Annotated in this window: 50 protein-coding genes and 3 tRNA genes (1 of these 53 running past the window's edge); 45 read left to right on the top strand and 8 right to left on the bottom strand. The window is 67.2% G+C overall.

Translation table 11 applies throughout. The annotated features are described in order from the left end of the window. Positions 1–915: the 3' portion of a class II fumarate hydratase gene (locus OXK16_01115; GenBank protein ID MDE0374552.1), read on the top strand. Its footprint begins 480 nt before the window's first position; 915 of the gene's 1,395 nt are visible here — the last part of the coding sequence; its start codon lies beyond the left edge, outside the window; the stop codon is at positions 913–915. Positions 916–933: 18 nt separating this feature from the next. Here OXK16_01115 and OXK16_01110 read toward each other — a convergent pair whose 3' ends face one another. The 3 genes from OXK16_01110 to sufC form a co-directional block, all read right to left on the bottom strand. Next, positions 934–1,392 (bottom strand): SUF system NifU family Fe-S cluster assembly protein, encoded by a 459-nt coding sequence (locus OXK16_01110; protein ID MDE0374551.1) that lies wholly within the window; start codon positions 1,390–1,392, stop codon positions 934–936. A 175-nt stretch (positions 1,393–1,567) separates the two neighbouring features. Continuing rightward, complete coding sequence (locus OXK16_01105; GenBank protein MDE0374550.1) at positions 1,568–2,803, bottom strand: cysteine desulfurase; 1,236 nt, start codon at positions 2,801–2,803, stop codon at positions 1,568–1,570. Next, positions 2,800–3,558 (bottom strand): Fe-S cluster assembly ATPase SufC, encoded by a 759-nt coding sequence (sufC, locus tag OXK16_01100; GenBank protein MDE0374549.1) that lies wholly within the window; start codon positions 3,556–3,558, stop codon positions 2,800–2,802. The genes OXK16_01105 and sufC overlap by 4 nt, the downstream gene beginning before the upstream one ends. A gap of 136 nt (positions 3,559–3,694) precedes the next feature. Here sufC and OXK16_01095 point away from each other — a divergent pair, with 136 nt between their 5' ends. From OXK16_01095 to OXK16_01050, 10 genes are all read left to right on the top strand, one after another. Further along, the gene (locus OXK16_01095) at positions 3,695–5,833 is read left to right on the top strand and encodes a beta-propeller domain-containing protein (protein ID MDE0374548.1); all 2,139 of its coding nucleotides are present in this window, start codon (positions 3,695–3,697) and stop codon (positions 5,831–5,833) included. A gap of 77 nt (positions 5,834–5,910) precedes the next feature. Continuing rightward, positions 5,911–6,357, top strand: coding sequence for a hypothetical protein (locus OXK16_01090; protein ID MDE0374547.1), 447 nt, complete (start codon positions 5,911–5,913; stop codon positions 6,355–6,357). Then, the gene (locus tag OXK16_01085) at positions 6,354–6,644 is read left to right on the top strand and encodes a hypothetical protein (protein MDE0374546.1); all 291 of its coding nucleotides are present in this window, start codon (positions 6,354–6,356) and stop codon (positions 6,642–6,644) included. The genes OXK16_01090 and OXK16_01085 overlap by 4 nt, the downstream gene beginning before the upstream one ends. Beyond that, positions 6,645–6,863, top strand: coding sequence for a hypothetical protein (locus OXK16_01080; protein ID MDE0374545.1), 219 nt, complete (start codon positions 6,645–6,647; stop codon positions 6,861–6,863). It abuts the gene before it with no gap. Positions 6,864–7,083: 220 nt separating this feature from the next. Continuing rightward, on the top strand, positions 7,084–8,463 hold the full coding sequence (lpdA, locus tag OXK16_01075; protein MDE0374544.1) for a dihydrolipoyl dehydrogenase: 1,380 nt from the start codon (positions 7,084–7,086) through the stop codon (positions 8,461–8,463). Positions 8,464–8,503: 40 nt separating this feature from the next. After that, positions 8,504–9,793 (top strand): dihydrolipoamide acetyltransferase family protein, encoded by a 1,290-nt coding sequence (locus OXK16_01070; protein MDE0374543.1) that lies wholly within the window; start codon positions 8,504–8,506, stop codon positions 9,791–9,793. Then, positions 9,772–11,529, top strand: a complete 1,758-nt coding sequence (gene lipA / locus OXK16_01065) for a lipoyl synthase (protein ID MDE0374542.1) — start codon at positions 9,772–9,774, stop codon at positions 11,527–11,529. Before OXK16_01070 ends, lipA begins: the two co-directional genes overlap by 22 nt. A 122-nt stretch (positions 11,530–11,651) precedes the next feature. After that, positions 11,652–13,613: an acetate--CoA ligase gene (gene acs, locus OXK16_01060; GenBank protein MDE0374541.1), complete on the top strand. Its 1,962-nt coding sequence runs from the start codon at positions 11,652–11,654 to the stop codon at positions 13,611–13,613. Positions 13,614–13,677: 64 nt separating this feature from the next. Then, positions 13,678–14,451 carry an enoyl-ACP reductase FabI gene (gene fabI, locus OXK16_01055; GenBank protein ID MDE0374540.1) on the top strand — a complete coding sequence of 258 codons (774 nt, stop codon included), beginning with the start codon at positions 13,678–13,680 and terminating at the stop codon, positions 14,449–14,451. Positions 14,452–14,462: 11 nt separating this feature from the next. Beyond that, a complete protein-coding gene (locus OXK16_01050) occupies positions 14,463–15,215 on the top strand; it encodes a sulfite exporter TauE/SafE family protein (GenBank protein ID MDE0374539.1) in 753 nt (250 codons plus the stop codon). On the opposite strand, the gene OXK16_01045 is transcribed toward OXK16_01050, so the two are convergent. Then, a complete protein-coding gene (locus OXK16_01045) occupies positions 15,212–16,630 on the bottom strand; it encodes an amidohydrolase family protein (GenBank protein MDE0374538.1) in 1,419 nt (472 codons plus the stop codon). The genes OXK16_01050 and OXK16_01045 overlap by 4 nt on opposite strands. A 186-nt stretch (positions 16,631–16,816) precedes the next feature. Between OXK16_01045 and OXK16_01040 the strand changes: the two genes are divergently transcribed. The 11 genes from OXK16_01040 to trpA all read left to right on the top strand — a co-directional run bounded on the left by OXK16_01040 (position 16,817) and on the right by trpA (position 25,128). Further along, positions 16,817–16,987, top strand: a complete 171-nt coding sequence (locus tag OXK16_01040) for a hypothetical protein (GenBank protein ID MDE0374537.1) — start codon at positions 16,817–16,819, stop codon at positions 16,985–16,987. Positions 16,988–17,073: 86 nt separating this feature from the next. After that, positions 17,074–17,148, top strand: a tRNA-Met gene (locus OXK16_01035). 92 nt (positions 17,149–17,240) lie between these two features. Then, positions 17,241–17,786, top strand: coding sequence for a nitroreductase family protein (locus tag OXK16_01030; GenBank protein ID MDE0374536.1), 546 nt, complete (start codon positions 17,241–17,243; stop codon positions 17,784–17,786). Continuing rightward, positions 17,783–18,103, top strand: coding sequence for a DUF6092 family protein (locus OXK16_01025; protein ID MDE0374535.1), 321 nt, complete (start codon positions 17,783–17,785; stop codon positions 18,101–18,103). Before OXK16_01030 ends, OXK16_01025 begins: the two co-directional genes overlap by 4 nt. Positions 18,104–18,257: 154 nt before the next feature. Then, positions 18,258–19,130 (top strand): L,D-transpeptidase family protein, encoded by an 873-nt coding sequence (locus tag OXK16_01020; protein MDE0374534.1) that lies wholly within the window; start codon positions 18,258–18,260, stop codon positions 19,128–19,130. Positions 19,131–19,238: 108 nt separating this feature from the next. Then, the gene (gene trpE, locus OXK16_01015) at positions 19,239–20,717 is read left to right on the top strand and encodes an anthranilate synthase component I (protein ID MDE0374533.1); all 1,479 of its coding nucleotides are present in this window, start codon (positions 19,239–19,241) and stop codon (positions 20,715–20,717) included. Beyond that, on the top strand, positions 20,714–21,655 hold the full coding sequence (locus tag OXK16_01010) for a hypothetical protein (protein ID MDE0374532.1): 942 nt from the start codon (positions 20,714–20,716) through the stop codon (positions 21,653–21,655). Before trpE ends, OXK16_01010 begins: the two co-directional genes overlap by 4 nt. A 93-nt stretch (positions 21,656–21,748) precedes the next feature. Beyond that, positions 21,749–22,516, top strand: a complete 768-nt coding sequence (gene trpC / locus OXK16_01005; protein MDE0374531.1) for an indole-3-glycerol phosphate synthase TrpC — start codon at positions 21,749–21,751, stop codon at positions 22,514–22,516. Next, positions 22,513–23,127 (top strand): N-(5'-phosphoribosyl)anthranilate isomerase, encoded by a 615-nt coding sequence (locus OXK16_01000; protein ID MDE0374530.1) that lies wholly within the window; start codon positions 22,513–22,515, stop codon positions 23,125–23,127. Before trpC ends, OXK16_01000 begins: the two co-directional genes overlap by 4 nt. Beyond that, positions 23,127–24,332 (top strand): tryptophan synthase subunit beta, encoded by a 1,206-nt coding sequence (gene trpB, locus OXK16_00995; protein ID MDE0374529.1) that lies wholly within the window; start codon positions 23,127–23,129, stop codon positions 24,330–24,332. The genes OXK16_01000 and trpB overlap by 1 nt, the downstream gene beginning before the upstream one ends. A gap of 4 nt (positions 24,333–24,336) precedes the next feature. After that, positions 24,337–25,128 (top strand): tryptophan synthase subunit alpha, encoded by a 792-nt coding sequence (gene trpA, locus OXK16_00990; protein MDE0374528.1) that lies wholly within the window; start codon positions 24,337–24,339, stop codon positions 25,126–25,128. 25 nt (positions 25,129–25,153) lie between these two features. On the opposite strand, the gene lepA is transcribed toward trpA, so the two are convergent. Continuing rightward, a complete protein-coding gene (lepA, locus tag OXK16_00985; protein ID MDE0374527.1) occupies positions 25,154–26,938 on the bottom strand; it encodes a translation elongation factor 4 in 1,785 nt (594 codons plus the stop codon). 150 nt (positions 26,939–27,088) lie between these two features. On the opposite strand from lepA, the gene OXK16_00980 reads away from it, so the two are divergent. The 4 genes from OXK16_00980 (at position 27,089) to coaE (ending at position 32,189) form a co-directional block, all read left to right on the top strand. Next, positions 27,089–27,172 (top strand) — tRNA-Leu (locus tag OXK16_00980). Positions 27,173–27,283: 111 nt separating this feature from the next. Next, a complete protein-coding gene (polA, locus tag OXK16_00975) occupies positions 27,284–29,941 on the top strand; it encodes a DNA polymerase I (GenBank protein ID MDE0374526.1) in 2,658 nt (885 codons plus the stop codon). A gap of 363 nt (positions 29,942–30,304) precedes the next feature. Continuing rightward, positions 30,305–31,579 carry a 30S ribosomal protein S1 gene (gene rpsA / locus OXK16_00970; protein ID MDE0374525.1) on the top strand — a complete coding sequence of 425 codons (1,275 nt, stop codon included), beginning with the start codon at positions 30,305–30,307 and terminating at the stop codon, positions 31,577–31,579. Between the two features lie 16 nt (positions 31,580–31,595). After that, positions 31,596–32,189 (top strand): dephospho-CoA kinase, encoded by a 594-nt coding sequence (gene coaE, locus OXK16_00965; GenBank protein ID MDE0374524.1) that lies wholly within the window; start codon positions 31,596–31,598, stop codon positions 32,187–32,189. Here the strand turns inward: coaE and speB are convergent. Next, positions 32,161–33,213 carry an agmatinase gene (gene speB / locus OXK16_00960; protein MDE0374523.1) on the bottom strand — a complete coding sequence of 351 codons (1,053 nt, stop codon included), beginning with the start codon at positions 33,211–33,213 and terminating at the stop codon, positions 32,161–32,163. The two genes, coaE and speB, sit on opposite strands and share 29 nt — an antisense overlap. A 120-nt stretch (positions 33,214–33,333) precedes the next feature. Here speB and uvrB point away from each other — a divergent pair, with 120 nt between their 5' ends. The 3 genes from uvrB to OXK16_00945 all read left to right on the top strand — a co-directional run bounded on the left by uvrB (position 33,334) and on the right by OXK16_00945 (position 39,038). Next, complete coding sequence (gene uvrB, locus OXK16_00955) at positions 33,334–35,352, top strand: excinuclease ABC subunit UvrB (GenBank protein MDE0374522.1); 2,019 nt, start codon at positions 33,334–33,336, stop codon at positions 35,350–35,352. Between the two features lie 138 nt (positions 35,353–35,490). After that, the gene (uvrA, locus tag OXK16_00950) at positions 35,491–38,307 is read left to right on the top strand and encodes an excinuclease ABC subunit UvrA (protein ID MDE0374521.1); all 2,817 of its coding nucleotides are present in this window, start codon (positions 35,491–35,493) and stop codon (positions 38,305–38,307) included. A 65-nt stretch (positions 38,308–38,372) separates the two neighbouring features. Continuing rightward, entirely contained in the window at positions 38,373–39,038 is a 666-nt protein-coding gene (locus OXK16_00945; protein MDE0374520.1) for a class I SAM-dependent methyltransferase, read from the top strand. Positions 39,039–39,139: 101 nt separating this feature from the next. Here the strand turns inward: OXK16_00945 and OXK16_00940 are convergent, their stop codons facing one another. Beyond that, positions 39,140–40,081 (bottom strand): hypothetical protein, encoded by a 942-nt coding sequence (locus OXK16_00940; protein ID MDE0374519.1) that lies wholly within the window; start codon positions 40,079–40,081, stop codon positions 39,140–39,142. Beyond that, on the bottom strand, positions 40,078–41,856 hold the full coding sequence (locus OXK16_00935; protein MDE0374518.1) for a BCCT family transporter: 1,779 nt from the start codon (positions 41,854–41,856) through the stop codon (positions 40,078–40,080). The genes OXK16_00940 and OXK16_00935 overlap by 4 nt, the downstream gene beginning before the upstream one ends. Positions 41,857–42,030: 174 nt before the next feature. On the opposite strand from OXK16_00935, the gene proX reads away from it, so the two are divergent. The 16 genes from proX to OXK16_00855 form a co-directional block, all read left to right on the top strand. Beyond that, positions 42,031–44,142, top strand: a complete 2,112-nt coding sequence (gene proX / locus OXK16_00930; GenBank protein ID MDE0374517.1) for a glycine betaine/L-proline ABC transporter substrate-binding protein ProX — start codon at positions 42,031–42,033, stop codon at positions 44,140–44,142. 28 nt (positions 44,143–44,170) lie between these two features. Beyond that, positions 44,171–45,997, top strand: coding sequence for an excinuclease ABC subunit UvrC (gene uvrC, locus OXK16_00925; GenBank protein MDE0374516.1), 1,827 nt, complete (start codon positions 44,171–44,173; stop codon positions 45,995–45,997). Continuing rightward, the gene (gene rapZ / locus OXK16_00920) at positions 45,990–46,880 is read left to right on the top strand and encodes an RNase adapter RapZ (protein ID MDE0374515.1); all 891 of its coding nucleotides are present in this window, start codon (positions 45,990–45,992) and stop codon (positions 46,878–46,880) included. The genes uvrC and rapZ overlap by 8 nt, the downstream gene beginning before the upstream one ends. Positions 46,881–46,889: 9 nt before the next feature. Beyond that, on the top strand, positions 46,890–48,077 hold the full coding sequence (locus OXK16_00915; protein MDE0374514.1) for a phosphoglycerate kinase: 1,188 nt from the start codon (positions 46,890–46,892) through the stop codon (positions 48,075–48,077). Further along, on the top strand, positions 48,065–48,841 hold the full coding sequence (tpiA, locus tag OXK16_00910; protein ID MDE0374513.1) for a triose-phosphate isomerase: 777 nt from the start codon (positions 48,065–48,067) through the stop codon (positions 48,839–48,841). The genes OXK16_00915 and tpiA overlap by 13 nt, the downstream gene beginning before the upstream one ends. Before the next feature lie 25 nt (positions 48,842–48,866). Then, entirely contained in the window at positions 48,867–49,616 is a 750-nt protein-coding gene (gpmA, locus tag OXK16_00905; GenBank protein MDE0374512.1) for a 2,3-diphosphoglycerate-dependent phosphoglycerate mutase, read from the top strand. Between the two features lie 207 nt (positions 49,617–49,823). Then, on the top strand, positions 49,824–50,063 hold the full coding sequence (gene secG, locus OXK16_00900) for a preprotein translocase subunit SecG (GenBank protein MDE0374511.1): 240 nt from the start codon (positions 49,824–49,826) through the stop codon (positions 50,061–50,063). A 77-nt stretch (positions 50,064–50,140) separates the two neighbouring features. Continuing rightward, positions 50,141–51,694, top strand: a complete 1,554-nt coding sequence (locus OXK16_00895) for a DUF3179 domain-containing (seleno)protein (protein ID MDE0374510.1) — start codon at positions 50,141–50,143, stop codon at positions 51,692–51,694. A 68-nt stretch (positions 51,695–51,762) separates the two neighbouring features. Next, positions 51,763–52,848 carry an S-(hydroxymethyl)mycothiol dehydrogenase gene (locus OXK16_00890; protein ID MDE0374509.1) on the top strand — a complete coding sequence of 362 codons (1,086 nt, stop codon included), beginning with the start codon at positions 51,763–51,765 and terminating at the stop codon, positions 52,846–52,848. 13 nt (positions 52,849–52,861) lie between these two features. After that, positions 52,862–53,491: an MBL fold metallo-hydrolase gene (locus OXK16_00885; GenBank protein ID MDE0374508.1), complete on the top strand. Its 630-nt coding sequence runs from the start codon at positions 52,862–52,864 to the stop codon at positions 53,489–53,491. Between the two features lie 40 nt (positions 53,492–53,531). Then, positions 53,532–53,615 (top strand) — tRNA-Leu (locus OXK16_00880). 190 nt (positions 53,616–53,805) lie between these two features. Next, positions 53,806–54,348 (top strand): gamma carbonic anhydrase family protein, encoded by a 543-nt coding sequence (locus tag OXK16_00875; protein ID MDE0374507.1) that lies wholly within the window; start codon positions 53,806–53,808, stop codon positions 54,346–54,348. A gap of 116 nt (positions 54,349–54,464) precedes the next feature. Further along, on the top strand, positions 54,465–54,770 hold the full coding sequence (locus OXK16_00870; GenBank protein ID MDE0374506.1) for a hypothetical protein: 306 nt from the start codon (positions 54,465–54,467) through the stop codon (positions 54,768–54,770). Continuing rightward, positions 54,767–54,958 (top strand): hypothetical protein, encoded by a 192-nt coding sequence (locus tag OXK16_00865; GenBank protein ID MDE0374505.1) that lies wholly within the window; start codon positions 54,767–54,769, stop codon positions 54,956–54,958. Before OXK16_00870 ends, OXK16_00865 begins: the two co-directional genes overlap by 4 nt. A gap of 749 nt (positions 54,959–55,707) precedes the next feature. Continuing rightward, positions 55,708–56,499, top strand: coding sequence for a tRNA (adenine-N1)-methyltransferase (locus tag OXK16_00860; GenBank protein ID MDE0374504.1), 792 nt, complete (start codon positions 55,708–55,710; stop codon positions 56,497–56,499). Between the two features lie 81 nt (positions 56,500–56,580). After that, on the top strand, positions 56,581–57,671 hold a 1,091-nt coding region (locus OXK16_00855), incomplete at its 3' end, for an AAA family ATPase (protein MDE0374503.1).

The raw sequence follows: 57,671 nt of genomic DNA, 5'->3' as shown, positions 1-57,671 counted from the left end.
CCTGCGCTGGAGGCGCTGGCTCGATCGCTCGAGGCGAGGTCGGCCGACTTCGGGGACGTGGTCAAGTCCGGCCGCACCCACCTGATGGACGCCACGCCCGTGACGCTGGGCCAGGAGTTCTCCTCGTACGCGGCGCAGGTCGCGAAGGGCGTCGAACGCCTGCTGGCGGTGTTGCCCGACCTCGACGAGCTCGCCCTGGGAGGCACCGCCGTCGGAACGGGAATCAACGCGCCGCCCGGGTTCGCGGCTTCGGTCATCGGGCTGATGGCCAGGAGGACCGGCTATCCGCTCCGGGAGGCCGCCAACCACTTCGAGGCCCAGGCGGGGAAGGATGCGGTCGTCATGGCTTCGGGCGCCCTGAAGACCGTCGCGGTGTCCCTGTCCAAGATCGCCAACGATCTGCGCTGGCTGGCGTCGGGACCCCGTACGGGCCTGGGGGAGATCAGGCTTCCCGCCCTCCAGCCGGGATCCTCGATCATGCCCGGAAAGGTCAATCCGGTCATTCCCGAGATGGTGTGCCAGGTTGCCGCGCAGGTGATCGGAAACGACTCGGCCATCTCATGGGGCGGTGCCAGCGGCAACTTCGAGCTCAACGTGATGATGCCGATGATGGCCCACAACCTCCTGGAGTCGATCGGGCTCCTGGCCACCGCCTCGTCCACCCTGCGGGAACGCTGCGTCGACGGGATCGAGGCGGATGCGGTGCGGGCTCGCCGGCTGGCGGAGAGCAACCTGGCGGTGGTCACCGCCCTCAACCCGCGCATCGGCTACGACATGGGCGCCCGGGTGGCCAAGGAGGCCTACGCCACGGGCCGCACCATCCGCGAGGTGGTGCTCGACATGGGTCTGATGGACGCGGAGGAGTTGGATCGGGTGCTGGACATCAAGCGGATGACCGAGGGAGGAATCCTTTAGTTGGCTAGTTGCCAGGAACTAATGACTGGCAACGAAGTTGTTGATGGCCTCTTCCAGAGTGGTCCAGGGCAGGTTGGCGCACTTGATGCGGACCGGGAACTTGCGGACTCCCTGGAGTGCCTCCAGATCACCCAGGACCGCACCCGGCCGGCTCGGGTCGAGCCCGGGCTCACCGGCGCCGTCAATGCTCATCATGCCCTTGAACCGGTCCGTGAGCGTCCGGATCGTCTCGATGCTCCGCCCCTTGACCGCGTCGCCCATCATCGAGCCCGAGGCTTGCGATATCGAGCATCCGTGACCGGTCACCCCGATAGCGGTGACCTCGCCCCCCTCGATCAGCAGTTCGACCCGGACCTCGTCGCCGCACAGCGGATTGTTCCCGTCGGCGGCCGCGTTGGCCCGCCCGAGGACCTGCCGGTTACGGGGATTCCGGTAATGGTCGAGGATCACCTCGCGGTAGAGGTCTTCAAGCGCCATGAGCGTCCCACCATAGGAGCGTGCCGAAAGAGACGGGGATGGGTTGGCCAGCGAAGCATTGACCTGGGGTTTCATTGCCCGATACCTGGCAACTGGACATTCTCAGTACCCTCCTGGAGAGCGCAGCCGGTTCGTTGCCGTTACCCGATTGCTCACCGCCGGCAATCCCGGTCCCTCAAGCGCCGTCGAGTCCGAATATGCGCCGGGCCACGCCTAGGGCGTCCACCAGCGCGTCCACCTCCGCGGGCACGTTATAGACGTAGAACGACGCCCGGGTCGAGGCGGTCAGACCCAGGCTCCGGAGCAACGGCTTGGCGCAGTGGTGCCCGGCCCGTACCGCCACACCCTCCTGGTCGAGGATGGTGGCTACGTCGTGGGCGTGGATGCCGGCCAGGTCGAAGCTGATCGCACCACCCCGGTCAACGGTGTCCGCCGGGCCCTGAACGGAGAGGCCGGGGACTCCGGCGAGCCGCTCCAGGGCGTAGCCGGTGAGTTCCCGATCGTGCTGGAGAACGTTGTCCATCCCGATGGCGGACAGGTAGTCCACCGCCGCGCCCAACCCGATAGCCTCCACGAACGGCGGGGTACCGGCCTCGAACTTGTGTGGCACCTCCGCCCAATCCGATTCGTACAATCGGACATCTCGGATCATCTCGCCGCCGCCCTCGGCCGGCTCCATGCTCTCCAGCAGCGCCCTCCGACCCCACAAGACCCCGATGCCGGTCGGCCCGAGCATCTTGTGGCCCGAGAACCCCAGGAAGTCGGCCCCGAGGGTCCGGACGTCCACCGGAGCGTGAGGAACCAGTTGGGCGCCGTCGACCAGGAGCACGGCCCCCACCTCGTGAGCCAGGCGGGCGATCTCGCCCACCGGTGGCATGGTGCCCAGCACGTTGGACATTCCCGATACCGCCACCACCTTGACCCGCTCGTCGAACCGGTCGTGAGCACCTTCCAGATCGAGCCGGAAACCGTCGGTCAACTCCATGTAGCGCAGTTCCGCCCCGGTGTGGCGGGCGATGATGTGCCAGGGCACGATATTGGCGTGGTGCTCCATCACGCTGGTCAGGATCCGGTCACCCGACTTGAGATTGTTGAGGCCCCAGCCGTATGCGAACAGGTTCATCGCTGCGGTGGCGCTACGGGTGAAGACGATCTCCTCGTCGCTGGTGGCGTTCAGGAAGACGGCCACCTTGTGGCGGGCCTCCTCGTAGGCCTCGGTAGCCTCGTGCGAGAGGGTGTAGGCGCCGCGATGGACGTTGGCGTAGGAGTTACGGTAGATGTCCGCCATCGCGTCGAGCACCTGTACCGGCTTCTGCGAGCTCGCCGCGGAGTCGAGAAAGGCCAACCTGCGGCCGTTGATCCTGCGCTCCAGGATGGGGAAGTCACCGCGTACGGCGTCGGTGTCGATCATGGCGCCGCGACGGCTCGGAAGGCTTCGTATCCTTCCTCCTCCAGTTGATGGGCCAAATCGGCGCCACCGGATCTCACGATCCGGCCATCAACCAGTACGTGGACGTGGTCGGGGGTGACGTAGTCGAGGAGCCGCTGGTAATGGGTTATGACGACAAACCCGCGCTCGGGCCCGGCCAGGCGGTTCACCCCTTCGGCCACGACCTGGAGGGCATCTATGTCGAGTCCGGAGTCGGTCTCGTCCATGATGGCCAGCTCCGGCTCGAGCACCACCATCTGCAGGACCTCGTTGCGCTTGCGTTCGCCTCCGGAGAAGCCCTGGTTCACGTAGCGGTCGGCGAAGGAGGCATCCATGCCGAGCGACTCCATGGCGTCCATGACCCGCAACCGCAACTCGAGAACGGTGTAATCGACCCCGGTCCGGTTGCTGAGCGCGGTGCGGAGGAAGTTGACGACCGACACGCCCGGAATCTCCTCCGGATACTGGAAGGCGAGAAACATTCCCATGTTGGCCCGGCTGGGGGGATCGGCCTCCGTTATGTCCTCCCCCTTGAAGGAGACCATCCCGGACGTGACCTCGTAGCCCGGATGTCCCATCAAGACCTTGGCCAGGGTGGACTTCCCGGAGCCGTTGGGACCCATGATGGCGTGGATCTCGCCCCTACGGGCAGTGAGGTTGACGCCGCACAGGATGGGTTGTCCGCCGACAGACGCATGCAGGTCTTCGACGGCCAGCAGGGGGCCGGGGTCGGTCAATGGGTGGATCTCCTGATGAGGAAGCGGTGCGGACCCCAGGGTACCCGCCCCGCTGCGGGGTCGGGAACCGAAGGGCGGCCCCGGGGCGTCATAGGGAGGAATCGTCCATCAGAATCATTCCTGGAAGGAGCCGGACATGAGGAAGCACGCAGTCTGGTTGGTCGTCATGGCACTCCTCGTCGGCGCCTGCGCGCCGGACCCGGCCGTGACCACCACCCGACCGGTTGCCATCACCCCGACCGTAGCAACGGTACCGGCGATCACCGTTACCACGGCCCTCACCACCGGCTCCGCAGTCTCCACTACGGGCCTCACGGTCTCCACCACCGGCCCGGACCCCGTTGTCGGTCTCTTCGCCTCGGCGCTAGTGGAGTTCGATTCGTGCGATGCGTTCATCGGCCACGTCAAGGCGGAAGCGCTGGAACGGGTGGGGCCCTACGGCCTCGACGGTGGCCGCTACCCCGAAGAGCTCATCGTGGAAGAGGCAGATTTCGAGATCATGGAGGAAAGCGCTGCGGCCGCGGCCGACAGCGTCGCCTCGGCCCCGCAAGCCGGCGTCGACTACTCGACCACCAACGTCCAGGAAATCGGCGTCGACGAGCCGGACCTCGTCAAGACCGACGGAAGCCGGATCCTCGTCCTGGCCCATGGCATGCTCCACTACATCGACGTCTCGTCAGGCAGTCCTGAACTGGTGGGGACGCTCGATCTCTGGTCCTGGGAGTCCCAGCAGGGCAAGGACGAGAGTCTCGGCAGGTTCCACAGTTTCCGGATGTTCCTCGGCGAAGGCACCGCCCTGCTGATGGCCGGCGGCTATGGACCGGTCGGCGACCTCACCCAGGTGGTCCAGGTCGATCTGTCCGACCCCGGGAACCTGACCGTGACCGGCACTCTCACGGTGGAGGGCAGGTACGTGTCGGCCCGGCTGGTGGGCGAGCGGGTCAGCCTGGTCCTCTCCTCCCGGCCCCACGAACGGCTCCCGTTCGTCTATCCCGCGTCCCGGTCGGCCGAGGCCAGGGCCGAGATGGCCAACCGGATGACCATCGCGGAATCGACTCTGGAGGACTGGGCACCTGGTTACGTCCTCGAGGGTACGGGCGGCATCTCGCGGGGCCTGTTCATCGATTGTGCCTCGTCATACGCACCCGAGCAGTTCTCGGGGTTCGACTTCCTGTCCGTGCTGAGCTTCGACCTCGCCGGCGGGATCGGCACCGAGGCGGTGTCAACCGTGATGTCGGGAGGCGACACGGTCTACGCGTCGTCGACCAACCTCTACGTCGCCACCCAGCGCTGGGCCGACTGGGATGCCCTCGACGAGGAGACGGCGATCAGGGAGGCGGAAGCCATCAGCACCCATATCCATCAATTCGACATCGGGGGCTCGGGCGGCCCCGAATACCTGGCGAGCGGATCGGTGGACGGATTCCTCCTGAACCAGTTCGCCATGTCCGAGTACGACGGACACCTGCGGGTGGCCTCCACCGACGACCCTTCGTGGAGCTGGTGGGTCCGTGAGAACCGGCCCTCGGTGAGCCGGGTGGACGTTATGGCCAGGGATGGCCGGCAGCTACGGATCGTCGGATCCGTGGGAGGTCTCGGGCAGGGCGAGCGCATTTTCGCCGTCCGGTTCATCGGCGATATCGGCTACATAGTCACCTTCCGCCAGACCGATCCGCTCTACACCGTCGACCTGTCCGACCCCGAGAACCCCCGGGTGGTGGGTGAGCTCAAGATCCTCGGCTACTCCGCCTACCTGCACCCGATCGGTGACGGGCTCCTGCTGGGAATCGGTCAGGATGCCGATGAGCGGGGTTGGACGCTGGGCACCCAGGTATCGGTGTTCGATGTCTCCGATCTGGCCAACCCGCTTCGCATCCATCAGTTCACCGTGGAGGACTCCTATTCGGACGTGGAGTGGGACCACCGCGCCTTCCTGTACTGGGCGCCGAAGGACATGGCCGTGATGCCGGTGGGCTGGTGGAAGTACGACGACCAGTCAGACTACTGGGACTACTTCGCGGGGGCCTTCGTGCTCTCGGTCGGCGCCGGAGGCATCCGGCAACTGGCCACTGTCGAGCACGAGCCGAAGGTGCCCGGCGTTCCCGAGGACGAGCTCCGCTTCTGGGGCCCCTGGCCGATCCTCCGGTCCCTGGTGGTGGGCGACACGCTCTTCACCGTGTCGGAAGGCGGCCTGCTGGGCTCGGACCTGGACAGGTTCGAGGCAACCTCCTGGACCGGGTTCCCGATCCCGGAAGAGCTAGTTGGCGGTTGGTAGATGTTGTTAGTGACGTCCATCACGCCGTCAGCCGGAGACTAGAGACTCGCGACCAGAAACCCTCCTAGGATCCGGCCATGCCATCCGTTCCGGTCATCGCGCTCGGCGTGGCGCTAATCCTCCTCCTGGCCCTGGCCGCCATGTCGGTGGCCGTCCTGGTCCGGCGTAGGAGTACCCGGGCAGAGCGTCAACCGGTCTACGTCATCAACGACGCCATCGACTTCGCGGTGGAGCATCTCGACCCGGAGGTACTCGACCGGATCCGGCCGGCGGGCGCGCAGCGCATCATCGAGTGGTCGGTCCACTACCTTCAGGGTCTGGCGGTTCCCGCCCGCCGCCGGAGGGGCTTGCGGGTGGTGGCCGGGGGCGAGGGCAGCGCCATCGAGTACATCCGTGCCAAGCTGGCCGCAAGCGGATACGATTACTCCCGGTCCGACATAGCCGCGGTGCTGGCCCGAGAGGCCGCGTACCTGGCGGGCATAGGAGCAATGGGAGAACCGGTCGAGGAAGGGGAACCTGTATGAGGGCGCGCTGCGGTCGCTGCGGGACGGGTTTCGAGGTCATGGCGCCGGGCCGCTATGCCTGTCCGGCCTGCGGGGTCACCAACGAGGTGCGCGGCACCGGTGGAGGAGGTCCTGGTCCCGGACCACGGCCCCAGGACATGGTGCCTCCGGCCCCTCCACCCGAGGTTCCCTCCCGGAGGGCGAGATGCCCGGATGCCGAATGCGGATTCAGCTTCATCGTCGGCGATGTGAGCGTGGCGCCCTGCCCGATGTGCGGAGCCGAGGTGGCTACCGGGGGAGGGGCCTGAGTGTCCGGTGGGGCATCCTCCCGCCTGTCCCGGTTCGAGAAGAGCCGCTTCGTCGGCGCCAGGGACACGATGATCGTCTACGACTGCGACGACGGTGACCAGCTCGCCCGGCTCGAGGCCAGGCTCGGGGACGACGACCTGCTGGGGCGTAACCTGATCCAGAGTTTCGGCCCTGACACCTTGGCCGAGGCCCGCAACCGGGGATTCCGGAGCCCGTAGTTGCTAGATCACTCCGAGTAGGAACCAGGCGCCCACCCCGACCAGTATCACCATGGCGGTGATCAACGCCGCGATGATCAGGTACCTGGTGGGCATGCCGGGAGGGTAGAGGTTTGGATCTCTCAGCCCGAACTAGGCTGGTGTTCTGTCCGTGGAATGACACCAGGTTGTCCTGCAGGCAGACCAATCGCATCCCTTGGCGAATCGGAGAAACGCATCCGTGTATGACGTAATCGTGATCGGCGGCGGCCCCGGCGGCTACGGCGCCGCCCTGTACGCCCACAACTTCGGTCTCTCGGTGGCTCTGGTCGAGAAGGATGAGCTAGGCGGAACCTGCCTGCTACGGGGCTGCATACCGGCCAAGACCTGGCTCCAGTCCGCCGAGGTTTACTCGACGGTTCGTTCCGCAGGGGAGTTCGGAGTGGTGACGGGGGAAACCTCCTTCGACTGGCCCAAGGCGCTGGCGCGCAAGGACCGGATCGTGAACGGCCTCGTGAGAGGCCTGTCCGGTCTGCTCAGGATGCGGAAGGTCGAGGTCGTCAAGGGCACGGGCCGGATGGCCGGACCGGGAAGGGTCGAGGTCGATCACGACGGAGCCACCCGGGTACTCGAGGGCCGGGCGGTGATCCTCGCCACCGGTTCGGTGCCGATCGAGCTTCCGGGCTTCCCTTACGACGGCGTCAGGATCGTCAACTCAGACCATGCGCTCGACTGGACCGAGCGGCCCGATCGGGTGGGGATCATCGGGGGCGGGATAGTTGGTTGCGAGTTCGCCAGCCTGCTGGCCGACGTGGGCAGCGATGTGGTGGTCTTCGAGATGCTGGACCAGATCATTCCCGGCTTCGAGCCGGCCGCCGCCCGAGAGCTCCAGAAGCAGTTGAGGCGCAGACGGGTGAGGTTCTTCCTGGAGGCCGCCGCGACGCTCGACAACTCCGGTGAGCGCCCGCTCCTCCTCGGCGGGACCGGGGCGGCCGAGTCGGGAGTCGAGGTGGACGCGGTGCTGGTGGCCGTAGGGCGCCGGCCGGTGACCGAGAATCTGGGGCTGGACACGGTCCGGACGGAGACCGACCGGGGCTTCGTCATCACCGACCTGGAGACCATGCAGACTGCCGAGCCGGGCGTCTTCGCGGTCGGCGACATCGTGGCCGGCACCCCCGGCCTCGCGCACGGCGCCTTCGCCGAGGCCATGGCAGCCATCACGTTCATAGCCACCGGAACGCCCGCTCCGGTCGATTACCGGGCCCTCCCCAGCGTGGTCTACACCCATCCGGAGGTGGCATCCGTGGGCATCACCTCGGTCGATGCGGCTGCCAAGGGTATTGCGGTGGAGGAGCACGACCACTCCTTCGTGGGCGTGGGCCGGGCCCGCATCATCGGGAGGAACCAGGGATTCGTAAGGATCCTGAACGAGGTCGACGGGCCTATCGTGGGCGCCACCGTGGTCGGACCGCAGGCCGGCGAGATGATCCACGAGTTGATGTACGCGGTGGGCTGGGAAGCCCTGCCGGAGGAGGTGGCGGCGTTCATACACGCCCATCCCACGTTGAGCGAGGCGATCGGAGAGACCTTGCTGTCCTCGGCGGGTCGTCCCCTTCACTGAGTCCGCCGATGAGGCCCCGACCCCTGGAGAGGTGAGAAACATGCCAACCACAGTGTCCATGCCGCAGTTGGGCGAGACGGTAACGGAGGGCACCGTGCTCCGGTGGATGAAGCAGGAGGGCGACTCCATCGCCCTCGACGAGGCCATCGTCGAGATCTCCACCGACAAGGTCGACACGGAGGTTCCGTCACCGGTGGCCGGTGTGGTCAGCGAGATACTGGTGGGCGAGGGCGAGACGATCGAGGTCGGCACGGCCATGGTGGTGATCGCCTCGGTCGACGAGGGCGTCCCGGCGGCCGCTGCTGCTGAGGCCGAAGCGCCCCCCGCGGAGGAAGGGGAGGCGTCCCCGCCCCCACCGGAGGCCGCACCGGCCCCGGCATCGGATGCGCCCGACCGGCGCGGACCCCGCAAGTTCCTGTCGCCGGTGGTCCGCCGCCTGGCCCGGGAGCACGACATCGATCCGGGCGTCATCGAGGGCACCGGACGCGACGGCCGCGTTACGCGCAACGATGTGCTCGCCTACATAGACAGCATGAAGGCGGCGCCCGAACCGGCCCCGGCCCCCGCAGTCTCCGAGCCCGAGCCCGCGCCTGCCGATCCCGGTCCGCAGATGGACGAGCCCGTCAAGCTCAGCCGCCTGCGGGTGCGAATCGCCGACAACATGGTCGCTTCGCTACGCACCGCCGCCCACGTGTGGACCTCTATGGAGGTCGACTACGAGCAGGTGGAGAGGGTGCGCCAAGCCCACCGCGAGTCCTTCCGGCGGCAGGAAGGATTCTCGCTCACCTACCTGCCCTTCATCGCCCGCGCCACGATGGACGCCCTCCGGGCCTTCCCGGTGGTCAACAGTTCCTTCGACCAGCAGGGTCGCACCGCCACATTCCACCAGGATGTCCATCTCGGGATCGCCGTTGACCTCAACCAGGACGGCCTCATGGTGGTCACCATAAAGAAGGCGGATGACTATTCGCTGAGAGCCCTGGCGAGGAAGGTCCGCGACCTGGCAGTGCGGGCGCGCGGCGGTCGGGTGGGTCCCGACGACATCTCCGGCAGCACCTTTACGATCACCAATCCCGGGCCCTACGGCTCGTTCATGTCGGCGCCGGTCATCAACGTTCCCGACGTGGCCATCCTCTCGACAGACGGTATCGCCAAGCGACCCAAGGTGATAACCACGCCCGATGGCGCGGACGCCATCGCCATCAGGCACATGGGTTACCTCGGCCTGTCCTGGGATCATCGAGCCTTCGACGGCTCCACCGCAGTTCTCTTCCTCCGCCGGATCAAGGAAAACCTGGAGACCTGGGATTGGGAACAGCAACTGACCTAGACAGACTACCGGAGCCGGTCCGGCTGCCGGTCGAACCGGACCGGCAGTTCCGGATAGCGGCCGAACCGACCCGGTTGCGCACCAGGTGGCTGGGCCGTCTCGCGTACGACGAGGCCTGGGACCTGCAACGCGCCTTCTGGGAGGGCAGGCAGACGGGCCGGGCCGGGTCCGATTACCTGCTCCTGCAGGAACACCCCCACGTCTACACCGTGGGTCGCAACGGCGACGGCTCCCACCTCCTCCTTCCCGAGGATCGCCTGGCCGCGATCGGAGCGACGCGGTTCGATATCGACCGCGGGGGCGACGTCACGTACCACGGCCCCGGCCAGCTGGTCGGCTACCCCATCCTGGCCCTGGCCGACCTGCGCAAGATCGTCCCCTATGTCCGGGCCGTGGAGGAGGTGCTGATCCGCACCATGTCCGACTTCGGCGTCGAGGCCTGGCGGGATGCCGGGTACACCGGAGTGTGGACCGACCGGGGGAAGGTGGCCGCAATCGGCGTACGGGTGGCTCGGGGCGTGACCATGCATGGCTTCGCCCTGAATGTCGACCCTGACATGAGCTACTTCGGTCACATGCACCCGTGCGGCATCACCGACCGTCCCGTCACCTCCCTGGCGGAGCTCCTGGGCAGGAGGATCTCGATAGAGGAGACCGTCGAGGTGCTGGTCCCTCGCTTCGTGGAGGTGTTCGGGTACGAGCAGAACGACCTCCAGCTGGGCGCCTTCACCCGGGGGCAGGGACGGCTGAGAACCTTCGAGGTGGACCGGCTCCTTGCCGAGGGAACCTTCGCCCGCAAGGGCCGGGCAGCCGTGCCGGTGACGATCGGCAAGCGGCTGGCGGGCGAGCCGCCCCGGGCGCCGTGGATGAAGGTGACCGCCCGCTTGGGGCCGGAATACCGGCAGCTCGGAAGGCTCATGCGGGAGCTCGACCTCCACACGGTGTGCGAGGAAGCAGGCTGCCCCAACATCTACGAGTGCTGGAGCGAGGGCGCCGCCACCATCATGATCCTGGGTGGCGTCTGCACCCGGGCGTGTGGCTTCTGCGACGTCACGACGGGCCGCCCCCAAGGACTCGACCTTCAGGAACCGGTCCGGGTGGCCGAGGCCATCGCGGCGATGGGTCTCCGCCACGCCGTGATCACGTCCGTCAACCGCGATGACCTTCCCGACGGCGGCTCGACCATCTTCGCCAGGACGGTGCAGGAGGTGCGGAAACGGGTACCGGAGTGCGACGTCGAGGTGCTGATTCCCGACTTCAAGGGAGCCAGGGCGGACCTGGAGCGGGTCATGGAAGCGGGGCCGGCCGTGCTGAACCACAACACCGAGACCGTCCTCCGGCTCCAGCGCGAGGTCAGGACCGCCGCCTCGTACGGACGCTCCCTCGCGCTTCTGGCCCGGGCGAAGTGGTACCGACCGGACGGGGTGGTGAAGTCGGGACTGATCGTGGGCATGGGCGAAGCCCGTGATGAGGTCCTGGGAGCCATCGCCGATCTCAGGGCGGTCGGCGTGGACGTGGTCACGGTGGGCCAGTACCTGCGGCCCACGGTGAGACACCGCCCGGTCGACCGCTACGTCCACCCCGACGAGTTCGCCGATTACGCGGACTTCGGCCGGCGGATCGGACTGGCCCATATCGAGTCGGGCCCGCTGGTGCGGTCGTCATACCATGCCCGGGACTCCCTGGACGCCGCCACCACCTCCTCCGAGGTTCCGGCAACGGTCGGCGGGTACTGACCCCAACGCGTCAGCTCCCGGGATCTCGGGCCCGCGAGGTGGCCCGGCCTTATAGCCGGTTGGCGCGATGGGTGTGGCGACGCGAGTAGCCTCCGACCCACGCGGATCGTAAGCGAGGAGACGTGGCCGAGCGCACCATCGAAAACCTGTTGCGGGAAGATCGCATCTTCCCGCCGTCACCGGAGTTCACCCGGCAGGCCAACGCCCAACCGGGTCTGCATGAGCAAGCCGCCGTCGACCCGGTCGCGTACTGGGAGGCGCAGGCCCGCAACCGCGTGACCTGGTTCAAGGAGCCCACCGTCCTCCTGGACGACTCCAACCCGCCCTTCTTCAAGTGGTTCACGGACGGCGAGCTCAACATGTCCTACAACTGCCTGGACCGCCACATCGAGGCCGGCAAGGGCGGCAAGGTGGCCTACTACTGGGAGGGCGAGCCCGGGGACGAGCGGGTCATCACATACCGGGACCTCTACGAGGACGTTTGCCGGTTCGCCAACGGCCTGAAGTCGATCGGAGTCGGAAAGGGCGACCGCGTCGCGGTCTACATGGGCATGGTCCCCGAGCTGGCCGTGGCCATGCTGGCCTGTGCTCGCATCGGTGCCGCCCACAGCGTCATCTTCGGCGGCTTCTCGGCCGACGCCATCTACGACCGGGTCGAGGACGCCGGCGCCCGGGTTCTCATCACCTGTGACGGCGCCTGGCGCCGGGGGAGCGTGGTGGATCTGAAAGTGGCCGCCGACCGCGCCATGGAGAGGACCGATCTGGTCGAACGCTGCGTGGTGCTACGCCGGACCGAGAACTACGTGACCATGAAGGAGGGCCGGGACATCTGGTGGCACGACCTCGTGGACGGGCAGAGCGCCGAGTGCGCGCCCGAGGTCATGAACGCCGAGGACCTGCTCTACATCCTGTACACGTCCGGCACCACCGCCAAGCCCAAGGGCATCATGCACACCACGGGGGGATACCTGGTGGGCGCGGCCACGACTCACAGCTTCGTGTTCGACGTCAAGCCGGACCAGGACATCTGGTGGTGCGCTGCAGACATCGGCTGGGTGACCGGTCACACCTACATCCTCTACGGGCCGCTGGCCAACCAGACCACCTCGGTCATGTACGAGGGGACGCCCGACTACCCGGACAAGGACCGGCTGTGGTCGATCATCGCCAAGTACAAGGTGACCCAGCTCTACACCGCTCCAACCGCCATCCGGGCCTTCATGAAATGGGGTGAGGAGTACCCGCAGCGCCACGACCTGTCCACGCTGCGCGTGCTCGGCACGGTGGGCGAACCCATCAACCCCGAGGCGTGGATGTGGTATCACGAGCACATCGGGGGCGGCAACGCGCCGGTCATGGACACCTGGTGGCAGACCGAGACCGGCTCGATCATGATCGCCCCCCTACCCGGCATCACCTCCACCAAGCCGGGCTCGGCCACCAACCCCATGCCGGGCATCCAGGCGGACGTGGTCGACGACGCGGGCAGCCCGGTCGGCAGGGGAGGGGGCGGCTACCTGGTGATCCGCAACACCTGGCCCTCCATGCTGCGCTCCATCTGGGGCGACGACCAGCGGTACATCGACACCTACTGGTCCCGCTACGACGGCATGTACTTCCCCGGTGACGGGGCCAAGCTGGACGATGACGGTTATCTGTGGTTGCTGGGCCGGGTGGACGACGTGATGCTGGTATCCGGCCACAACATCTCCACCATGGAGGTGGAGTCGGCCCTCGTCTCGCACCCGTCCGTTGCCGAGGCGGCGGTGGTGGGCCGGTCCGATCCGCTCACCGGCCAGGCGATCGCCGCGTTCGTCAGCCTGCGGGGCAGCATCGAGGGTGACTCCTCGTTGATAGGCGAGCTACGGGATCATGTCGCCAACTCGATCGGCCCGATCGCCAAGCCCAAGAGCATCGTCTTCACACCGGACGTGCCCAAGACCCGCTCGGGCAAGATCATGAGGCGCCTGCTGAGGGACATCTCGGAGCAGCGGAAGCTCGGGGACGTGACCACGCTGGCCAATGCCGATATCGTTGCCGAGATCGCGGAGAAGGCGGCCGCGGCCCCTGCTGACGAGGACTGAAGCCCCCCGGCCGCCGGGTTCTCGCACGGGACCGACGGGCCGGTAACGCGACGGAGGAGAGGTCATGCTGCTGACAGGTAAGCGGGTGCTGGTAACCGGCGTCCTCACGCACGGTTCGATAGCCTGGCACAGCGCCAAGGTGGCCCAGGAACAGGGCGCCGAGGTCCTCCTGACCGGCTTCGGACGGGGGATGCGCCTTACGCAGCGGGCAGCCCGCCGCCTCCCGGATCCCCCCGACGTGTTCGAGCTCGACATCAACGATCCGGGGCACATGCAGCAGCTGGTGGATGAGCTGGGGCGACGCTGGGGGAGCCTGGACGGGGCCTTGCATGCCATAGCCTTTGCCCCCGAGGACGCGCTGGGCGGCAACTTCCTGACCACGCCCGTGGAGAGCGCCTCGCTCGCCTTCACCACCTCGGCGTTCTCCTACAAGACCCTGGCCGTCGGGCTGCTCCCGCTGTTCGAGGAAGCAGGAGGCGGGTCCCTGGTGACCCTCGACTTCGACAACAGCACCCAGGCCTGGCCCGCCTACGACTGGATGGGGGTCTGCAAGGCCGCCCTGGCCTCGGTGACCCGCTACCTGGCCCGCGACCTGGGACGCCACAACGTCCGGGTGAACGCCGTGTCGGCGGGTCCGCTGTCGACGATGGCGGCCAAGGGCATCGCCGGATTCGAGCGGTTCCAGGATGTCTGGAGCGAGCGAGCCCCCCTCACCTGGGACACGTCCGATCCCACCCCGGTGGCCAACATGATCTGCGTGATGCTCTCCGACTTCGCCACCAAGGTGACCGGCGAGGTCATCCACGTCGACGCCGGCTTCCACGCCATCGCGACATAGGATCTCGGAATATGGATCCTGCCGGATACGTGAGCGCACTCGTCTTTGGGGCTCTTTCCTTCGTCTCGCCCTGCGTGCTGCCTCTACTGCCCGGATACCTGGGGCTCATGTCGGGCTACTCGGTGGCCGATCTGCAGCAGGGGAAGGCCTCCACCGCCCGGATGCTCCGGGTCACCGTGTTGTTCGTGCTCGGGTTCACCATCGTCTTCGTGGCCCTGGGAGCGGGGGCTACCTCGGTGGCCGGCCTGCTCGCCCGTAACAAGGGCGTCATCACCACGGCTGCTGGTTGGCTGATCGCCGTGTTCGGCCTGGTCATCGTGCTGATGGCGCTCAGCACGTCGCCCCGCCTGGCCTTCCTCTACCGGGAGCGGCGGCTCCACGTGCGTCCTTCGCAACTGGGCGGATGGGCGCCGCTGGTGATGGGCATGGCCTTCGGCTTCGGCTGGACCCCCTGCATCGGCCCGGTGTTGGCGGCCATCCTCACCCAGGCCGCCACCCAGGAGACGGTCGTGAGGGGGATGCTGCTCTTGTTCGTCTTCTCGATGGGTATGGGCCTGCCGTTCATCGCCGCCGGGATCGGCGTGACCAAGCTCTACTCGGGCATCAAGCTCCTCCAACGCCATCTGCGGACCATCAACGTCCTGTCAGGCCTCCTGATGATGGTCTTCGGCTGGCTCTTCATCACCGGTCGCATCACCGACCTGTCGAGCCTGATCAGCGAATGGATGATCAGGCTCGGTCTCGAGGGCCTGGCCGCGATCTAGAAGCTCCAGTCCGTGGTGAGGCCGCTCAGGCGTGCCTTGCCGAAGAGTTGAGCGGCTGCTTCGGCTGCCACAGCCCTTACCTCCGCCTCGTCCACCCTGGTGGAGTGCCCGTCCTCCACGATGATCTCACCCCCCACGATCACCATCTCGACCTCGGCCGCGCTACCGGAGTGGACCACCGACGCCACCGGACGGCTCCATGGCGTATGCCGGACCCCGGACACGTCCACCACCACCAGATCGGCCACGCGGCCGGACTCCAGTGATCCGGCGTCCAGGCCGGTCATGGCTGCGCCGCCCCGCGTCCCCAGCTCGAGAAACTGCTCCACGGTGGTGGCGGTGGAGTCGAGGCTGGCCACCCGGTGCATCAGCATGCCGGCCTTCATGGCCTCGAAGATGTCCTGCCCGGCGACCGCCACCCCGTCGCTTCCGAGGGCCACGGTGGCGCCCGCCGACAGCAGCGGCTCCAGGTGGAGCACGCCCGAGGCCAGGTACTGGTTCGAGACCGGGTTATGCACCGCGGTGGCGCCGCCGGCGCCCATGGCCGCGACTTCGTCGGGATCCAGCCAGACGGCGTGAGCGAGCGTGGTATGGCCGCTGAGCAACCCCCGGTCGGCCAGCCATGCCACGGGACGGGTTCCGTGCACCTCCATGAAGAACGAGATCTCGTCCTGTACTTCCGAGCAGTGCATGTGCCAGCCGACTCCGCCGGCCTCGGCCATCTCCGCGGACGCCTCGATCAGCTCCGGCCACACGTAGACGATGTTCTCCGGACACGGCCAGACCTCGACCAGGCCGCCTCGCGGGCGCTCCGCCATGCATTCGGCGGTGATGGCGAGTTCCTCCTGGTTGGTCCAGGTGAAAAGCTCCGGATCCACCCCCATCAGCTCGCCGCCCGGGTTCATCTCCCCGAAGATTCCGCGGGCGACGGCGCCCCTAATTCCCACCTCCTCGATAGCGTCGGCCACGGCCAGGATGGTCTCGGTATCGGTGGGCGCGTAGTGGTTGTCCACCACCATCGTGGTACCGGACAGGGCGGCCTGCAGCGCGCCGAGCCGGACGGCCGCCACGCTCATCTCCCTGGTGATGGCTTTCGAGTAGGGGAGCATGAATTTCTGGAGCCAGGGCACCAGCGTCATGCCGTCGCCGAGTCCCCGGCCCAGCGACTGGAACAGGTGGGTGTGGCCGTCGGTCAGCCCGGGGAGGACCACCTTGCCGCGGCAGTCGATGACCTTCCCGGCTGTGTCTCGCAGGTGCCGCATGCCGGCGGCGGCGCCGACCTCCGTGATCTTCCCACCGGCGACGGCCACCGCGCCGTCATCCAGCACCCGCCGCCTCCCGTCCAGCGTGATCACCACCCCACCCTCGAGCAGGAGGTCGCATACGGTGCGATCAGATGGAGAAGCCTGGCTCATTGATGACCTCCGTGCATCGGTCGGCGACCGCTCCGATCGTACTCGTCGAGGACCTAACCGACCCTGCTACAGGTGAGGAGGGTGAATGCCGATCACACCCGTCCGTGGACGACGCTACAGTTGTTTAGCCATGATAGAGTAGGGGAGTAGCTTCTCCCGACGAACGACGAAGAGGAGATCGGAGAAATGACACCGGTTACCGAGAAGTACGGGAGCTTCGACCGGCTGGACGCGGCCATGTCGCGTCTCCACGCCGACATGGAGAGGCGCTTCTCCGAACAGACCCGCTGGATCGTGGGGTGGATGACCGGTCTGGTTGCGAGTGCCGCCGCCATCATCATCGCCGTGCTCCAATGAACGTGCCATGACCGGCGGTCACCCGGAGCGACTCCCTATTGCCTATTGCCGGTAGGCGCCCGCCGCGCTAAACTGGTTTCCCACGGCGCGGGGTGGAGCAGTCTGGTCAGCTCATCGGGCTCATAACCCGAAGGTCGTAGGTTCGAATCCTACCCCCGCTACCCGGTACGGCCCTCGTTCCCCTTGATGGGGACGGGGGTTGTCTCGTTGTGATCCGCCCGGTGCGTGGCCGCGGCGGGGGAAGGAACAGGGTTTGAGCGCTCCGATGGCGGTGTTCGAGGCGATGCGACGCCGTCGCATGCACCGTGACTTCCGGCCCGAACCGCCCGATCCGGCGACTCTCGATCGTCTGGTCTACGCCGCCGGTCGAGCCCAGGTGGCCCGCCCGGGAATCCGCCACCTGATCGTGATCACCGACCCGCGGATCGTCCACACCCTGCGCCAGGCCTGCCCGGGATTCGTGAACAACGCCCCGGCCGCCATCGCCGTCTGCAGCGACCTGAAGCGGTCGGAGGAGGAGTCGGGGGTACGCGGGGTGGAGGTCGTGAGCAGGCTGGATGCGGGTGCATCCGCCGCCTTCATGGCCATAGCCGCGCCCGCGCTCGGTATCGGCGTCTGCAAGATCACCAGTTGGAGCGAGGAAGTGGTCCAAGCCATCCTGGGCCTCCCGGAGCATGTGCGTCCCGAGGTGCTGATGGCGGTGGGAGTGCCGGTTTCCAACCCCTCCAAGCCATTGAAGGGCTTCCAGCCCGCCGTTCATGCCGACCGGTTCGATCAGCCGTGGACACCATCAACATGAGTGATCAGTCGGTCGATCCCCGGGAGTTCCTGTTCGACTTCGTTCTGTACCTGGTGACCTGCGCGCGCCTCCATCTCGACGAGAAACCCATCTACGGGGCGTTCCGGATGATCGAGGGCGCCAGCCGCCTCGTAGAGGCAGCCGAGAGCCTGCCCGGCTGGGAGGTGGATGCCTTCCTGTCCGAGCAACGGGCGGCGATCGAGGCCAACAAGGCTCGGATGACGGTCGACAAGGACGGCTTCCGTCACTGGCTGAGCGATCTGGCCAGGGAGATGGCCGCCGAGGCCACGAGGAGAAACCTCGACCCGCCCGTCTGAGTGCGAGTAGTCGGTGATCCCTGTAACGCAGGATTGACGCGGAGACAACAGGCTTGATGGCCAGAGAGAACTCGATCACCTCCGGTCGCTCATCGGCCACCGACCACCATTGACCTATATACCCAGAACGGTCGTTTACCTATAATCCGGGCCTATGCGGACACGACTGGGCGCGATTGCGGTCCTGGCAGCCTTCCTTCTCCCCGTTCCGGGTGCCCTTGCCCAGACGGTCGGCGACCGCGCCGGGACGACCACATCCCTCTCCAGCTCGCTCGGACCCGGCGACGTTCTCGTGCCTGGTCAATCCCTCCTGTCCTCCGACGGCTCCTACCGGCTGGCCTTCCTACCGGACGGCGATCTCGTCCTGTACCGCAACTTCGCTCCCTATTGGGGAGCCGAGGAAGTCTGGTCGGCGGGTACCGGCGGCTCGGGAGGCGACCGCCTCGTCATGCAGCACAACGGTGACCTCGTCATGTACCAGGCGCTCCGGTTCGGAAGGGGGCCGGTCTGGCACTCAGGGACGGCCGGTTTCAAAGGCGCCGAACTGGCCCTGCCCGAGGAGGGTGGAGCAACCATCCGCCTCAACGATGCGGATCTGCTCTGGTCGGCCGGGCTGAGGGCTCCCGATGTGGGTCTCGGCGGCCGCAAGCACCTGGTTTACGACCGGCGTGGCGCGAAGATGATGCTCTGGCTGGTCGAAGCCGATGGCGCCGTGGCCGACTCCTACCCGGTGAGCGGCAGATTTCGCTCTCCACCGGCCGGGCGGTACGAGATATTCTCCAAGTCTCCCACTGCACGAGGGATTGGCTGTTGTTCGATGGAGCACATGGTCCGCTTCGCCTGGAGCTCAAAGGGAAACCGGATCGGCTTCCATTCCATTCCACTCTATGACAATGGCTTACCCATGCAGACCGTTGGGCAACTTGGCCAAGCGTTGTCGGGAGGTTGTGTCCGCCAGCGGAACGACAAGGCGGAGGCCCTCTACGAGTGGGCACCGATCGGCATGCCGGTGGTCGTGCTGGGTTGAGGCCTCGCCTCCTTGGACGGCGCCCACCGCAACGCTATGGCCTGATCGATGGCCGGGAGCGCCGCTGCGGGGTTCCGGTCCGGGCGGTCTCTCGGTAACGTGGACTGCATGAAAGTCACTCCGAGCCCGGCCGAGTTCCGCCGGCTGGCCGAGCACGCTTCGGTGGTCCCGGTCAGGATCGCCCTGCTGTCCGATCGGGAGACTCCGGTCAGCGCCTTCGGCAAGCTGGTCGGCGATGCGCCCGGCTTCCTCCTCGAGTCCCTCGAGGGAGGGGAGCGCTGGGCGCACTGGTCGTTCCTCGGGTGGGACCCGGTCTTCACCCTCACCAGCCGCGACGGGGTCTGCCATGTCGACGATGACCGGGTCCGGATGCCGGACGGAGATCCCCTGACGGTCCTCGAAGGGCTGCTCGCCCGCTACGCCACCGACCCGATGGACGACCTGCCACCCCTGCACTCCGGGGCGGTCGGATACCTATCCTATGACGCGGTCCGGTACATCGAGCGGCTCCCCGACCGGCCTCCTGACGACCGCGGCCTGCCCGAGATGATGTGGCAGTTCGTGGGGAGCCTGGCGGCGCTCGACCATCCCCGCCAGACCCTGCACCTGGTTCGCAATGTCTTCATCGATCTCGAGGACGACCTCGACGCTGCGTACGGCGATGCGGTGGCCCGGCTCCACGACGCCGCGGAGCGCCTCGGTACGGCCCTTCGTTACCGCCCGGCCGCCCGGCCCGACCGCACTGCCCGTCCCGACCTGCCGATCGGCTCCACGCTGGACCGCGAGGACTTCGAGCAGGCCGTCCTCGAGGTCAAGGACTACATCCGGCAGGGCGACGCCTACCAGGTGGTGCTGAGCCGCCGTATTGCAGCGCCCTTCGAGGGCGACCCGTTCGGCCTCTACCGCGCCCTGCGGCTCATCAACCCCTCGCCATTCCTCTTCTACTTGAGGCACCCGGAGGTCACCGTGGTGGGCGCGTCGCCGGAGCTGATGATCCGGGTCAGGGACGGCACCGTGTTCTCGCGCCCCATCGCCGGCACCCGGAGGCGGGGCGTGTCCGAGGAGGAAGACCTGGCGTTGGAGAAGGAGATGCTGGCCGATCCGAAGGAGCGGGCCGAACACGTCATGCTCATCGACCTCGCGCGCAACGATCTGGGCCGGGTATGCGACTACGGCACGGTGACCGTTGACGACCTGATGGTGGTGGAGCGTTACTCGCACGTCATGCACCTGGTGTCGGGCGTGTCGGGGCGGCTCCGTGACGGGCTGGGTTCGGTCGACGTGGTCCGGGCGGTGTTTCCCCATGGCACCGTGTCGGGGGCGCCCAAGGTACGGGCCATGGAGATCATCGATGAGATGGAGCCGGTGGCCCGCGGCCCCTATGCCGGCGCCGCCGGGTACATGGACTTCAGCGGCAACGTGGACACCGCCATCTGCCTGCGGACCGTCGTGGTGGCAGACGGCACCGCCTGGGTTCAGGTGGGCGCCGGACTGGTGGCGGACTCCGACCCGGCGGCGGAGTTCCAGGAGACCGAGGACAAGGCGGCCGCGGCGCTGGCGGCCGTGGCGGGGGCCGAGTTGCTGTGACCATCCTGAGCGGCGAGTCCGGCGACTTCAGGGCCGGGTATGCCCATGCCCGCAGAGTTGCGGGATTCGCGGCGGACACACTCGGCCTGTTCTGGGCGGTCGGGCCGGATGCGGTCTCCTACCTGCAAGGCATCCTCAGCCAGGACATAGAGGGGCTCGCCCCCGGTCAGGTGGCCAGGTCGTTCCTTCTGGAACCCCGCGGGAAGCTGGACGCCCTGCTCTGGGTCCTGCGCGACGTGGACCGGGTGGGGATCATCACCGCCGCGGCCCGCCAGGCGGCGGTCATCGCCTCGCTCTCGCGCTGGCGCCTGCGCGTCGATGTCGAGTTCGGCCCGGACGACCGGCGGGTCCACGACGTCTGGGGGCCCGCCGCCCGTATCCCCGCGGCGCCGGGCGGTTGGCGGGATGAGGACGGGGTGCTGGCCGCGGAACTGCGCGAGGGGCCGGTGCGGCGGCGCCTGGTCGCCGGTCTGGACCGGCAGGCGCTCGAGAAGTTCGGCGCCGTCCCGATCAGCGAAAGAGTCGTCGACGCGTTCCGGATCGAGGCCGGAGAACCCAGGATGGGCGTCGACGTGGACGGGAAGACCATACCGCAGGAGACCGGCCTGGTTCCGGAGGCGGTCTCGTTCACGAAGGGGTGCTTCCTCGGGCAGGAGTTGGTGGCCCGCATCGACAGCCGGGGCCGGGTCAACCGCCATCTACGGGGGATAAGGATGCTCGGACCGGCCGTCCCGCCGGTGGGGGCCGGGCTCTCTTTCGAGGGGAAGGCGGTGGGGAAACTCACCACGGTGGGGGAGAGTCCCGCACTGCACTCCCCGGTCGCACTGGCTCTGGTCCGCCGCGAAGCCCTACCGGGAAGCCGGATCACCGTGGCTTGGGAGGGCGCCGAGATCGACGCTGAAGTACACGGTCTTCCGATGACCGCGCCGCCCGGATGAGGTTCCGGCCAGCCTGAACCTCAGCGCCGGCTGATAGCGTCCGAGCGCGGGGTGTGCCTTGACAGGCCATGGCCGCGAGTAGCCTTCGCCCCCATGCTGGACAAGGTTCTTGCCTCGGTCCGCCGCCGCCTGCCCGAGGTGAGGGCGCGCCAGGATCAATTGCATGAAGCGGTGGCGCGCCTGCCGCCGCCGCGGGACTTCACCGGCGCCCTGGCCGGCCCGGGCCTGTCGGTCATCGCCGAGTTCAAGCGGGCCTCCCCATCTAAGGGGGTGATCAATGCCGGGATGGATCCCTCCGAGCGGGCCGCGGCCTTCGAGTCGGGCGGGGCATCTGCCATGTCCGTCCTGACCGAGCCGGATCACTTCATGGGCAGCTCCGAGGATCTCCGGGCGGCCCGGTCCGCCACTTCGCTGCCCGCGCTACGGAAGGACTTCACGCTCGACACCGCCCACGTCTGGGAGGCCAGGGCCATGGGCGCCGATGCCGTGCTGCTAATCGTGGCGATCCTCGACGATGCTCTCCTCGCCCGGCTGCTGGGCGCCGCCGAGGAGGCGGGGCTGGCGGCCCTGGTGGAGGTCCACAGCCGGGAGGAGGCGAGCCGGGCACTGGAGGCGGGCGCCACCGTCATCGGGGTCAACAACCGGGACCTGCGGACCTTCGACGTTGATCTGGCCACATCGGAGCGGATCGCACCGCTGCTGGAAGGCGTCGACATACGGATAGCCGAGAGCGGTGTGAAGGGCCCGGCGGACGCCGCCCGGCTGAGAGCAGCGGGCTACGACGCGCTGCTGGTGGGGGAGTACCTGTCGAGGTCGGCGGATCCGGCCCACGCCATCTGCGGGCTCAGGGGGCTGGCATGACCTGGGTGAAGGTCTGCGGGATGCGCACCGCCCACGACGTGGAGGCGGCGGCCGCAGCCGGCGCCGATGCTCTGGGGCTGAATCTCATCCAGGGCACCCCCCGGTATGTGCACGTGGATGCCGCCGCCCGCCTGGCCGCCCTGTCGCGGGTGCCCGCGTTGATACTCACCGTCGATGCCCGTCCCCACGAACTCGTGGAACTCCTGGGCCGGGTGGGCGCGGCCGGCGTGCAGCCCTATGGTGATCACGCGCCCGAGGCCGCTCGGGCCGCGGCCGCCGCGGGGGCCTTCGTGCTCCTGCCCCACCGGATGCGAGGTCCGGTGGACCTCGGGACCATCCCTGCCGGACACACCGCCCTCCTGGACGGCTACTCGCCGCATGGCCTCGGCGGGACCGGCCGCCAGGTCGCCCCGGAGTGGCTCCCGCCGCCGGGCAGCCGCTACGTCCTGGCGGGCGGTCTGGACCCCTCGAACGTGGCCGATGCGGTGTCGCGCCACCGTCCATGGGGTGTAGACGCCTCGTCCGGCCTAGAGTCAGCGCCTGGAGTGAAGGATCCCGCCAGGATCCGCAGCTTTGTCAGGAACGCCAAGCGGGTGGAGGAGAGTCGATGATGGTCGCTGCCGGGACAGGTCGCGGCCCGCGGCTGGAGCGGCCGGACGAACGGGGCAGGTTCGGCGAGTACGGCGGGATGTTCGCACCCGAGACCCTCATGCCGGCCCTCGAGCAGCTGGCCGCCGGCTTCGCAGAGGCGTGGGTAGACCCGGGCTTCACCAGCGAGTTCCATCACCTCTTGGCCACCTACACGGGCCGGCCCACCCCGCTCCAGAGCGCGGACCACCTGTCCCGCGAGATCGGGGTGCGCGTCCTCCTCAAGCGGGAGGACCTGGCCCACACCGGCGCCCACAAGATCAACAACGCCCTGGGCCAGGCGCTGCTCACCACCCGCATGGGCAAGTCCCGGCTGATCGCCGAGACCGGCGCCGGCCAGCACGGGGTCGCCACCGCCACCGCAGCCGCCTACGCCGGCCTGGAGTGCCTGGTCTACATGGGCGAGAAGGACATCGAACGCCAGGCCCTCAACGTGCAGAGGATGCGCATGCTCGGGACCGACGTGGTCCCGGTCACCTCGGGGGCCGGAACCCTGAAGGACGCCGTGAACGAGGCCATGCGTGACTGGGTGCGCACCGTGGAGACCACTCATTACATAATCGGTTCGGTCGTGGGACCGCATCCGTTCCCGTGGATCGTCCGGGAGTTCCAGAAGGTGATCGGGGAGGAGAGCATCGCCCAGCTCGAAGGGGAGACGCCCGACGTGGTGGTCGCCTGCGTGGGCGGAGGGTCCAACGCCATCGGCATGTTCTATCCGTTCGCCGGTCGGGAGGGGGTGGAGCTCGTCGGCGTGGAGGCGGCGGGTCACGGGATCGAGACCGGCCGGCACGGCGCGTCGATCGGGGCCGGTTCACCTGGCATCCTCCACGGCGCCCGCACCTACATGCTCCAGGACGACGAGGGCCAGGTACTGGAGGCCCATTCCATCTCGGCGGGCCTCGACTACCCCGGGGTCGGTCCGGAGCACGCCTACTACGCGGACACCGGCCTGGCCCGCTACGTGTCCATAACGGACGAGGAGGCCCTGGGTGGGGTCGACCTGCTCTCCCGCGCCGAGGGGATCATCCCCGCCCTCGAGTCGGCCCATGCAATTGCCTGGGTGGCCAGGGAGGCGGATGCGTTGCGGGACCGCACGGTCCTGATCAACCTCTCGGGGCGCGGCGACAAGGACGTCGAGATGATCGCCTCCAAGATCGGGATGAGGTGATCCGATGAGCCGCGAGAGCCTCGACAGGCTGTTCGCCGACGTGCGGCGGGAGGGTCGCACCGCCTTCCTGCCCTTCATGACCGCCGGACTGCCCAGCCCGGGAGAGACGGTCGAGACGTTCGTAGCGATGGCGGAAGCCGGGGCTGATGCCTTCGAGGTCGGCATCCCGTACAGCGACCCGCTCATGGACGGACCCACCATCCAGGTGGCGAGCCAGCGGGCGATCGAGCAGGGCATGACGCTCGGTGGTGGGTTCGAGGTCCTCCGCCGGGTAGTGGAGGCCACGGGCCGGCCCTCGCTGGCGATGTCCTATGCCAACCCGGTGTTCCGGGTCGGCCCGCACGAGTTCGCCCGCCGAGCCGCCGACGCAGGAGCCGCGGGCCTGATCGTGGCCGACCTCCCCCTCGAGGAGGCCGGGCCGGTGATCGAGGCCACCGAGGGAGCGGGGATCGGCCTGGTGCTGTTCGCCGCGCCCACCACCCATGACGAGCGCCTCGCCAGGATCGCCGCCCGCGACCCGGTGTTCATCTACGGCGTGGCAGCGATGGGGGTGACCGGGGAGCGGGAGGATGTGTCGGACGTCCCCCGCCGTCTGGCAGCGCGGATCAGGGCGGTGACCGGGACACCCCTGGTGATGGGAGTGGGCATAGGGACACCCGAGCAGGCGGCCGCCCTGGCGCCCTACGTGGACGGCATCATCGTCGGGTCCGCCCTGGTGCGCAGGGCGCTGGTATCGGACGACCCTATTCCGGAAATCGCCACCGCTACCCGCGCCCTGGCCGGCGCCCTCTCCTAGCTGGTTGCGAGCTAGGAAGTAGAGACTAGGAAGACATCCTCATCACCGAGATGAAGGCCTCGGGCGGGACGTCGACGCGGCCGATCGCCTTCATACGTCGCTTGCCCGCCTTCTGGCGCTCCAGCAGCTTGCGCTTGCGGGTCACATCTCCGCCGTAGAGCTTGGCGGTGACGTCCTTGCGGTAGGCCTTCACCGTCTCCCGGGCGATGATCCGGCTGCCGATCGCGGCCTGGATGGGGACGTCGTACTGCTGGCGGGGGATCAGCTCCCTGAGCTTCTCGGTCATCCGGCGCCCGTAGGGATAGGAGGCCTCCCGGTGGACGATGGCGCTGAAGGCGTCGACCGGGTCGTGATGCAGCAGGATGTCCACCTTCACGAGGTCGGCGTCCTCGTACCCGTCGGGCTCGTAGTCGAGGCTGGCGTAACCCCGGGTCCGGCTCTTCAGCTGGTCGTAGAAGTCGGTCACCACCTCGGCCAGCGGGACGCGGTAACGCAATTCCACCCGCTCGGGAGACAGGTACTCCATCCCCTTGATGCGCCCGCGGCGGCCCTGGCAGAGGTCCATCAGGCGTCCCGTGTAGCGGGCCGGGCTGATGATGCTGGCCGCCAGGATCGGCTCGGAGATGGCCACCACCTCTCCTGCGGGGGGCATCTTGGCGGGGTTGTCGACCGGTAGCTCGTCCCCGGCCGCAGTCCGCACCCGGTACTCCACCGACGGCTTCGTGGCGATGATGTCGAGGGCGAACTCGCGCTCGAGGCGTTGGGTGATGATCTCCATGTGCAACAGGCCCAGGAAGCCGCACCGGTAGCCGAACCCGAGCGCCGTGGAGGTCTCCGGCTCATAACTGAAGCTGGAGTCGTTGAGGCGCAGCCGGTCGAGGGCGTCCCGCAGCTCGGGGTACTCGTCCCCATCCAGCGGGTAGAGCCCGCAGAACACCATGGGCTTGGGCTCGCGATAGCCCGGTAGGGGAGTGGCGGAGGGACGGTCGGCATCGGTAACGGTCTCGCCGGGCCGGGCCTCCGCCGTGTTCTTGACCCCCGATATCAGGTATCCCACCTCTCCGGGGCCCAGCTGCTCCACGGGCACGGCTGCCGGGGTGCGTACGCCGATCTCCTGGACGGTGTAGACGGCGCCGGTCTGCATGAAACGCACCCGCGAGCCGGAGCGAAGCGTGCCCCGCACGATCCGGATCGAGCTGATGACCCCACGGTAGGTGTCGAAATGGGAGTCGAACACCAGGGCGGCCAACTCGGCATCGGGATCGTCCTCAGGGGGCGGCACGCGCCGGCAGATCGCGTCGAGGAGCGCGGTGACGCCCTCCCCGGTCTTGGCCGAGACCGCCAGCACCTCTTCGGCCGGGAATCCCAGCACCCGTTCGATCTCCTCGGCCACCCGGTCGGGGTCGGCGGCGGGCAGGTCCACTTTGTTGAGAACCGGCACCACGGCCAGATCGTGCTCCATAGCCAGGGTGCAGTTGGCCAGGGTCTGGGCCTCGATGCCCTGGGCGGCGTCCACCAGGAGGATCACCCCCTCGCAGGCCGCCAACGACCGGGACACCTCGTATCCGAAGTCGACATGGCCGGGCGTGTCGATCAGGTTGATCCTCCACGGACCGTACTCGAGTCGGACGCTCTGGAGTTTGATGGTGATACCGCGCTCTCGCTCCAGTTCCATGTTGTCGAGGTACTGGGCGCGCATGCGCCGGGCCTCGACGGCCCCGCATATCTCCAGGAATCGATCAGCCAGCGTCGACTTGCCGTGGTCGATGTGGGCGATGATCGCGACGTTGCGTATACGAGATTGATCCATGACCTGCGACGGTGCTCGAAGACGGATCGTGCGGGCATCGCGGGTTGGCGAACTCACCCGGTCCGGAAGCTGCAGGCTAGCGAGCGGACCCGGCCATGAGGAGGATACGATCCGCAAGGTAGGGCCGTCGGGGTAAGATCGTGCTCCCTCGCCGGGATGGCGGAATTGGTAGACGCGCCGGACTCAAAATCCGGTGCCCGCAAGGGCGTATGGGTTCGAGTCCCATTCCCGGTACCGGTCGGTTGCTGGTTGATATTGCTCGTTTACGTGTCGAGTCCTGAAGTTTGTGGACATCGGACTATCAACTACGGATTACGAACTACAGACTAAGGCTACGATCAGCGCATGCCCACCCTGGCCCTCGTGGATGGCCACAGCCTTGCCTACCGCGCCTTCTACGCCCTTCCCCCCGACCTCGCTACCAGCACCGGTCAGGTGACCAATGCCGCGTTCGGGTTCACGTCGATGCTGATCAAGCTGCTCGGCGAGCACCGCCCCGACGGCATGGCGGTGGCCTGGGACGTGGGGAGGTCCACCTTCCGCACCGAGCGCTACGCCGACTACAAGGCTCAGAGGGAGTCGACCCCGGACCTGTTCCGTAGCCAGCTCCCTCTGATCCGCGAAGTGCTGGATGCAATGGATATTCCCCAGATGGAACGCCCCGGTTTCGAGGCCGACGACGTGATCGCCTCGCTGGTGAAGAGAGCCACCGACCTCGGGTGGCAGGTGCTGGTGGTCACGGGCGACCGGGACAGCTTCCAACTGGTGTCCACGACCGTGCGGGTGGTCTATACCCTCCGGGGCATTTCCGACACCGTGGTGGTCGATCCGGAGTGGGTCGAGGGCAAGTACGGGGTACGGCCTGGGCAGTACCTGGACTACGCAGCCCTGCGGGGCGACACGTCTGACAACCTGCCCGGCGTCCCCGGGGTGGGGGAGAAGACCGCCGCCCGGCTCCTGTCGCAGTTCGACGATCTGGAGGGGGTCTTCTCGCATCTCGAGAGCTACCCCCCCAGGCTGCGGACCAACCTCACAACCCACCAGGACCAGGTTCTGCTGAACCGCGAACTGATGGCGCTGGTGGATGACCTGGATCTGGAGGTCGATGAGGACCGGCTCCGCCGGGGAGATCTGGATTGGCCGTCGATACGGGAGGTCTTCGACCGCTTGGAGTTCGCCACCCTATGGAAACGCCTATGGGATCAGGAGGGAGAGACCCCTCCGGCCGCGGACTCGACCATCGAGGTGGAGGTCCGGGTGGTCGGGTCGGCGACCGAGGTCTCCACGCTCGCAGGCGCGGCCGGTCTGGCTCTGGAACCCGTTCACGATTCGGGCGAGTTGGTCGGGCTGATGGCCGTTCCCCGCCTCGAAGATCCGGTGTCCGGCGGGTCTGGAGCCATGGCCGGGACCGCTTTCTACGTGCCGGTGTCGCTCCTGGGTCACCTGGCGCCCGCTCTGGCCGATCCCGACTTGCCCTACTCGGCCTACAAGTCGAAGGAGTTTGCACAGGAGATGCACCGGATCGGATACGAGCTCGAAGGGCTGGGCTTCGATCCTGAACTGGCGGGATACATCATCGGCCCGGCCGGTCGATCGGAGAAGCTGGAGGATCTGGCTTCCCGCTTCCTGGCGGTCGACCTGACCGCGACCGAGAGCGGCGGGGACGATGACGGGCAGGCTGCCTTCGACTTCGGGGGCGGACCGGACCTGGAGGCGGCCGGGGCCAGGGCGGTAGCGGTTCGGGCCCTGCAGGACGTTATGGAGGCGGAACTGGCGGACCGGGATCAGGTGACGCTGCTACGAGAGATGGAGCTTCCGCTGGTACGGGTGCTGGCCCGGATGGAGCAGCACGGGATCGGGGTCGACCGGGGCTACCTAGAGGAGATGGGCGCCGATCTCGGAGCCGACCTAGCCGGGCTGGAGACCGAGATATACGAGCAGGCCGGTCGGACCTTCAACATCAAGTCCAGCCAGCAGTTCGGAAAGGTGCTCTTCGGCGACCTCGGGCTACCCGTGGTCAAGAAGACCTCTCGGGGATCGCCCAGCACCGACGCGTCCGTGCTCCAGAAGCTCGAGGACGCCCACCCCATCGTCGGGCTCGTCCTTCGTTACCGGGAGGTGGAGAAGCTCCGGAGCACGTACGTCAATGGCTACCTGCCGCTGATCGGACCCGACCAGCGCATCCACGCCCGGTTCAACCAGACGGGTGCTTCCACCGGCCGGCTCTCCTCGGATCGGCCCAACCTCCAGAACATTCCGGTTCGCTCGGAGCTGGGCCGAACCATCCGCAGGGCTTTCGTGGCCGCGGAGGGCTTCCGGTTCGTGGTGGCCGACTACTCGCAGATAGAGCTCCGTATCCTGGCCCATCTCTCCAAGGATCCTGGTCTGCTGGGCGCCTTCAAGGCAGGCGCCGACATCCACACGGAGACGGCGGCCCGAGTGTTCGGGCTCACCGCCAACACGGTCACGGCCGATGCCAGGCGCCGGGCGAAGGCGGTCAACTTCGGCCTCCTCTACGGGATGGAGGCGTACGGACTCGCCGACCGGTTGAAGATCGGCCGGGCGGAAGCCCGGGAGCATATGGACACCTACTTCCGGCAGTTCCCCGACGTGCGCCAGTACCTCAGGGAGGTCGTTCAGAAGGCCCGCAGGGTCGGCTACACCACCACGCTCTTCGGGCGTCGCCGGTACCTTCCCGAGCTGTTGTCGGGCAACTGGCGGACCCGCCAGATGGGGGAGCGGATGGCTCTGAACGCACCCGTTCAGGGTTCTGCCGCCGATGTCATGAAGATGGCGATGATCGGACTCGACGGCCGCCTGGCGCCCGATGAGGCGCGCATGCTGCTTCAGATCCACGACGAGCTGGTCTTCGAGGTCCGGGAGGACGCCGTCGCGACCACCGTCCACCTCGTGCGCGAGATGATGGAGGGGGTGGTGGAATTGGACGTGCCGCTCACCGTCGACGTGGGCATCGGACCGGACCTGGCCTCCGTGAAGGGGTAGCGGACCACGTGGCGGCGGATACACTCATAGGATGCGTCTGCGTGGCCGGGCGGGGAGGTGTTATTCTTCGGCGCGTTCCGTCACCGGCAACGCTTGGCCGAGACGGTTTTCCTGCCCGGAGGTCCACTACCAACCACACCAGACCCGATCAGCTTTGCCGAGGCGTGATGCGTCCCGGCTCGTATTCAGTCCAGGACCTCCCGCAGAGAAATAGGAAAGATGGAAACTCCCGCCGATAAAACAGAAAACGCTCAAGACACCGGCCCTGCCACGCCGGAAGCAACCCCCAACACTCCGGTATCCCTCCCGCCCGTCGTCGTGCCGACCGAGATGGTCGAGAATCCTGATGACGACCACCCGGTCATGGGTCCGCCCGCCATCAAGGCTCGCAGTGTCAGCTCCCTACCGGACGACCTCGGCCCCGAGGACTTCGAAGCCGCCATCGCCGAGACTGTTCTGGAATTCAAAGAGGGCGACATCCTCGAAGGACACGTGGTCAGCATGGGCCAGGACGAAGTCCTCGTGGATATCGGCTACAAGTCCGAGGGCGTCGTTCCGCTCAAGGAACTATCGATCCGCAAGAACGTGACGCCCGACCAGATCGTCTCGATCGGTCAGAAGATCGAGGTGCTGGTAATCGACAAGGAGGACGAGCACGGCCGTCTGATCCTGTCCAAGAAGCGAGCCCTCTACGAGCGGGTCTGGGGCCAGATAGAAGCGGTCAAGGAGAACAAGGGCACCGTCCGGGGCACGGTGATCGAGGTGGTAAAGGGCGGATTGATCGTGGACATCGGACTACGGGGCTTCCTGCCCGCCTCGCTGGTCGATCTCCGCCGGGTTCGTGATCTCGATCCGTTCGTGGGCGAGGACATCGAGGCCAAGGTCATCGAGTTGGACCGTAACCGCAACAACGTGGTGCTGTCCCGGCGCGCCTACCTCGAAGAGGCCCAGGCCGAGCAGAGGGGCGCGTTCCTCAGCAACCTCACCGTGGGTGAGACCCGCACCGGCTCGGTCTCCTCGGTGGTGAACTTCGGGGCCTTCGTGGACCTCGGCGGCATGGACGGCCTGGTGCACGTCTCCGAGCTGAGCTGGAAGCACGTCAACCACCCTTCGGAGGTGGTCAAGGTCGGCCAGAAGGTGACCGTCAAGGTGCTGGAGATCGACCGCAACCGGGAACGGATATCCCTGTCCATCAAGCAGACCACCGCCGATCCCTGGCAGGCGTTCAGCCAGCAGCACGAGGTCGGGACCGTTCTCGACGGAGAGGTGATCAAGACGGTGCCCTTCGGAGCCTTCGTGGCGGTCGGGGACGGCGTCGAGGGTCTGGTGCACGTCTCGGAGATCGCTATGCACCGGGTCGAGTCCCCCGAACTGGAACTCTCCATCGGCCAGCGGGTCAAGGTCAAGCTGACCGAGATGGACGAGGGCCGCCGCCGGGTGAGTTTTTCCATCAAGCAGGCACTACCCGAGTTCAGCGCCCGCCAGTCGGGTCACCGTCCGCCCAGGCGCCGGCGCCCCGCCGTGTCCGAGTTCGAGCGAGCGGATACCAAGGAGGAGAAGCAGCCCTCCTTTGACGTGGACGCCTCCCTCGAAGCGATTCTCCAAGAACTGAAGGAGCGGGGGATCGGCCGCCGGTAACCAGGCGGGGCCGCTCATGAAGCCGCTGCGGTTGGCCATCGGCGGGGGCATCGGTTCCGGTAAGTCACAGGCAGGGCGGTTGCTGGCCGAGCGGGGCTTCGCAGTTCTCGACTCCGATCAGGTAGGACATTCGATCCTCGAGGTAGGCCATCCGGTCGCCCGCAGGGTTGCCGAGCGCTGGCCGGCCGCCGTGACCCGCGGAGCGATCGACCGGCGCGCGCTGGGACGCATCGTCTTCCGCGACCGGGATCAACTCGCCGAACTCGAGGCGATCACCCACCCGGCCATTCGCCGCGGCATCGCCCGATGGGCCCGGGAGGCAGGCGACCGTCCGGCGGCCGTGGAGATTCCGGTCCTGGCGGACCTGGTCGACGACAGCTGGTTGTGGGTGGTGATCGAAGCACCTCTCGAACTCAGAAGGAAGCGGCTCCGCGGGCGGGGCATGTCCGAAGGGGAGATCGACTCCCGCCTGGCCGCTCAGCCCGCCCGGGGGGCGTGGTTGGAAGCGGCGGACTACGTCATCGACAACGAGGGCACGCGGGAGCATCTGGCCACGGCGCTCGACGACGCCCTGGCACGAATCAGGACCCGCCCCCGACCCGGCCGGTAGACCTCCGGACGCCGGTGCCCGACCGTTTCTTGACGGCGAGCGCGGAGAGGGCCTCCATCACCACGCGGTTGGCCGCCATCGCGGTCAGATCGGCATGGTCAAAGGGCGGGGAGACCTCCACCACGTCCATGCCCGCCAATTCGACCGCGCCGACTATCCGGCGTACCGCCCGTAGCAGCTCGCGGGTACTCATCCCGCCAGGCTCGGCCGTTCCCGTCCCCGGAGCGTAGGCCGGGTCCAGAACGTCTATGTCCACGCTCAGGTACACGGCATCGGCGCCGTCCAATGCCTCTTCGATCGCCCGGTCGACCACCGCCTCGGCGCCATGCTCCTCGATCTCGGTGATGAAGTGCGTCCGGAAGCCCTTCTCCTGCATCCAGGCCAGCGTCTCCCCGTCCGGCCAGTAGCCTCTGAGCCCCACCTGCACGAAGTTCGGTCCCGCGATCGCGCCCGACTCCAGGAGCTTCCGCATCGGGGATCCGTGGTTCGCGATCGGTCCGAAGACTTCGCCGGTGTCGGCGTGCGCATCGAAGTGGACCATCCCGATGCGCGCCGGATCGTTGGCCTCCGCGATGGCGGTGGCCGCCGGCCAGGTGATGCCGTGGTCACCTCCGAGGACGATCGGCACCGTGCCCGTCGCGGCCAGGTCGCGAACCTTGCGGTAGATCATCGCGTAACCCCGTTCCAGCCACACCGGCTCGATGTTGGCGTCCCCGGCGTCGACCACGTCCAGCACCTCGAAGAGGTCCACCCCGAGCTGGAGGGAGTAGAACACGCCGTAGTTGTTGTTGCCCGTCCGTATGGCTCTGGGCCCGAACCTCGCCCCCGGCCGGTAGGTGGTGCCGTCGTCGAGCGGCGCGCCCACGATGACCGCGTCGGGGGCCCGCTCGGCGATCTGGCCGATGTCGGTTACGAGGGGGAGCTTGGCGAACGTGGTGGCCCCCATGTACGCGGGCAGATCGAATTCGCGACGTTCTACGAACTCTTCGCTGTGCCATCCGTGCATGTTCCCGTAATCAGGCATCGCCCCTCGAGCCATCGTCGGCCACGAACGATAGACCATCCCCGCTCGGGCGCCCGTCCGGCTGCCTCCGTATCACCTCCTCCTGCCGGTTGTCACACGACCCCCCTATGATCGAGCGGCGTGGCGGACTTCGCAGTTGTCTCCGACTTCAACCCGGCCGGTGATCAACCTGCCGCCATCACCGCGCTCGCCCAAGGCGTGGAGCGGGGCGACGCCTTCCAGACGCTGCTGGGCATAACCGGCTCCGGGAAGTCAGCCACCATCGCCTGGACCATCGAGCGGGCCCAACGCCCTGCCCTGGTGATTGCTCCCAACAAGGCCCTCGCGGCCCAGTTGGCCTCGGAGTTCCGCCAGTTCTTCCCCGGCAACCGGGTCGAGTACTTCGTTTCCTACTACGACTACTACCAGCCGGAGGCCTACATCCCCCAGACCGACACCTACATCGAGAAGGACGCCACCATCAACGACGAGATCGACCGGCTCCGTCACGCGGCCACCTCGTCGCTGCTGTTCCGGGACGATGTGGTGATCGTGGCCAGCGTGTCCTGCATCTACGGTCTGGGCAGTCCCGACGAGTACGCCGGGCAGGTCCTGCGCCTGATACGAGGCGTCGAGTTCCCGCTCCACCAGGCCATCCGCCGGCTGGTGGACATCCAGTACCAGCGCAACGAGGTGAACCTGGTGCGGGGGCGCTTCCGGGTCAGGGGCGACACCCTTGAAGTCTTCCCCGCCTACGAGGAGACCATCGCCCGGGTGGAGTACTTCGGCGATGAGGTGGAGCGGATCGTCCGGATCAACCCGGTGACAGGTGAGATCATCGACGAGATGAAGGAGCTGTGGGTCTATCCGGCCACCCACTACGCCGCGTCGGAGGAGCGCATGGAGAGGGCGATGGTGGGCATCCAGGCCGAACTGCGGGAACGGCTGGCGGAGCTGGAGCAGCAGGGAAAGCTGCTCGAGGCACAGCGGCTTCGCATGCGCACCACCTACGACCTGGAGATGATCCGGGAGGTGGGGTTCTGCTCCGGGATCGAGAACTACAGCCGCCATATCGACGGCAGGGAGCCGGGGGAGGCGCCCTACACGTTGCTGGACTACTTCCCCGACGACTTCCTGACCATCATCGACGAGAGCCACGTGGCGATCCCGCAGCTACATGGCCAGTACGAGGGGGATCGAAGCCGGAAGGACGTGCTGGTGGAGCACGGTTTCCGCCTGCCTTCGGCCCTTGACAACCGGCCGCTGCGCTTCGACGAGTGGCTGGAGAAGACCGGCCAGGTGATCTTCATGTCGGCCACCCCCAGCCCCTTCGAGCGCAGGCACTCCGACAACATCGTCGAGCAGATAGTGCGGCCCACCGGGCTGGTCGATCCCGAGGTGGTGGTCAGGCCCGCCAAGGGCCAGATCGACGACCTGATCGGGGAGATACGGGACCAGGCCGTGCTGGGCAACCGGATACTGGTCACCACGCTGACGAAGAAGATGTCGGAAGATCTGACCGACTACCTGCTGGAGATGGGGGTCCGGGCCCGCTACCTCCATTCGGAGATCAACACCCTCGAACGGGTCCAGTTGCTACGCGACCTGCGGTTGGGGGACTACGACGTGCTGGTCGGCATCAACCTGCTCCGGGAGGGATTGGACCTGCCGGAGGTGTCGTTGGTGGCGATCCTTGACGCCGACAAGGAGGGCTTCCTGCGCTCCGAGACCAGCCTGATCCAGATCATCGGCCGGGCTGCCCGGAACGTCTCGGGCCGGGTCATCATGTACGCGGACGACGTGACCGATTCCATGAGGGCCGCCATCGGGGAGACCAACCGCCGCCGCCACCTTCAGGTGCGCTACAACGAGGAGCACGGCATCGACCCCCAGACCATCCGCAAGAAGGTGTCCGACATCCTCGAGCTGGTGTCATCGAGCGGTCCATCCTCCAGGCGCCGGGACCGGAGCCTGGGCTCGATGGAGGTGAGCTTCCCGGTGGAACTGGCCGGCGAAGACCTGGGTCGCCTGATCCAGAGCCTCGAGGACGAGATGAGGGAAGCCGCCCGGGAACTCCGCTTCGAGTACGCCGCCCGCCTCCGGGACGAGGTGACCGAGCTCAAGCGCGAGATGAAGGAACTGAGCGAGGTAATCCGGTAGTGACCGGGGCCGGCCCGTCGTCATGCCCGGGAGGTGACGCGACAGGCCGCCCGTAGCCCGTCATGGTGGCTGGTCACGGGCGACCACTAGCATGAACGGTATCCCCGCTTCCCCTGCGCCGAACCGCCCGGGCCCATGATCAGAGACAAGCTCATCGTTCGCGGAGCACGCGAGCACAACCTCCAGGACATCTCCATCGAGTTGCCGCGAGAGAGGTTCATCGTCTTCACCGGCCTGTCCGGGTCCGGAAAGTCCAGCCTGGCGTTCGACACCATCTACGCCGAGGGCCAGCGCCGCTACGTCGAGAGCCTGTCGGCGTACGCACGCCAGTTCCTGGGCCAGATGGACAAGCCCGACGTGGACTTCATCGAGGGCCTGTCACCTGCCATCTCGATCGACCAGAAGACCGCCAGCCGGAATCCCCGTTCCACGGTCGGAACCGTCACCGAGATCCATGACTACCTCCGCCTCCTCTATGCCCGGATCGGTACGCCCCACTGTCCCCGGTGCGGGAAGGTGGTGGAGCGCCAGACGCCCCAGCAGATCGTCGACCGCATAGCCGGGCTCGACGAGGGCACCCGCTTCCAGGTGCTGGCGCCCATCGTCCGGGGACGGAAGGGGGAGTACGAGGAGTTGTTCCGGGACCTGTCCCGCCAGGGATTCAGCCGGGCCAGGGTCGACGGTGAGATCGTCGACCTGGCCGAGTCCATCCGTCTCGACCGCTACTACACCCACACCATCGAGGTGGTGGTGGACCGGCTGGTAGCAGGCCGGGGCGGTGTGCGGCGCCTCACCGACTCTCTGGAGACCGCCCTGGGACTGACGGGCGGCACCGCGGTCATCGACATCATCGGCGGGTCCGAGTTGACCTTCAGCCAGCATCTCTCCTGCGACAGTTGCGGTATCTCGTTCGACCAGATGGAGCCCCGCTCGTTCTCGTTCAACAGCCCCTACGGCGCCTGCGAGGCCTGCTCGGGTATCGGCACCAGGTTCGAGGTGGACCCCCGTCTGGTCGTGCCCGATGACGAGCGCTCCATCGCGGACGGCGCGCTCGCCCCGTGGGCTAGCAACAGCAACCGCTACTACCAGCATCTCCTCAACGGCCTGGCGAGAACGCTGGGCTTCGACGTCGACACCCCGTTCTGCGACCTTGACAGCGAGCACCAGCAGGCCGTGCTGTACGGAACCGGAGACCTCAAGATCCAGGTGTCCTTCACCAACCGGTTCGGCCGCCGGCGGCGCTACCGGGCCAAGTACGAAGGGGTGATCCCGGTACTGCGACGGCGCCACGAGCAGACCGAGTCGGATCGGGCCCGGTCGTTGTACGAGGAGTACATGCGCCAGGTACCCTGCCCGACCTGCTCCGGCGCCCGCCTCAACCCGGTGTCACTGGCCGTCACCGTGGGGGGAATGAACATCTTCGAGGTCTGCGACCGGTCGATCCGGGGCACGCTCGAAGCCCTCGAGCGGCTGGAGCTCGGCGAACGGGATGCGACCATCGCCGGTCCGGTGCTCAAGGAGATCCGGGAGCGTCTCAGGTTCCTCCTCGACGTGGGTCTCGAGTACCTGACCCTCTACCGGGGCGCGGCCAGCCTCTCCGGAGGCGAGGCGCAGCGCATCCGCCTGGCAACCCAGATCGGCTCCGGGCTGGTGGGCGTTCTCTACGTGCTCGACGAGCCTTCCATCGGCCTCCACCAGCGCGACAACCGGCGGCTGCTGGAGACGCTGCTCCGGCTCCGTGATCTCGGCAACACCCTGATCGTGGTCGAGCACGACGAGGAGACCATCCGGACCGCCGACCATGTGGTCGACCTGGGACCGGGAGCGGGGGAGCGGGGCGGGCACGTGGTGGCCCAGGGCGAGCTATCCGACCTCGTGGCCGAGCCGGAGTCGCTGACCGGCGCCTACATGGATGGGCGGCGGCGCATACCCACCCCCGAGCACCGCCGCAACGGCGACGGGCGGTGGCTCAGGGTGATCGGGGCCGCCGAGAACAACCTACGAGACCTCGACGTGGACCTCCCCCTGGGGAAGCTGATCGCTGTCACAGGAGTGTCCGGGAGCGGTAAGTCCTCCCTGGTCCAGGAAATCCTGTCGAAGGGCCTCCACAGCCATCTGTACCGCTCGCGCACCGTTCCGGGAAGGCACCGCCGCATCGAAGGAATGGGGCAACTCGACAAGGTGATCAACATCGACCAGTCGCCCATCGGACGCACACCCCGCTCGAACGCCGCTACGTACACGAAGGTGTTCGACCGGATCCGCAAGCTGTTCTCCTCCACCCCCGAGGCCAGGGCCCGCGGCTACCTGCCTGGGCGGTTCTCGTTCAACGTCAAGGGCGGGCGCTGCGAGGCCTGCCGGGGCGACGGCACGATCCGGATCGAGATGCACTTCCTGCCGGACGTCTACGTACTGTGCGAGATCTGCGAGGGCCGGCGCTACAACCGGGACACCCTGCAGGTGCTCTGGAAGGGCCGGTCGATCGCCGACGTCCTGAACATGCCCGCCGAGGAGGCCCTCTCGTTCTTCGAGGCCCAGCCCCCGATCGCCCGGATCGTCCAGACCATCTGCGACGTCGGCCTCGGTTACATCCGCTTGGGCCAGCCCGCGCCGACCCTCTCGGGCGGGGAGGCCCAGCGGGTGAAGCTGGCGTCCGAGCTGGGCAAGCGGGCCACCGGCAACACCTTCTACATCCTCGACGAGCCCACGACCGGACTCCATTTCGAGGACACGCGCAAGCTCCTGGAAGTGCTCCACCGCCTCGTGGACACGGGCAACACGGTCGTGGTGATCGAGCACAACCTGGACGTGGTGCGTTCCGCCGACTGGATCATCGACCTCGGCCCGGAAGGGGGGGATGAGGGCGGACGGATCGTGGCCTCGGGAACCCCCGAGCAGGTAGCCGCCGTACCCGAGTCCTACACCGGCAAGTTCCTGCGGGACGTCCTCGCGTAGGAGTGCCAGTCCTGCCGCCGAGACCTGAACAGACGGACGATTGGGACGGCATGGCCGGTTGGTGGATGACCGAGGCCGATGATCCGGCCTACGAGGAAGAGGTGGGTCCGCTCTTCCTCCAAGTGCTCGGGCCGCGGAGCGGGCAGGTATTGCTGGACCTGGGTTGCGGGGAAGGGCGCATCGGCGAGAGGCTGGCTGCCCAGGGCGTCCGGGTTGTCGGTGTGGACGTCAATCTCGAGCTGGCCAGCCTGGCCTCGGGTCGCCATCCGGTGTTCCTCGGCCGGCTGCCCGACCTGGCGTGTGTACGCGACGAGGCGGTGGACGGCGCCTACGCCGTCCTGGCGCTGGAGCACCTCGAAGACTCGGGGCGCTTCTTCGCCGAGACCGCCCGGGCCACCCGCTCCGGTGGGTCGTTGACGATCGTCATCAACCATCCCGTCTACACGGCTCCCGGGTCCGGGCCGGTGATCGACCCGACCGACGGCGAGTTGTTCTGGAGGTTCGGGGAATACCTGAGCGAGGGCCGAACCCGGGAGCCGGCCGGAGACCGGTCCGTCGAGTTCATCCACCGACCTATCGGAACGCTGCTCACCCAAGCGGCCACGGCGGGGTGGTCACTCGATGCGGCGCTGGAGCAGGGTGTGGGTTCAAGAGCCGCCTCCAGAGATCCGATCCTTGCTCAGCACGGCGACATCCCCCATCTCATGGCGCTCCGCTGGCGGCGCGATTGAACCCGGGACGCTAGAGGTTCGCCTCCGGCACGCGAAGACCCGGCTCCTCTTGATTCGATGAGGAGCCGGGTCTTCCGTTAGCTGTCTTGGTTCCGGACCCGTCAGCCGGCAGCTCGCGCTGTGGCCAGCCAGTCGTCGACCTTCGCACGGTTGGCGGCGATCCAAGCCTGCGCGTCGGCCTCGACATCAGCCTCCGAATACTCGTCGGCTGCGGCCATCTTGGCGTTCTGAGCCGCGATGTCACCCAGCGGAATCGCCACTACCTCGAGCAGGCGTTGGACATCCGGGTTCCTATCCAGGAAGTCGGTGTTCGCCACCGCTCGAATGTGATTGACGTTCGACTGCAGCCAGACGGCATTCTGACCTTCCACCAGAACGGTGTTCGTCCAGTTGGGCGTCCAGGCATAGAACAGTGCCGATTGACCGGCACTCACCTTGTCCACGACCCCAACGGCCAATTCGTCATAGGTGCCGGAGATCTGCTCCACGCTGGAACCCCAACTCTCGTTGGCGATCTGGTCGTTGATGGCAGACTCGCATCCCCATCCGACGTTGCATCCGAATAGGTCGGCCTTGCCGTCGCCGTCATTGTCGAAGACACCGGCGTTAGCGGCCACACCGTCCATCGAGGTGATCCCCAGACTGTCAGCCGTAGCCTTGTCGATCATCAGGCCGTCGGTGGCACCTTGGGCCACCTGCCAGCCGACCGGTTCGATCGGTAGGTCGACCGCTTGGCCGGTGACGTTCTCTCCTTCAAGATAGAAGTCGTGGAGAGGGAACCACCCATTGGCCCACAGGTCGTACTGCCCGGCGGCCAGGGCCGGATAGAACGAGTAGGGGCTGAGTGTGGCGGCCGCCGGATCGGTGACCTCGTACCCGAGTTCCGTGATCAACTCCGCATAGATGGCAGCTTGCATGTAGCCGGAACTCCAGTTGGCCCGGGCGATCGCCACGGGGCCCTCCTCTTCCGGAACGCCGCAGGCCGAGAGCACGAGTACGAATGCCGCGACCGCGGCGATCGTGGTGCTCGATCTCTTGATCACTTGTCACCTCCTCTCTCCAACCGCTCGATCAATCCGCTGTGTTGGGCTTGGAAGATGGCCTCGTCGTAATGGCTCTCCAAGAGGTCGAGCTCTTCGTCGAAGGCCTTCTTCAGGCTCCACAGCATGATCAGGAGCACGAATAGGAAGGGCAGTCCGGTCGCCACCGCTGCCGTTTGTAGGGCGGACAGGCCGCCTCCGGCCAGCAACACGATTGCCACCGCGCCTTCCATCAACGCCCAGAACACGCGCTGCGGTTTAGGCGAGTCGAGCTTTCCGCCCGAGGTCAGGTGGTCCACCACCAGGGATCCCGAGTCCGACGAGGTGACGAAGAACGAGACCAGTAGCAGGATGCCCACTATCGAGACGAAGAAGGTCCATGGGAAGGCCTCCAGCATCACGAACAGGGCGGTCGCCACGTTCTCGTTCACCGCCGTCGCAACGTCCAGTTCTCCGGTCATCTGCAGGTTCATGGCTGCTCCGCCGAACACCGCGAACCACAGAAAGCACAGGAGGCAGGGAAGGACGATCGTACCGACGATCATTTCCCGCACCGAGCGCCCCTTGGAGATCCGGGCGATGAACATGCCTACGAAGGGGGACCAGGAGATCCACCATCCCCAGTAGAAGATGGTCCACCACTGCTGCCACTGCGTGTCGAGCAGGGCTGCGTTCCAGAACGAGAACTCCGGCAGGATCTGGATGTAGACGCCGATGCTCTCCACGTACAGCGAGAGGACCAGCAGGGTCGGGCCCACCGCCAGTACGAAGACCAGGAAGGCCGCGGCCAGCCATACGTTGAGCGCGCTGAGCCTCTTGACTCCGGCGTCCAGGCCGGCCACAACCGAGATGGTGGCCAGCCCCGTGATACCTGCGATGAGCAGAATCTGGACCAGCAGGGTATCCGGTACGCCGAAGACCTTGTTCAGCCCCGCGGCGGCCTGCGAGGCGCCGAACCCCAGCGAAGTGGCCAGACCGAAGAGGGTGGCCACCACGGTGAGGATATCGATCGCATTGCCCCATCCGCCGTAGATCTTCGGACCGAGGATCGGGTAGAAGACCGAGCGGAAGGTCAGGGGCAGTCCCCGGTTATAGGCGAAGAACCCCAGGGCGAGGGCTACCAGGCCGTACAGCGCCCATCCATGGATCCCCCAGTGGAGGTAGGAGGTCGCCAGCGATGCCCGGGCCGCGCCCGTCGACAAGGGTTCTACGTCGAACAGGGGAGGCGGCGCCGTCAGGTGGAAGATCGGCTCTGCCACGCCCCAGAACATCAACCCGATGCCGAGGCCGGCCGAGATCAGCATGGCGTACCAGGCGGGGGTGGAGAACTCCGGTAGGGCCCCCGGGCCGCCTAGTCGTATCTTGCCGTACCTGCCCAACGCGAAGTAGAGCGCGGCTCCGATGAAGACGTTGAACGCGATGATGTACAGCCAGCCCACCTTCTCGTTGATGAAGGTGAGGATGGCGCTGAACACCCCACCCGCCTGATCCGGGAAGATCAGGGTGGCCGCGATGAAGATCACCAGGAATCCCGCGGCGTAGAACGTCACCTGGGGATGTATGTCGAATCCCCACCTGACTATGTTCTTGTCACCGGGCTCCCGATCGGCCACCTCGGGATAGAAGTCGATGTCAGGGTCTACCTGAAGACCCTGGAAGTGCGCACGTTCCCGGATGGCAGCCTCGCGGCGGCGTTCTTGGTCCTTCTCCCAGTCCTCGTAGGCCTCGGATATGCCGGTGAGATCGAGGTCCTGGTCGTGACCCTTGCCGTCAGCCATGGCGCCACCTCCCGATGCTGATGACCATACGGACCTCCTTTCAGTTGCCTGCCAGTTCCCGCGGCCACTCCCGGCCCGGGGCCTGTGCCCGTTCACTATATGGAGACGGCCATTAATGGGTCGGGGAAACCCAGATATTTTGCTCGGTGAGCAGAAACGGATACCTGGCTAGCCTTGGCGCAGTCCCTACCGGAGACCATCGTGCGCCGCACCCTGATCGCCTGTTCACTGTCGGCTCTGGCACTTCTGGCCATGGGAGCGGTTGTCCCTGCTCTGGGCCAGACGGAGGAGGATCCCGCCGGAGCGAAGACGGTGCGGATGGCCAGGGCGACCTGGGACACCGGCTGGTTCCAGGCCGAGGTATACCGCCTGCTGCTACTGCGCCTGGGATATCGCGTGGAAGGTCCGGTCACCATGGAGAACCCGGACTTCTACCGAGCGGTGGCCGCCGGCGAGGTCGATCTCTGGGTGAACGGATGGTTCCCCACCCACGACGGTCTCATCGAGGAGGACTTCGTGGAGCGAGTCGGGACGCAGGTCGACGCCGGGGCTCTCCAGGGCTACTTCGTCGATGCGGCCACGGCCGGGGCGCACGCCATAACCAACCTCGGGGACCTGGCCGATCCCGAAGTCGCCGCGCTCTTCGACCTGGACGCCGACGGGCGGGCCGACCTGATCGGTTGCGAGACCGGGTGGACCTGTTCCCACATCATCGAGCACCAACTCGAAGCGTTCGGACTGGATACCACGGTCGAACAGGTCCAGGGCGACTATTCCCCGCTGATAGCGGACACGATCGCTCGGTTCGAGGCAGGACAGCCCGTCCTGTACTACACCTGGACTCCCAACTGGACGGTAGGCGAACTGGTGCCCGGCCGTGACGTGGTGTGGCTGGAGACACCGTTCCCCTCCCTGCCTCCCGACCAGTCAGCCTTTCTCGACCAGACCTCGATACCCGGTATACCGGGATGCGCCAACGATCCCTGCCTGGTCGGATGGCCCCCCAACGACATCCGGGCGGTGGCCAACTCCGGCTTTCTCGAGGCCAACCCGGCCGTTCGCCGGCTACTCGAACAGGTGGTGATCCCCCTCGGAGACATCTCCGAACAGAACGCCCACATGGTCCGGGACCACGGTGATCCGGAGGACATCCGACAACACGCCCGGGAATGGGTGGCGCGCAATTCGGACGTGGTGTCCGCGTGGATCGAAGCCGCCGATCCGGGGGCCATCGCGCTGGACACCGGCGTCGGAACCGATACTGTGGCCGCAGGGGGTGTGCTCCGAGTAGCCGCCCGTACCCTCCCGCCCTTCGTCATCTACGACCAAGGTACGTATAACGGCTTCGAGGTCGACCTGGTGAAGCTCATCGCCGCCCACCTCGGCAGGACGGTCGAGATCTACGCGGTCGACACCGTGGCCAAGCAGGTGGATGACATCCACCGCGGGGTAGCCGACGTGGGATTGGGGGGCGTGGCGATTACCGGCCCGCGCGAGGAAGCGATCGACTTCTCGCTTCCCCTGCTCGACACCGGACTCACGATCATGACCCCGACCAGCGGCTCCCAAGCGGTTTGGGACCGCATCTCGGTCTTTCTGTCGGCCATCTGGGGCTCGGACCTGCCGTGGCTGCTCGTGGTGTTCGCGGTTGCCGTTCTGATCGCCGCCCACCTGATCTGGTGGCTGGAACGGACGCACAACCCGGACTTCGCTACGCCCTACGGCCGAGGGATCTGGGACTCGTTCTACTGGTCCGTCGTGACCATGAGCACGGTCGGCTACGGGGACAAGGTGGCCCGTGGAAGATTGGGCAGGCTGTTCGCCTTGATCTGGATCGCTCTGGGGACCCTGGTGTTCGCCAGCTTTACGGCCGCCATCGCCTCGTCTCTGGCGGTGAACGAGCTCCGAGGCGCCATCGACGGACCCGCCGATCTTCCCGGTCACCGGATCGCTACCGTCCACGACTCGGCCGGGTACGACTACCTGACCGGTCTCGGAGTCGGCCCGGTCGTGGTGCACGGGGTCGAACATGCCTACGACCTGCTGGCGCAGGGCGAGGTCGATGCGGTCGTATTCGACGCTCCGGTTCTCCAGTTCCACGTGGCGCGCCAGGGCCAGGGCAGGGTGACCACGGTCGGCCCATTGTTCGAGAAGGTTCAGTACGGGCTGATGGTCGGCGAGGACGACATCGCGCTACGCGAGCAGATCGACCTGGCCCTCCTGGACCTCATCGAGTCCGGCGCCTACAAACAGATCCACGACCGGTGGTTCGGCGCCTTCGGTTGATGGATTCGCCACCGATGAGAGTCATCCCGTGAAGCGCCCTCTTCCGGCCGAGATCCCGGACGCTCCGGGCGCCTACCTGTTCCGTGATCGGCACGGCCGGGTGAACTACGTGGGCAAGGCCAACTCTCTCCGCAAGCGGGTCTCCACCTACTTCACCCGCGATCTGCCTCCGCGGACCCAGGCCATGGTCGAGGCGTCCGACGGGGTGGAGTGGATCATGGTCGATAGCGAGGTAGCGGCCCTTTTCCTGGAGTTCTCGCTGATCAAGGAGCACCGTCCCCGTTTCAACATCCGGCTGCGAGACGACAAGAGCTATCCGTACCTGGCCATTACCAGGTCCGACCTGTGGCCGCGGGCCCGTGTGGTACGGGGTGCCAAGAAGAAGGGTACCCAGTACTTCGGCCCCTTCGCCCATGCCTACGCCATCCGCAACACCCTGGACCTGCTGCTCAAGTCGCTGCCGATCCGCACCTGTTCCGATACGGTGTTCCGGCGCCACGAGCTCAAGGGCAGGCCATGCATCGAGTACGAGATCGAGCGATGCTCGGCGCCCTGCGTCGGCTACGTCGACCCGGATGCCTACGCCGGGTACGTGAGCGGCCTGGAGCAGGTTCTCTCGGGTAGCGCCGACGACCTGATCGATGGCATAGAAGCCCGGATGCGCGAGGCGTCGGACAGACTCGACTTCGAGAGCGCCGCCCGCCTCCGGGACCAGGCCCAGGATGTGAGGCGCGCGGTGGCCCGCCAGGAGGTGGTCACCGAGCGGCGCGAGGACTTCGACCTGATCGCCACGGACGAGACCGACCTCGAGACCTCGGTGCAGGTGCTCAAGGTGCGCAACGGCCGCATCGTGGGTCGGCTGGGCTCGATCATCGACAAGGTCGAGGACGTGACCCCCTCCCAGGTCACGGCCACCGTCCTCCGGGATCTCTACGACGAGTCCTCACCACCGCCCCGTCTCATCCTGGTGGAGGCGCTGCCTCCGGACGACGAGCCGTGGTCGGACCTCCTGTCACAGCGACGCGGTACTCGGGTGACTCTCAGATCTCCCAAGCGTGGCGCCAAGCGCCGCCTGCTCGAGACCGCCAAGACCAACGCCTCCGAGGCTCTCCTGCGGCATCGGCTGAGACGCCAGTCGGACCACAACGCCCGGGCCCGGGACCTGCGCAGCCTCCAGACCGCCCTGGCCCTTCCGGAGCCGCCGCTCCGGATCGAGGCCTACGATATCTCGACCATCCAGGGGCGCCACACCGTGGGTTCGATGGTGGTCCTGGAGGACGGGCTGCCCCGGCGGGGCGACTACCGGAGGTTCCGGATCCGCACGGTGACCGGGCAGGATGACTTCTCCTCCATGGAGGAGGTCATCCGCCGTCGCTTCAGTGCCTACCTAGCCGACCTGGACAAGCCCGTCTCCGAACGGGGCAAGTTCGCCTACCCACCGTCGCTCGTCCTGATCGATGGTGGGCCGGGGCAGATCGCCCGGGCGGTCGAGGTCCTCGCCCAGCTCGATCTCGACATTCCGGTAGCGGGACTGGCGAAGCGCATGGAGGAGGTCTACGTCCCGGGCCAGGTCGATCCGATCGTCATCCCCAGGGACCAGCCCGCGCTCCACCTGCTCCAGCGGGTCCGCGACGAGGCCCACCGCTTCGCCCTCATGTACCACCGCCAACTCCGCGGGAAGCGGATGATCGATTCCATACTCGACGACGTGGACGGGGTCGGACCGGCTCGCAAGAAGGCGCTTGTCCGGACGTTCGGCTCGGTCAAGAAGATGCGGGAGGCCAGCGTGAGCCAGCTGGCCGAGGTGGTGCCGCTACGGGTGGCCGAGAACCTCTACGCTACCCTGCATGGCTGAGCCCGACGCCCAGGTACCGTCCAGGACGCGCCCCGGCTCCCGGTTGCTGGTCCTGACCGGGCTTTCCGGCGCCGGTCGCTCCACAGGCGCCAAAGTCCTCGAAGACCTGGGCTTCTACGTGATCGACAACCTGCCCCCCTCCCTTCTTCGGCCGGTTGTCGAGTTGAACGACCTGCGGGCGAGAGGGCGGCACCTGGCCGTGGTCCTGGACAGCCGGGGCGGCTTTCCTCTGACCGAACTCGAGACCCACATCCAGGAGTTGGAGCGGTCCGGTATCGCCATGACCCTGGTCTTCCTGGACGCCGACGACGACGTCTTGATACGCCGCTACGAGGAGCACCGCCGGCCCCATCCCCTCGGATTGCCCACCCTGGCCGACTCGATTGCCGCCGAGCGCGAGATGATGGTCGACCTCCGGCTTCGAGCCGATATGTACATCAACACCAGCGAGACGAACGTCCATCAGCTCCGCGAGTGGTTCGGGAGCCACCTCTCGGCGCTGGTGGACGAGCATGCCATGCGGCTTGCGGTAACCTCCTTCGGCTTCAAGAACGGTACGCCCCGCGACAATGACCTGATGTTCGACGTACGCTTCCTCCCCAATCCCCACTGGGTGCCCGGCCTCCGCCTCCTCACCGGTCGGGACGAGCCGGTCCGAGACTTCGTGCTTGGCACCGACGACGCGCGCGGCTTCCTGGATCGGATCCGTGACCTGCTCTCGTTCCTGATCCCCCGCTACCGGGAGGAGGGCAAGTCCTACGTGAGCATCGGGATCGGCTGCACGGGGGGACGGCACCGCTCCGTGGCCATCGCCGAGGAACTGGGGGAGTGGCTGGAGGACCAGGGATATCACGCCACCATCAGGCATCGGGACGTCGAGTAGCGAAGGGCAATGGCGGAGAGGTTCTTGACCGTCGCGGATCTTCCGGTGTCCGCGCGCCGCGTCCTGCTGCGGTCCGACCTGAACGTCCCCCTGCGAAACGGGCGCGTGGTCGACGACTTCCGCCTCCGAGCGGCCATCCCCGCCATCCGTCAGCTCCGTGACGCGGGCGCAGCCGTCGTTCTGTGCAGCCATCTGGGGCGTCCCGGAGGCCGAGTGGTGGACGGGATGCGGATGGCGCCCGTCGCCGGCGTGCTGTCCGAACTGGGCGGATTCCCGGTCGTGCACGCCTCCGACTCGGTCGGCCACGACGCCGGACGCCTGGTCAAGGAGGCACGCCCGGGCGACGTGGTACTGCTCGAGAACACCCGATTCCATCCCGGGGAGGTCACCAACGATCCCGATTACGCGTCCGAGTTGGCCGCCTGGGCCGACTTCTTCGTGCTGGACGCCTTCGGCTCGGCCCACCGGGCCCATGCCTCCACCACCGGAGTCTCCGCCCTGCTCAGATCGGCGGCGGGGCCGCTGCTCGAGCGCGAGCTGGCCGTGTTCCGGTCCCTCATGGAGAACCCTCCCGGCCCGTTCACCGTGGTGCTGGGAGGCGCCAAGGTCTCCGACAAGCTTCCCCTGATCCGGACGCTGCTGCCCAAGGTGGACGCCATGCTCGTAGGCGGCGGCATGTGCTTCAGCTTCCTGGCCGTAGAGGGCTACGAGGTCGGGGACTCGCTGGTGGAACCGGACTACTTCGACTCGCTGGACGAGCTCCTGAGCACCCCGGAGGCAGACCGGCTGGTCCTTCCCTCGGACATCGTCACGGCTGACCGGTTCGACGAGGATGCCGACGGCGCCGCGGTCGTTGTGAGTTCCATAGAGGAGGGCACCTGGGGTCTGGACATCGGCCCCGCCACCGCCCGGCAGTTCGCCGAGGTCATCCGCGGTTCGGGATCGGTTTTCTGGAACGGGCCCATGGGCGTGTTCGAGTGGGAGGCATTCCGGTCGGGAACCGCGACGGTGGCGGATGCGATGGCCCGGTCCGGCGCCTTTCGAGTGGCCGGCGGCGGCGACTCCGTGGCCGCGCTGAGGATGCTCGGCCGCGAGGCCGACCTCGACCACCTGTCGACAGGCGGCGGGGCCGGGCTGGAGCTGCTGGAAGGCAAGACCCTGCCGGGCGTGAAGGGACTGGAACGATGGATCCGCTAGCGCGCAAGCCCCTGATGGTGGGCAATTGGAAGATGCATGGGACCTACTTCGAGGCGATGCAGTGGGTACAGGCGCTTAGCTACCAACTCGATCCGGCCGACTACGACCGGGTCGACGTGGGGGTTGCGCCCTCCTTCACCTCGCTCCGGTCGGTCCAGACCGTGGTCCAGATGGACGGCCTTCCGATCCACATAGTGGCGCAGGACGTCCATTGGGCGAAGGAAGGCGCCTACACGGGCGAGGTATCGGCCCGCATGCTGGCCAAGCTGGCCGTCAGCTACGTCATAGTCGGCCATTCGGAACGCCGCCAGCACTGCGGCGAGGACGACCGGATGGTCAACAGGAAGGCGCGGGCGGCGCTGTCGGAAGGGATCGTGCCGATCGTGGCGGTGGGGGAGACCCTGGCGGAACGCGAGGCCGGTAGCGCCGAGGAGACAGTGGGCCGGCAGCTCTCGGGCGCTCTGGCCCGGATACCGTCCGAGCAGGTGGCCCGCCTGGTGGTCGCGTACGAGCCGGTATGGGCGATCGGAACCGGCCGGCATGCCCGGCCATCCGTGGCCCAGGAGATGATCTCGTACATGAGGGACCGCATCCGATCGCGGCACGGCGATGCCGCCGACCGGGTGCGGATCATCTACGGCGGGTCGATCAATCCGGGTAACGTGGCCGCTCTGATGGCCAAGCGGGACATAGACGGCGGTCTGATCGGGGGGGCATCTCTCGACCCCGGGACGCTGGCCGCCTGCGTGAGGTACTGGACCTGAGGGAAGGGGAAGGGAGCGGACGCGCATGACCCGACCGAACCAAGTGGTCCTGTTGCGACACGGTGAGAGCACCTGGAATCTGGAGAACCGCTTCTCGGGCTGGACCGACGTTCCTCTCACCACCGGCGGTGAGGAAGAGGCGGTATCCGCCGGCGTTCTGATGGCCGAGGAGAGCCTGGGTTTCGACATGGTCCACACCTCGCTGCTGCGAAGGGCTATCAGCACCGCCAACCTCGCCCTGGACCGTATGGATCTCCACTGGCTGCCGGTCAGCCGGAGTTGGCGGCTCAACGAGCGTCACTACGGCGGCCTGCAGGGCCTGAACAAGAAGGAGACCGCCGCCCTGCATGGCGCGGATCAGGTCTTCCAATGGAGGCGGAGCTATGCGGTGCTGCCCCCAGCGCTGGAAAGGGAGGACCCGCGCCATCCCCGCTTCGACCGGCGTTACCGGGACGTTGCCGACGATGAGCTCCCCGCCTCCGAGTGCCTGGCCGATGTGGTCGCCCGGGCGGTGCCCTACTGGAAGTCGGGGATCATGCCCGACCTGTCCGCGGGACGCCGCGTCCTGGTGGTCGCCCACGGCAACAGCATCCGCGCCCTGCTCAAGTACTTGAAGGGAATCGGCGACGAGGAGATCACCCGACTCAACATCCCGACCGGGATCCCGCTGGTCGTGGAGTTGGATGACGACCTCGAGTATGCCGGAGACCGTTTCCTGGGCGATCCGGCGGTAGCCGAGGCAGCCGCCGCCGCAGTTGCCGCGCAAGCGGGATAGTGGTCAGTGGCCAGTTGCCCGTGATCGGCTTAACACCCCCGTGCCCGGCACCGCTCAGGCCATGTCAATCGTCATGCCACGGCGGACAACCGCCCACGGATGTTCTGGTTTGTGCCGACGAGGTTGGTAGGATGCTCAGCGGGCTCAAGCGGGCGCTTCGCTTGACGCACCACCACCAACTAGAAACTAACAACTAGGAACTAAGTAATGACTATCGCGATCGCCATCATCACCGTCCTCCACCTGATCGTCGCGGTCGCCCTGGTCTTCCTGATCCTGCTTCATGCCGGCAAGGGTGGGCTCGGCGATATGTTCGGCGGCGGGATGCAGGCCGGCGGCATGGGCGGATCGACGCTCGCCGAACGCAACCTGGACCGCATGACCGTCATCGTGGCGGTTCTATTCGCGGCCACCACCGTCAGCCTGGCGATCCTGCTGGGCCGCTGACCTCATGATCCCCGGCCGGCGATCGGGAGCAGGCCGGCACACGAGCAGATGACCGGACCCTCCGGCGAGACCGCGGCGTGAACCCCGGACGCCGCCTGGCGCTTCTGATCGGCCTGGTGGCCCTGGTTGGCGTCGCCGTGCTGGTCACCCTCCGATCCGCGGGGCCACCGAGCCGCGACACCACGACGCTCGAGGTCGAGGACCCTCAGGAAGCCACCACCACGACCGGCATGACGGCGCCCTCCACCGCATCCGGCGGTGACCAACCGACCGACACGGCTCCGGCGGCCGCCACGGAGGAGGAGTCCGCCGGAACCCTCGCGCCGCCCCCCGAGCCGCCTGATGAACCGCCGGCCACTACGGCGGAGGACACCCTGGCGGTGGACGTGGAAGCCGATCTCCAAGCCCTGCTCGACTCGTTGACCACCGGGGTGGACACCGATGCCATACTCCGCCTCGGCCGGTCCGGTGACCTCCGTGTCGCGTGGGTCATCGCGGATCTCATGCGCTTCATCCACCCCGAGGCCTCGGGCCTCCAGTTCGCCTTCACCGAACTGACGGGCGTGGACCTCGGTCCGAACCCGTGGCGCGACGCCACCAACCAGCTGATCGTATGGGACACCCCCGCGCCGCCCGGATTCGGCGCGTGGAAGGGCGGGTTGTACACCCTGATCGAGTTCGGTTGGGGCCCCTTCTTCGCCGACGAGGACTCACTCATCGATTGGCGTCACGTCACATGGGGCGGGGTGCTGATCGACGATCGCCCACTCAACACGACGCACCTGCCGTGCCCGCGCGGCTGCATCCCGGCGCTCAACGATCCCCTGCTGGTACCCGCCTCCGAGGGCGACTACTACCCCGACGACGCCTACGTGTTCGCGGTGACCGTCAACGGTGAGTCGGTGGCATTCCCCAAGAACATGATGGAAGTCCACGAGATGGTCAACATCACCATCGGGGGGAGGCGACTGGGTATTCCGTACTGCACCCTGTGCGGCTCCGCCCAGGCCTACTTCACGGACGTGGTGCCCGACTCGGTACGCGACCGGCTCGGGGACGCCGGGACGTTCGAGCTCCGCACGTCCGGGCTGCTTTCACGTTCCAATAAGATGATGTACGAGTACCACACGCGTTCCATGTTCGATACGTTCACCGGCCAGGCCGTGAGCGGCCCGCTCCGGGAGGCGGGCGTCCGGCTACCCCAGACCACGATGGTGACCTCGCGGTGGGGCGAGTGGAAGGCGGCCAATCCGCATACCCTCATCGTGGCGGAGGACGGTGGGTTAGGCCGGTCCTACCCGGACGACCCCCTGAGAGGGCGCGACGACGCCGGCCCCATCTTCCCGATAGGAGGCGCTGACGGCCGCCTGCCTGTGCAAGAGAAGGTTCTGGGCGTGCTCGTCGAGGTGGGGACAGAGCCGGTCGTGGTGGCCTTCCCCGTTGTGGATGCGCACGCAACGCTGGATGGCGGAGGGTCGGTCGAGCACGCCGGGATCGTCGTGACGAAGGACGGAGGGGGCCTGCGCGCCCTGGGGCCGGACGGAGTCGAGATCCCCGCCCATGAGGCCTTCTGGTTCGCGTGGAGCCAGTTCCATCCCGGAACCGAGCTCTGGGCACCATCCGAGGGGTAAGGGCGCGGCAGGGTTCCGGCACCGGCGCCCCACTAGTCTTCCGGACAACGTCAGCAGAGGAGAGGAAAATGCCACGGACCGTGCAGGGTGTGGTATCGAAGGCAGTCGGCGAGCCGGTGACCCTCGAGGAGATCGTCATACCGGATCCCGGTCCCGGTGAGGCCGTTGTCAGCATCCAGGCGTGCGGGGTATGCCACACCGACCTCCACTACCGGGAGGGAGGCATCAACAACGACTTCCCCTTCTTCCTCGGCCACGAGGCGGCCGGGGTGGTCGAAGAAGTGGGCGCCGGGGTGACCGAGGTGGAGCCCGGTGACTTCGTCATCCTGAACTGGCGGGCGGTTTGCGGCCAGTGCCGGTCATGCCTGCGGGGCCGGCCCAACATCTGTTTCAGCACCCACAATGCTTCCCAGAAGATGACCCTCGCCGACGGCACGGAGCTGTCGGCTGCCCTCGGCATCGGCGCGTTCGCGGATGCCACCCTCGTGGCGGCCGGGCAGTGCACGAAGGTGGACCCCGCCGCCTCGCCGGTGGCGGCCGGCCTGCTCGGTTGCGGGGTCATGGCAGGCATAGGGGCCGCCATGAACACCGGGGGCGTGGGCCCGGGCGACAGCGTGGCGGTGTTCGGCTGCGGAGGAGTCGGCGACGGCGCCATCGCCGGGGCCAAGCTCGCCGGAGCCACCACCATCATCGGGGTGGACATCGACGACCGGAAACTCGAATGGGCGACAGAGTTCGGGGCCACCCACACCATCAACTCCAACGACGAGGACCCGGTCCATGCCATCAAGGCGCTGACCGGAGGCAACGGGGTCGATGTGGCCATCGAGGCGATCGGCCTGCCACACGTCTACCAGCAGGCCTTCAAGGCCCGTGACCTGGCCGGCACCGTGGTGCTCGTGGGGGTGCCCGCCCCCGACATGACCCTCGAGTTGCCGTTCATCGAGGTCTTCGGCCGCGGAGGCGCCCTGAAGTCGAGTTGGTACGGGGACTGCCTCCCCTCCAAGGACTTCCCCATGCTGATCGACCTGTACCTCCAGGGCCGTCTCGATCTGGACCGCTTCGTCTCCGAGACGATCGGAGTGGGAGACGTAGAGGAGGCCTTCCACAAGATGGAGCGCGGGGAAGTACTTCGTTCGGTCGTCGTCTTTTAGGGCGGGCTCGACCATGCCACTCGAACTGGTAACCACCGACGGGCTGTTCCGCCTCGACGGCGGGGAGTGGGAGGTCACCAACAACATCTGGCTGATCGGTAACGATCAGGAGGTTCTGGTGATCGACGCCGGCCACGATCACGCGCCGATAGTGGAGGCGGTAGCGGGACGGCGAGTGATTGCCATCGTCGCAACCCACGGCCATAACGACCACATCAACTCGGCGGTCGCCCTGCGTGAGCACGTAGACGCTCCCATCATGCTGCACCCCGACGACCGGATGCTGTGGGACATGGTGTATGCCGATGCCACACCTGATCGCGACCTGGCCCACGGCGCCACCCTGCGGGCGGCCGGACACGAGCTGGCAGTGATCCACACCCCTGGTCACTCACCGGGCTCGTGCTGCTTCCTGGACGATGGAAGCGGGCTGGTGTTCTCGGGAGACACCCTGTTCAACGGGGGTCCGGGGGCTACCGGACGGAGCTTCAGCGATCGGCCCACCCTGCTCCGGAGTATCCGCGACATGTTGCTGGTCCTACCGGACGAGACCGTCGTCCACACCGGCCATGGTGACAGCACCACCATCGGCGCGGAGCGAACCGGGGTGCTCGACCGGATCGCCCGGCTCGGCGTCAACTGATCAAGGGCCCCGCGGTGGGTATACTCGTGCCCCCGCTCGGGTCGGAGTGGCGGAACTGGTAGACGCGCTAGGTTGAGGGCCTAGTGCCCGCAAGGGCGTGGAGGTTCGAGTCCTCTCTCCGACACCTGTGGTCTGTCTGCGGAACAACCAGGCGTGGTCTGGCGGTCATCGGCGTCCCGTCGCTGCGTTCCGCTTCCTCTACGTACCGCTGCGGGTACGCCTTCGTCACCGGGCCTTGCGAGGAACACCGCTGCCGACGCCACACCATGCCGCCATTCCACAGACAGACCACTAGCCGGAGGTATCCTTCGGTCGTGTCCCGGGTCGATCAAACCCACGGGGAGCCCGAGGGACCGGTGGTCCTGGGATCCCCCTCCATCCATCCCGACTCCTTCGTGGCGCCGGGCGTTCACATCTACGGCAACGCCGTGATCGAAGCCCGCGCCGTGGTCATGTTCGGGGTGGTTATCCGCGCCGAATTGGACCGGGTGGTGGTGGGGGAGGGATCAAACCTCCAGGACAACGTGGTGATGCATTGCGACCCCGGCTTCCCGTGTGTGGTCGGCAGGGACACCACGGTGGGACACGCCGCGGTGCTGCACAGCGTGAGGGTCGGAGACCATTGCCTGGTCGGGATCGGCTCTATGGCGCTCACCGGCTCCGAACTGGGTGAGGGCGCCTGGCTGGCGTCCGGGGCGGTGCTGCCGGAGGGACGGGTCATCCCGCCCTGGACCCTCGCCATGGGTATCCCGGCCAAGCCGGTGAGGCGGCTGACCGATGACGAGATCGAGCGGCAGAGATCGGGAGTGGCCACATACCAGCAGTTCCTGGAGGCCTACAAGCCCTTGCTGGGATGAAGCCCGCCCTCTCCGGGTTGCGGACGTCGCTGGGGCCCTGAGGCGAGACTCCGGATCTCCTTGAGGAATACCCACCGACCACTAGGCTTGAGCGCCCCTGCCGGATCACACACGCCATGAAGCAAGCCGAAATCCCCCAGTTGATATCCGAACTGCTCGAGATGTCGAAGGCGTACCTCGCCCAGGAGGCGGTGGCGCCCTTGCGCCGGGTGGCGCGTTTCGCGGGGTTCAGCCTGCTGGCCGGACTGCTGTTCGCCGCGGGGTGGTTGATGCTCTCGATCGCAGGGCTCAGACTGGTGCTGGACCTGCTTCCCGACAGCGCGCTGTGGAGTGTCCTGGGCTACTTCATCGGCGCGGCACTGGCCGTTCTGCTGGCCCTCTTCGTGATGTGGCTGGCCAACCGACCCAGGGAGTCCCTGTGATCACCCGTGACGACATCGAGGCCAAGGCTCACCAGATCGAGGAAGCCGTCAACGACACCGGCGACTTCGTCCGCTCGGCCGCGATGAGGAACGCGTTGGCCTGGGCGGGCGCGCTCGCCGTCGTCTTCCTGGCCGGACGGAGGCGCGCCAGGCGCCGCGGAGCCCGGGTCGAGATCCACCGCCTGTAGTTCTCTAGCTGTCTACCCGGAAGGTCGCCGGCGCCTCGCCCGGCCGCGAGACCCGTAGGCCGACGGTCTCACCGGCCTTCACCTTTACCGTTGCTACCCGTGAGCGGTCCGGCCGCCAACGCCTGTTAAACCGCGCCACCAGCACGATCAGGCCTACCAGTATGAGCGGCGACTTGCCTTCTCGAAGGCCCTGGAAGAGGTAACGAGCACCGCGACGAGCGGAGAGGAACCGGATCATCACCGCTCAGGCTAGCCATGTCCTCGTGGCCGGTGGGAGGGACGCCAGGCTCACTGGCCGCGACGAAGGGGTTGAAAGTGTCACACGTCCGCGATACGTTGCCGACCGCCAAGCACCTACACCGGACGCAAGCGTTACCGATCGGAGCGACCCGGCCCGCAGGGAACATACCGGCTTATGGGAGCGACCCGCCCACACCCGGCTCCAACCCGGGTATGGCCCAACACGCCCCCACGCCAAGGACAGGTGGTGGCGGGGGAGGGCCCGGGGCGGAGCAACCGTTTGCCGGGGCGTCGATTTTCGCGTTCTTCGGGCGGGCTCATCACACTAGATTGGCGGAGAGGTGTTCGGAGTGCGGAGACGACGACTCGAAAATACGCCTCGCCGGAGCACCAGGAGAGGAGCATATGAGGCACACGCCCACATGGGTGAAAGTGGTGGTTTGGGTCACCGTGGCCGGCATGGTGCTGACCTTGGTGGCCAGCCTGGCCTCGATCGGGTTTTGACCGTCGTGGCGGCGGGAATCCCGTTCGGGGAGGGCGAGCCGGCTCTCCTGCTCGACGACAAGGGGCGCAAGTACCTCTTGCAACTTCGCTCCACCGGCACCTTCCAGTACCACCGGGGAAGCCTTGCCCACGCCGACATCATCGGCCGGCCCGAGGGGACCAGGTTCACATCCTCCAACGGCGCGCCGTTGATAGGCGTCCGTCCTCGCCTGGCCGATTACGTACTCAAGATGCGGCGCGGGCCGCAGGTGGTGTACCCCAAGGATCTCGGCCCGATCCTCGTGTATGCCGACATCCGGCCCGGCGCCACCGTCCTGGAGGCCGGCACGGGCTCCGGGGCCGCCACTCTGGCCCTGGTCCGGGCGGTGGGTCGGACCGGCAGGGTGATCTCGTGCGAGCTCCGCGAGGACCACGCCGCCCGCGGACGGGCCAACGTCGAGCGCTACTTCGGCTCGATTCCAGACCACCTGGACCTTCGGGTGGGCGACGTCCGTGAGATCGCGGCCGAGGTCGAGCACGACCGCCTCGTTCTGGACCTGGCGGAGCCCTGGCAGGTCATCCCGGCCACGGCCGAGACGCTACGACCCGGAGGTCTGGTGGCCGGCTACGTCCCCACCGTTCCGCAGGTTGACAGGTTCCACAGCGCCCTGGAGTCCAGCGGGCGGTTCGTCGATGTCGAGACCTTCGAGATCCTGCTCCGGACCTGGCACGTCGCGGGCCGCTCGGTCCGCCCGGATCACGGGATGGTCGGCCATACCGGATTCGTGACCACCGCCCGATGCGTCAACCCGCCGTGAGGGGTATGAGATTGTCCGGGAAGTCCGCATCCACTCGTATACTGCCCGCAATGCTCAGGCGGGTGAATGACTGACCGACAGATGCCGTACGAATACGAGCACAGGATCAACGCGCTCCGAGGCACCGTCCACGCGCTCGAGGAAGAGGTCTCCGTGCTGCGCCGTCGCCTCCAGGACGGCCCGCGCCGGGTCCGGCTCCTGGAGAGCCGTCTCACCGAGGCCAAGTCCCAGCTCAACCTGGCAGGCCAGCGTAACGAGAAGCTGTCCGCTGTCCTGGAGGAGGCCAGGGAGCAACTCGCCATGCTCCGGGCAGAGGTGGACAAGCTCACCACCGCCCCCAATCCGTTCGCCACGGTCCTGGGCGTCAACAGCGACAGCACCGTCGACGTGATCAGCGGGGGGCGGCAGATGCGCGTGAACGCCCAGCCCTCCATCGAGATCAAGGAACTCCAGCGCGGCCAGCAGGTGCTGGTGAACGACTCGATGAACATCGTGGAGGTGAGGGACTTCGACCGCCAGGGTCAGGTCGTCACCATCAAGGAGATCCTCTCCGAAGAGCGGCTACTGGTGATGGCCCACGCCGATGAGGAGCGGGTCGTGGAGTTGGCCGGGCCACTGCAGCGGGTCTTCTTGAGAATCGGGGACCACGTCCGCATCGACCCCCGCCACGGCCTGGCCTACGAGAGGCTGATCCGGCCTGAGGTGGAGGAACTGGTGCTCGAGGAGGTTCCCGACGTCACCTACGACCATGTGGGCGGACTTCACGACCAGATCGAAGCGATCAAGGACGCGGTGGAACTCCCGTACGTCCACCGGGACCTGTTCGAGGAATACGGGCTGGTGGCACCCAAGGGCGTCCTCCTCTACGGGCCGCCGGGATGCGGCAAGACCCTCATCGCCAAAGCGGTGGCCAACAGCCTGGCCGACGCGGTGGCCAGGCGTACGGGCCACGACGACGCCCGGTCCTACTTCCTCAATATCAAGGGTCCGGAGCTCCTCAACAAGTACGTAGGCGAGACCGAGCGGCAGATCCGGCTGATCTTCCAGCGAGCCCGGGAGAAGTCGGACGAAGGCGTGCCCGTGATCGTCTTCTTCGATGAGATGGACTCCCTCTTCAGGACCCGAGGCACCGGCATCTCATCCGACGTCGAATCCACCATCGTCCCGCAGCT

It is taken from the genome of bacterium, assembly GCA_028821235.1.
Classification (GTDB): Bacteria; Actinomycetota; Acidimicrobiia; order Spongiisociales; family Spongiisociaceae; genus Spongiisocius.
This window is presented reverse-complemented; position numbering and strand designations above follow the sequence as displayed.

Coding starts and splice junctions, on each gene's coding strand:
- OXK16_00935 (MDE0374518.1), bottom strand. CDS start 41,856: ATGGCTGACGGCAAGGGTCACGACCAGGACCTCGATCTCACCGGCATA.
- OXK16_00890 (MDE0374509.1), top strand. CDS start 51,763: ATGCCACGGACCGTGCAGGGTGTGGTATCGAAGGCAGTCGGCGAGCCG.
- speB (MDE0374523.1), bottom strand. CDS start 33,213: ATGCCTGATTACGGGAACATGCACGGATGGCACAGCGAAGAGTTCGTA.
- OXK16_00870 (MDE0374506.1), top strand. CDS start 54,465: ATGAAGCAAGCCGAAATCCCCCAGTTGATATCCGAACTGCTCGAGATG.
- OXK16_00945 (MDE0374520.1), top strand. CDS start 38,373: ATGACCGAGGCCGATGATCCGGCCTACGAGGAAGAGGTGGGTCCGCTC.
- OXK16_01085 (MDE0374546.1), top strand. CDS start 6,354: ATGAGGGCGCGCTGCGGTCGCTGCGGGACGGGTTTCGAGGTCATGGCG.
- OXK16_01070 (MDE0374543.1), top strand. CDS start 8,504: ATGCCAACCACAGTGTCCATGCCGCAGTTGGGCGAGACGGTAACGGAG.
- fabI (MDE0374540.1), top strand. CDS start 13,678: ATGCTGCTGACAGGTAAGCGGGTGCTGGTAACCGGCGTCCTCACGCAC.
- OXK16_01050 (MDE0374539.1), top strand. CDS start 14,463: ATGGATCCTGCCGGATACGTGAGCGCACTCGTCTTTGGGGCTCTTTCC.
- lepA (MDE0374527.1), bottom strand. CDS start 26,938: ATGGATCAATCTCGTATACGCAACGTCGCGATCATCGCCCACATCGAC.
- tpiA (MDE0374513.1), top strand. CDS start 48,065: ATGGATCCGCTAGCGCGCAAGCCCCTGATGGTGGGCAATTGGAAGATG.
- gpmA (MDE0374512.1), top strand. CDS start 48,867: ATGACCCGACCGAACCAAGTGGTCCTGTTGCGACACGGTGAGAGCACC.
- trpA (MDE0374528.1), top strand. CDS start 24,337: ATGAGCCGCGAGAGCCTCGACAGGCTGTTCGCCGACGTGCGGCGGGAG.
- rapZ (MDE0374515.1), top strand. CDS start 45,990: ATGGCTGAGCCCGACGCCCAGGTACCGTCCAGGACGCGCCCCGGCTCC.
- trpB (MDE0374529.1), top strand. CDS start 23,127: ATGGTCGCTGCCGGGACAGGTCGCGGCCCGCGGCTGGAGCGGCCGGAC.
- OXK16_01105 (MDE0374550.1), bottom strand. CDS start 2,803: ATGATCGACACCGACGCCGTACGCGGTGACTTCCCCATCCTGGAGCGC.
- OXK16_01040 (MDE0374537.1), top strand. CDS start 16,817: ATGACACCGGTTACCGAGAAGTACGGGAGCTTCGACCGGCTGGACGCG.
- OXK16_01045 (MDE0374538.1), bottom strand. CDS start 16,630: ATGAGCCAGGCTTCTCCATCTGATCGCACCGTATGCGACCTCCTGCTC.
- OXK16_01090 (MDE0374547.1), top strand. CDS start 5,911: ATGCCATCCGTTCCGGTCATCGCGCTCGGCGTGGCGCTAATCCTCCTC.
- secG (MDE0374511.1), top strand. CDS start 49,824: ATGACTATCGCGATCGCCATCATCACCGTCCTCCACCTGATCGTCGCG.
- OXK16_01000 (MDE0374530.1), top strand. CDS start 22,513: ATGACCTGGGTGAAGGTCTGCGGGATGCGCACCGCCCACGACGTGGAG.
- rpsA (MDE0374525.1), top strand. CDS start 30,305: ATGGGTCCGCCCGCCATCAAGGCTCGCAGTGTCAGCTCCCTACCGGAC.
- coaE (MDE0374524.1), top strand. CDS start 31,596: ATGAAGCCGCTGCGGTTGGCCATCGGCGGGGGCATCGGTTCCGGTAAG.
- OXK16_00915 (MDE0374514.1), top strand. CDS start 46,890: ATGGCGGAGAGGTTCTTGACCGTCGCGGATCTTCCGGTGTCCGCGCGC.
- OXK16_01110 (MDE0374551.1), bottom strand. CDS start 1,392: ATGGCGCTTGAAGACCTCTACCGCGAGGTGATCCTCGACCATTACCGG.
- OXK16_01095 (MDE0374548.1), top strand. CDS start 3,695: ATGAGGAAGCACGCAGTCTGGTTGGTCGTCATGGCACTCCTCGTCGGC.
- OXK16_01025 (MDE0374535.1), top strand. CDS start 17,783: ATGAGTGATCAGTCGGTCGATCCCCGGGAGTTCCTGTTCGACTTCGTT.
- OXK16_01020 (MDE0374534.1), top strand. CDS start 18,258: ATGCGGACACGACTGGGCGCGATTGCGGTCCTGGCAGCCTTCCTTCTC.
- trpE (MDE0374533.1), top strand. CDS start 19,239: ATGAAAGTCACTCCGAGCCCGGCCGAGTTCCGCCGGCTGGCCGAGCAC.
- trpC (MDE0374531.1), top strand. CDS start 21,749: ATGCTGGACAAGGTTCTTGCCTCGGTCCGCCGCCGCCTGCCCGAGGTG.
- polA (MDE0374526.1), top strand. CDS start 27,284: ATGCCCACCCTGGCCCTCGTGGATGGCCACAGCCTTGCCTACCGCGCC.
- OXK16_00885 (MDE0374508.1), top strand. CDS start 52,862: ATGCCACTCGAACTGGTAACCACCGACGGGCTGTTCCGCCTCGACGGC.